Here is a 57,671-nt window from a genome sequence, read left to right on the forward strand (position 1 = left end):
TTGTCAGCCGACCCCGACCCGCCGTTCGTCGCGATCTGGAACAACGTCGTCACCGAACTCAACGGTGACGGCAGCTCTCCCAACGGTGCCGCGAACGGAGCCCTCACCCCGCAGCAGCGGGCGTGGCTCAAACTCGTCCAGCCCCTCGTCATCACCGAGGGATTCGCGCTCTTGTCGGTGCCCACCCCGTTCGTCCAGAACGAGATCGAACGGCATCTGCGCGAACCGATCATCGCCGCGCTGAGCCGGCAGCTCGGCCAGCGGGTCGAATTGGGTGTGCGCATCGCCGACCCCGAATCCGACGATGCGCCGGCCCCCACCCCGGTCGCCGTTCCCGACAGCGATGACGACCTCGTCGACGACGACCTGGCCGCCCGGGCCAGCGCCGAGGAGAACTGGCCCAGCTTCTTCGCCAATCGCGGGCAGAACGCGACCACCGACGACGCCACCGCGATCAACCTGAACCGCCGCTACACCTTCGACACCTTCGTCATCGGAGCATCGAACAGGTTCGCCCACGCCGCGTCGCTCGCCATCGCAGAGGCGCCGGCACGTGCCTACAACCCGCTGTTCATCTGGGGCGAATCCGGTTTGGGCAAAACACATCTGCTCCACGCTGCCGGCAACTACGCCCAGCGTCTCTTTCCCGGGATGCGGGTCAAGTACGTCTCCACCGAGGAATTCACCAACGACTTCATCAACTCGCTGCGCGATGACCGCCGCGCATCGTTCAAGCGCACCTACCGCGACATCGACGTCCTTCTGGTCGACGACATCCAGTTCATCGAGGGCAAAGACGGTATCCAGGAAGAGTTCTTCCATACCTTCAACACCTTGCACAACGCGAACAAGCAGATCGTCATCTCCTCCGACCGGCCACCCAAGCAGCTCGCGACGCTGGAAGACCGACTGCGCACCCGCTTCGAGTGGGGCCTGATCACCGATGTCCAGCCGCCCGAGCTGGAGACCCGCATCGCGATCCTGCGCAAAAAGGCGCAGATGGATCGCCTCGACGTGCCCGACGACGTTCTCGAGCTGATCGCCAGCCGCATCGAACGCAACATCCGCGAGCTCGAGGGCGCGCTGATCCGCGTGACCGCATTCGCCTCGCTGAACAAGACGTCGATCGACAAGTCTCTCGCCGAGATCGTGCTGCGAGACCTGATCTCCGATTCGTCGACGATGCAGATCAGCACGGCGGCGATCATGGCCGCGACCGCCGAGTACTTCGAGACGAGCATCGACGAACTCCGAGGGCCCGGCAAGACCCGGGCACTGGCGCAGTCGCGGCAGATCGCGATGTATCTGTGCCGCGAGCTCACCGACCTCTCCCTGCCCAAGATCGGCCAGGCGTTCGGCCGTGACCACACCACGGTCATGTACGCGGAGAAGAAGATTCGCGGCGAGATGGCCGAGCGTCGTGAAGTCTTCGATCACGTCAAAGAACTCACCACACGGATCCGTCAGCGCGCCAAGCGCTGACCAACCCCTCCTCTTTCCTCCCTGCCGCCCCGCGCGGACCTTTTGTCATGCCTCGGTCGGGAAAAACTTCTCTCCCGTTGGCACCAGCAGTCACACCCGGGGCCTGGGGAGCACCTGTGCACAACCTGTCGCCAACCCGTGCTCGATGTGGGGTGTTCTTCCCCAGATCGGTATCCATCCCCAACCGCCCCCAGACAGCCCACCGTCCATGCACAACTCCCCCACAGCCCGTCGAGACGCTGGCCTGCGCGAAACCCCGCACATCCCCAGATTGCACAGCACCTAGTACTACTGCTCATTTCTCTCTATCCAAATCTCTTAGAAGAAGTGCCCTGGGGAAAGCACACGGTGGACGGCCCGACGAGGCCGGCTGATGCCCGGCTGTCGGCCCGATCGTTTAGCTTTCAAGTTGGAGCGGAAAGCTCTACGGTGGTTCATCGACAGCCCTTCCGGTCGTCGCAGCGTGTCTAGAGCGGCGCGGTGTGCCCGTCGGAGAAATTGCTGATCAACGCTTCATCGGGGTGTACATCGAAGGGACGCAATGAACGTGGCGACGTCAACGGTAGGTCTCACGGACTTGAAGTTCCGGCTGAGCCGCGAAGAGTTCGCCGACGCGGTCGCCTGGGTGGCCCGTAACCTGCCGTCCCGGCCGACGGTGCCCGTGCTGGCCGGCGTGCTGCTGACCGGATCCGACGAAGGTCTGACGATCTCCGGATTCGACTACGAGGTGTCCGCCGAAGTCCAGATCGCCGCCGAGATCGCCTCTCCCGGAAGCGTTTTGGTATCCGGTCGGCTGTTGTCCGACATCGTCCGGGCATTGCCCGCCAAGCCGGTCGACGTGAGCGTCGAAGGCACCCGCGTGGCGCTGACCTGCGGAAGCGCCCGGTTCTCCCTGCCGACCATGGCGGTGGAGGACTACCCGACGCTGCCCACCCTGCCCGACGAGACCGGTGTGGTGTCGGCGGACCTGTTCGCCGAGGCCATCGGCCAGGTCGCGGTCGCCGCCGGCCGCGATGACACGCTGCCCATGCTCACCGGCATCCGTGTCGAGATCTCCGGCGAGAAGGTCGTTCTGGCCGCCACGGACCGGTTCCGTCTCGCGGTCCGCGAATTGACGTGGTCGACGGCCACTCCGGGAGTGGAAGCCGCAGTGCTGGTGCCCGCGAAAACCCTCGCCGAGGCCGCCAAAGCCGGCACCGACGGCAGCGAGGTCCATCTGTCGCTGGGCTCCGGCCCCACTGTCGGCAAAGAGGGCCTGCTCGGCATCCGCAGCAAGGGGAAGCGCAGCACCACCCGCCTCCTCGACGCCGAGTTCCCGAAATTCCGTCAGCTGCTGCCGACCGAGCACACCGCGGTCGCCACGATCGGCGTCGCCGAGCTGACCGAGGCCATCAAGCGCGTCGCCCTGGTGGCCGACCGCGGCGCCCAGGTGCGGATGGAGTTCGCCGACGACGTGCTGCGGCTCTCGGCGGGCGCCGACGACGTGGGCCGGGCCGAAGAGGATCTGCCGGTCGAATTCTCCGGCGAACCCCTGACGATCGCCTTCAACCCGACCTACCTCACCGACGGGCTGGGTTCCCTGCACGCGGACCGGGTCACCTTCGGATTCACGACCCCCAGCCGCCCGGCGGTGCTCCGCCCGGCGGGCCAGGATGATGTGAGTAGCGACGGCGCGGGGCCCTATCCGGCGGCACAGACCGATTACGTCTATCTGTTGATGCCGGTGCGTCTCCCCGGCTGACCGTACGCACCGACTACAGGAGGGCGCTGACATGCAGTTGGGTCTCATCGGCCTGGGCAAAATGGGCTTCAACATGCGGGCTCGCCTGCGCGACGGGGGACACGAGGTCATCGGGTACGACCCGCGACCCGAGGTGTCCGACGTGGCGTCGCTGGCCGATCTCGCATCCGCCTTGGACGCACCCCGCGTGGTGTGGGTGATGGTGCCGTCCGGCTCGATCACCGATCAGACCATCACCGAGCTGGCCGGTGTGCTCTCTGAGGGCGACCTCGTCATCGACGGTGGCAACTCCCGCTACACCGAAGACAAACCGCACGCAGAACTGTTGGCGCAGAGCGGTATTGCGTTCATCGATGCGGGTGTGTCGGGTGGCATCTGGGGTTTGAGTGAAGGCTACGGACTGATGGTCGGGGGAAGCGACGACGATGTCGCTCGGGCCATGCCGATCTTCGACACGCTGCGCCCGCCGGGACCGGTCGAGGACGGGTTCGTCCACGCGGGCCCGGTCGGGGCCGGCCACTTCGCCAAGATGGTGCACAACGGGGTGGAGTATGCGCTGATGACGGCATACGCCGAGGGCTATGAGATGTTGGCCGCCGAAGACCTGGTGAAGGATCCGCAGGCCGTGTACCAGGCGTGGACCAACGGCACGGTGGTGAGGTCGTGGCTGCAGCAGCTCCTGGCCAAAGCCCTGAAGGAAGACCCGAATCTCAACGAGATCAGCGGCTACACAGAGGATTCCGGCGAAGGACGGTGGACGGTCGAGGAGGCCATCCGGCTGCGCGTGCCGGTCCCCGGCATCGCTGCGTCGTTGTTCGCGCGGTTCCTGTCCCGGCAGGACGATTCACCGACGATGAAGGCTGTCGCGGCGCTGAGGAACCAGTTCGGCGGGCATGCGGTGAAGAGGGTGAGCGAGTCCGGGTGAGCGAGGCGAACCGGTGTACGTACGTCGCCTCGCACTGACGGATTTCCGGTCGTGGCCCCGGGTGGAGATCGATCTCGACCCGGGGCGCACCGTCTTCGTGGGATCCAACGGTTTCGGGAAGACGAATCTCGTTGAGGCGCTGTGGTATTCCTCGACGCTCGGTTCACACCGCGTCGCCACCGACGCACCGCTGATCCGTGCGGGCGCCGATCGCGCGGTGATCTCGACGATCGTCGTCAGCGACGGCCGAGAACTCGCGGTGGACCTGGACATCACGTCCGGGAGGGCCAACAAGGCGCGCCTCAACCGCTCCCCTGTCCGATCCGCGCGCGAAATCCTCGGGGTGCTGCGCGCCGTGCTGTTCGCTCCCGAAGACCTGGCGCTCGTCCGAGGTGACCCCGGGGAGCGTCGACGGTACCTCGACGAACTCGCCACGATCCGTCGTCCCCGCATCGCCGGCGTGCGCGCGGACTACGACAAGGTGGTGCGGCAGCGTACCGCGTTGCTCAAGACCGCCTCGGGCGCGCGTTATCGCGGGGACCGCGGTGCGCTGGACACCCTCGACGTCTGGGATGGTCACCTCGCGTCACACGGCGCGCAGCTGATCGCGGCACGCGTCGAGCTGGTCAACGAGCTGGCGCCCGAAGTCGAGAAGGCCTACCAGCTGCTCGCGCCGGCGTCGCGCCCGGCGACCGTGCGGTATCGCAGTGGCGTGGAGGTCGTGGAAGCCGAAGCGGCCGTGGGCAACACCGATGTCGAGGTGTTCGAAGCGGCGCTGCTCGACGCGCTGAGTCGGCGTCGGGATGCCGAGCTGGAACGCGGCGTCTGTCTTGTCGGACCGCACCGGGATGATCTGGAGTTGCGGCTGGGCGAACAGCCCGCCAAGGGCTTCGCCAGCCACGGCGAGAGCTGGTCGATGGCCTTGGCATTGCGACTGGCGGCCTACGAATTGCTCCGCACAGAGGGAGGAGATCCGGTGCTGCTGCTTGACGATGTGTTCGCCGAACTCGACACCGCGCGCCGTGACGCGCTGGCCCGGGTCGCAGCCACTGCCGAACAGGTTCTGGTGACGGCGGCGGTCGCGGAGGACATTCCGCAGGAGTGGGACGCGCGCCGAATCGAGATCACCATGCGTGACGGTGACGAGGGTCGGATATCGGAGGTGGTGTCGTGACCGACGCCGAGGATCCCATCGAGCCGCCGGCTCATCTGGCCCATCTCAAGGGGATGGACCTCGTCCGCCGTGCCCTCGAGGAGGCTCGTGGCGCGGCCCGGGAGCAGGGCAAGAATGTCGGCCGCGGCCGGACTTCCCCTGCCGCGCCGCGACGCACCGGTGCGTCGAGCCGGCGCCGGTGGTCGGGTCCCGGCCCGGATGTGCGGGATCCCCAGCCTCTCGGTGCGGCGACCAGTGATGTGGCGCGCAGTCGCGGCTGGAACGGCCGAGTGGCCGAGGGCGCGGTGTTCGGTCGATGGCGCGAGGTGGTCGGTGCGCAGATCGCCGACCATGCGGTACCGGCGTCGCTGACCGAGGGGGTGCTCACGGTGACCGCGGAGTCGACGGCGTGGGCCACCCAGTTGCGCATGGTGCAGGCGCAGCTGTTGGCCAAGATCGCCTCGGCGGTCGGGGACGGGGTGGTCACAGCCGTGAAGATCGTCGGGCCGGTTGGTCCGTCGTGGCGGAAGGGCCCGTATCGGGTGCCGGGCCGCGGGCCGCGCGACACCTATGGCTGAGAGCCACCAGAACGTGGTCGGCGGCTGTGCGGAACGTCTCGACCTATCCACAGTCGGAAAAATCGGCGCACGGCGCGATTAGGTGTCTCAAAACGCGGCTCCAGCATCGGTCCTGACGCCAGGTTTCGGTAGACTGTCTCGAGTGATCCGCGAGGGGGTCGTCAGATTCCCCGTGCAGGCCGCTGCCTGCCCAAGACCCGAGGAGACCCGCCCAACGTGGCTGCCCAGAAGAAGAACGCTCCCAGTGAGTACGGCGCCGATTCGATCAAGGTTCTCGAAGGTCTGGAAGCGGTCCGCAAGCGGCCCGGTATGTACATCGGTTCCACGGGCGAACGCGGTCTGCACCACCTGATCTGGGAAGTCGTCGACAACGCCGTGGACGAGGCGATGGCCGGCTTCGCCACCAAGGTCGACGTGCGGATCCTCGAAGACGGCGGTGTGCAGGTCACCGACGACGGCCGCGGTATCCCCGTCGCGATGCACGCCACCGGCATCCCCACCGTCGACGTGGTGATGACCGTGCTGCACGCCGGCGGCAAGTTCGAAGAAGGCGCCTATCAGGTGTCCGGCGGTCTGCACGGTGTGGGTGTCTCTGTGGTCAACGCGTTGTCCACGCGGCTGGAGGCCGACATCCACAAGGATGGGTTCGAGTGGCACCAGACCTACGACAGGTCAGTGCCGGGCACCCTGCGCAAGGGCGAGCCGTCCAAGAAGACCGGGACCACCATCCGGTTCTGGGCGGACCCGGACATCTTCGAGACCACCACCTATGACTTCGAGACCATTGCCCGGCGTCTGCAGGAGATGGCGTTCCTCAACAAGGGGCTGACCATCGAGTTGACCGATGAGCGGGTCGCCCCGGAAGAAGTGGTCGACGACGTCGTCAGCGACCATGCGGAGGCGCCGAAGTCGGCCGAGGAGAAGGCCGCCGAGAAGGCCGCCCCGCAGAAGGTCAAGCACCGGGTGTTCCACTACCCCGGCGGTCTGGTCGATTTCGTCAAGCACATCAACCGCACCAAGACCGCGATCCAACCCAGCGTCATCGATTTCGACGGCAAGGGACCGGGGCACGAGGTCGAGATCGCGATGCAGTGGAACGCGGGCTACTCGGAGTCCGTGCACACGTTCGCGAACACGATCAACACCCATGAGGGTGGCACCCACGAGGAGGGTTTCCGCGCCGCGCTCACCTCGGTGGTGAACAAGTACGCCAAAGACAAGAAGCTGCTCAAGGACAAGGATCCGAACCTCACCGGTGATGACATTCGCGAGGGGTTGGCGGCGGTCATCTCGGTGAAGGTCTCCCAGCCCCAGTTCGAGGGTCAGACCAAGACGAAGCTCGGCAACACCGAGGTGAAGTCCTTCGTGCAGAAGATCTGCAACGAACAGCTCACCCACTGGTTCGAGGCGAACCCGGCCGAGGCGAAAACCGTTGTGAACAAGGCGGTGTCGTCAGCCCAGGCGCGCATGGCAGCTCGCAAGGCGCGTGAGCTGGTGCGACGCAAGAGTGCCACCGACATCGGCGGCTTGCCCGGTAAGCTCGCCGACTGTCGCTCGACGGATCCGACGAAGTCGGAACTGTATGTGGTGGAGGGTGATTCGGCCGGCGGCTCGGCCAAGAGTGGTCGCGACTCGATGTTCCAGGCGATCCTTCCGCTGCGCGGCAAGATCATCAACGTCGAGAAGGCCCGTATCGACCGCGTGTTGAAGAACACCGAAGTCCAGGCGATCATCACCGCCCTGGGCACCGGCATCCATGATGAATTCGACATCGCCAAGCTGCGCTATCACAAGATCGTGCTGATGGCCGACGCCGACGTCGACGGCCAGCACATCTCGACGCTGCTGCTGACCCTGCTGTTCCGGTTCATGAAGCCGCTGGTGGAAAACGGCCACATCTTCTTGGCTCAGCCGCCGCTGTACAAGTTGAAGTGGCAGCGTTCCGACCCCGAGTTCGCCTACTCCGACCGGGAACGCGACGGATTGCTCGAAGCCGGCCGGGCGGCCGGCAAGAGGATCAACGTCGACGACGGTATCCAGCGCTACAAGGGTCTCGGCGAGATGGATGCCAAAGAACTGTGGGAGACCACGATGGATCCGTCGGTGCGGGTGCTGCGCCAGGTGACCCTGGACGACGCGGCCGCCGCCGACGAGCTGTTCTCGATCCTGATGGGCGAGGACGTCGAGGCGCGACGCAGCTTCATCACCCGCAACGCCAAAGACGTTCGCTTCCTTGACGTTTAACTCTCAAAGCTGAGGAAAACTCCATGACTGACACCACCCTGCCGCCCGGCGACGAGGCTGGCGACCGGATCGAACCGGTCGACATCCAGCAGGAGATGCAGCGCAGCTACATCGACTACGCGATGAGCGTGATCGTCGGCCGCGCCCTGCCGGAGGTGCGCGACGGCCTCAAGCCCGTGCACCGACGTGTGCTCTACGCGATGTTCGACTCCGGTTTCCGGCCCGACCGCGGCCACGCCAAGTCGGCGCGCTCGGTGGCCGAGACGATGGGTAACTATCACCCGCACGGTGATTCGTCGATTTACGACACCCTGGTCCGGATGGCGCAGCCGTGGTCGCTGCGCTACCCGCTGGTCGACGGTCAGGGCAACTTCGGCTCACCGGGTAACGATCCGCCGGCCGCCATGAGGTACTGCGTCACCGCCGACGCGCAAGTGCGTCTCCCGTTCGGCCAGACTGTACGAATCGGGGACGTGGTCCCGGGCGCGCGGCCGAATTCCGACAACGACATCGAGCTGAAGGTTCTCGACCGCCACGGCAATCCCGTGCTGGCGAACAAACTGTTCCACTCCGGAGAGCACAAGACTTTCACGGTTAAAACCGCCGAAGGATACGAGGTCACGGGGACCGCGAACCACCCGCTGTTGTGTCTCGTCGATGTGGGCGGCGTGCCGACGCTGTTGTGGAAGCTGATCGAGGAGATTGAGGCCGGCGATATCGCGGTGCTGCACCGCGAAAGTACGGATTATGACGAGATTTCCTCGAATTCCGTCATAACCCGTGCACTCGCGCGCTTGCACGAGCTGCACGGCGATGATCCAGATGTCAGGAAGATCGCCACCGACCTCACCGACGGCCGGTTCTACTACGCGCGAGTTGCAGCAGTCACAGACACCGGGGTGCAGCCTGTATACAGTTTGCGCGTCGATACCGAGGATCACTCCTTCATCACCAACGGTTTCGTCAGCCACAACACGGAAGCGCGGCTCACTCCGCTCGCCATGGAGATGCTGCGTGAAATCGACGAGGAGACAGTCGATTTCATCCCGAACTACGACGGCAGGGTGCAGGAGCCGACGGTTCTGCCGAGCCGGTTCCCGAACCTGCTCGCCAACGGTTCGGGCGGTATCGCGGTCGGCATGGCGACGAACATGCCGCCGCACAACCTGCGTGAGCTCGCCGAAGCGGTGTACTGGTGCCTGGAGAACCACGAGGCCGACGAAGAAGCGACCCTGACCGCCGTCTGTGAGCGCGTCAAGGGCCCGGACTTTCCGACGCACGGCTTGATCGTTGGCTCACAAGGGATTTCGGACACCTACCACACCGGCCGTGGCTCGATCCGGATGCGCGGCGTGGTGGAGATCGAAGAGGATTCGCGCGGGCGGACCTCGCTGGTGATCACCGAACTGCCCTACCAGGTCAACCACGACAACTTCATCACCTCGATCGCCGAACAGGTCCGCGACGGCCGCCTGACCGGCATCTCGAACATCGAGGATCAGTCCAGCGATCGCGTCGGTCTGCGCATCGTCGTGGAGGTCAAGCGCGACGCCGTAGCCAAGGTGGTGCTGAACAACCTCTACAAGCACACCCAGTTGCAGACCAGCTTCGGCGCGAACATGCTGGCGATCGTCGACGGTGTGCCGCGCACGCTGCGTCTCGATCAATTGATCCGCCACTACGTCAACCACCAGCTGGACGTCATCGTCCGGCGCACGCGCTACCGGTTGCGCAAGGCGAACGAGCGGGCCCACATCCTGCGTGGTCTGGTCAAGGCGCTGGATGCGCTCGACGAGGTGATCGCGTTGATCCGCGCATCCGCCAATGTCGATGTCGCACGCCAGGGCCTGATCGAGTTGCTCGATGTCGACGAGATCCAGGCGCAAGCCATCCTCGACATGCAGCTGCGGCGACTGGCCGCTCTGGAGCGCCAGCGCATCATCGATGACCTGGCCAAGATCGAGGCCGAGATCGCCGACCTCGAGGACATCCTGGCCAAGCCCGAACGGCAACGGGCCATCGTGCGCGACGAGCTCAAGGAGATCGTCGACAAGTACGGCGACGACCGGCGCACCCGGATCATCGCCGCCGACGGTGAGGTGGCCGACGAGGACTTGATCGCCCGCGAAGACGTCGTGGTCACGATCACCGAGACCGGTTACGCCAAGCGCACGAAGACCGATCTGTATCGCAGCCAGAAGCGCGGCGGTAAGGGCGTGCAGGGCGCGGGGCTGAAGCAGGACGACATCGTCAACCACTTCTTCGTCTGCTCCACCCACGACTGGATCCTGTTCTTCACCACGCAGGGCCGGGTGTACCGGGCGAAGGCCTACGACCTACCGGAGGCATCGCGCACTGCGCGGGGTCAGCACGTCGCGAATCTGCTGGCGTTCCAGCCGGAGGAGCGCATCGCCCAGGTCATTCAGATCAAGGGTTACGAGGACGCCCCCTATCTGGTGCTGGCGACCCGCAACGGGCTGGTGAAGAAGTCGCGCCTGGTGGACTTCGACTCCAACCGGTCCGGCGGCATCGTCGCGGTCAACCTGCGCGACGGTGACGAACTCGTCGGTGCCGTGCTGTGCTCGAGTGACGACGATCTGCTGCTGGTCTCGGCCAACGGCCAATCCATCCGGTTCTCCGCCACCGACGAGGCACTGCGGCCGATGGGCCGCGCCACCTCGGGCGTGCAGGGCATGCGGTTCAACGCCGATGACGCGTTGTTGTCGCTGAATGTGGTCCGTCCGGACACGTACCTGCTGGTGGCGACGTCAGGCGGGTACGCCAAGCGCACCGCCATCGACGAGTACCCGGTTCAGGGCCGCGGCGGCAAGGGGGTGCTGACCATCATGTTCGACAAGCGCCGTGGCACTCTTGTGGGCGCGTTGATCGTCGACGACGACACCGAGCTGTACGCCATCACCTCAGGTGGCGGCGTCATTCGGACCGCCGCGCGACAGGTTCGCAAGGCCGGCCGCCAGACCAAGGGCGTCCGGCTGATGAACCTCGGTGACGGCGACACCCTGATCGCCATCGCGCGCAACGCCGAAGAGGGTGACAGTACCGACGAGGTCAACACCGACATCGGCGACGAGCCGACGTCGGAGGAGTGAGGAGCGGGTCAGTGAGCTCACCGAACGAGCCTGGGCATCCGCGTGCGGGTGAGACGTCCGGTGGCGCCGGCAACGGGTCGCCGTCGGGCGCATCGGCACCGAGCCACAGCGCCCCCTCGCCGCAGGCACCGTCGCGTGCAGGCGAGCAGAGCGACGTGCCGCCGTGGCAGCGGGGCCCGCAGGCACGGGCCCGTCAGCAGGCTCCCGACGCCCAGGGTGGTCTCGATGCGCGACTGAACCGCTTCATGGCCGGTGGCCCGGAAACCGAGCAGGCACCACGAGGGGACCGTCCCGAGGGGCAGCGTCCGGAACCACGTCCCGAGGCCAAGCGCTCGGAGACCCGTCCTGAATCGCGACCGGAAGGACGGCCGGAGGGCAACCGTCCCGACGCGGCACGTACCGACGTCCACCGTCCCGAGCCGCCGACGCGCGCGGACGGTCCGGGTAGCGCCGCCTACGCCAGCGAGCTGCCCGATCTGTCGGGTCCGCCTCGGTCAGGGCCGCCGCGCAAGCCTGCCGAGCGGCCGGCCGAATCGTCGCCGAAGCAGCCCCAGAAGGCCCCGGTCAGCCGGGGTGTGCAGGTCGGCCCGCGTCAGCACACCGGGCCGGTGCGGGCGAGCATGCAGATCCGTCGGGTGGATCCGTGGAGCGCGCTCAAGGTGTCCCTGGTGTTGTCGGTGGCACTGTTCTTCGTGTGGATGATCGCCGTGGCGTTCCTCTACCTGGTGCTGGGCGGCATGGGTGTGTGGAGCAAGCTGAACAGCAACGTCGGTGACCTGCTCACCAGTGCCAGCGGCAGTTCCGGGGGTGAGCTGGTGTCCGCGAGCACGATCTTCGGTGGCGCGGCGCTGATCGGCCTGGTCAACATCGTGCTGCTGGCCGCCGCGGCGACCATCGGTGCGTTCATCTACAACCTCACGACAGACCTCGTGGGCGGTGTCGAGGTCACGCTCGCCGATCGCGACTGAGCTGGTTTGGGAGTCGGGTTGTCGGTGAGGTAATCTCGCTGCTCGGCCGTGCAATTGATGACGGTGCAACGGGGCTATAGCTCAGGCGGTTAGAGCGCTTCGCTGATAACGAAGAGGTCGGAGGTTCGAGTCCTCCTAGCCCCACGGAAAGGTACACATCGATGAAGGTGATGCTGCTGTTCGTGGCCGGCATTGCCGCGGCCGCCGCCTTGGTGGTGTGGCGGACCCAGCACAGCCCCGAAATCTGGCACACCCTCCCCGATGCACCTTCCTGACGAGGGGCCTTAGCTCAGTTGGTAGAGCGCTGCCTTTGCAAGGCAGATGTCAGGAGTTCGAATCTCCTAGGCTCCACAGTTCGATAGCTCAACACTCCACGACGTTGAGGGCCAGTCCCCCGCGTGACGTCTCCTTGTACTTGTCGGCCATGTCGGCGCCGGTGTCCCGCATGGTCTTGATCGCGGTGTCCAGGCTGACGTGATGGGTGCCGTCGCCGAACAGGGCCATCCGTGCGGCGGTGATCGCCTTGACCGACGCGACGGCATTGCGTTCGATGCACGGGATCTGCACCAGTCCCCCGACCGGATCACACGTGAGTCCGAGGTTGTGTTCGATCCCGATCTCGGCGGCGTTCTCCACCTGCGCCGGTGAGCCGCCCATCACGGCCGCCAGCCCGGCCGCGGCCATCGAGCACGCCGAGCCGACTTCGCCTTGGCACCCCACCTCCGCACCGGAGATCGACGCGTTCGTCTTGAACAGCTGCCCGATCGCTCCGGCAGTCAGAAGGAACTCGACCACGCCGTCCTCGTCGGCACCGGGAACGAAGCGCCAGTAGTATTGCAGCACTGCGGGAATGATGCCGGCCGCACCGTTCGTCGGCGCGGTGACGACTCTGCCCCCGCCCGCGTTCTCCTCGTTGACCGCCAGCGCGTACACCGTCACCCAATCCATCGCGTACAACGGGTCCGACGGATCCGCCTCCAACGCCGCAGCCAACGCGGCGGCCCGCCGGCGCACCCGCAATCCACCGGGCAGCGTCCCGGTGGCGGTGAGCCCGTTCGTCACGCATTCCTGCATCGTCGTCCAGATGCGCAGCAACCCCTCCCGCAAGGACGTCCCGTGACCCAGGGCCTCCTCGTTGGCTACCACCAGATCGCTGATGCGGCAATGCTGTTCGTCGCAGAAGGCGACCATCTCAGCGGCGGTGTGGAACGGAAACGGCACAGTCACGTCTTCATCGGACACTGCGGTGTCGTCCTCGTCGACGACGAATCCGCCTCCGACCGAGTAATAGACATGGCGATCCATCTCGCCGCCGTCGGTGGTCAGCGCGGTGAACACCATGCCGTTGCTGTGAAAGTCCATGGCACGCAACGACATCACGACCTCGAACGAGACCGACCGCTCCCCCGCCAACTGCAACCGCCCGGCGTGCTCGATCTCTGCCGCACGCACGCGGGCCGCCTCGGGGTGGACTGTCTCGGGTTCTGCGCCTTCCAGCCCGAGAACCACGGCGCCGGGAGTGCCGTGACCGGCCCCGGTCGCCCCGAGCGATCCGAACAGTTCGACGCGCACGCGCGCAACGGCGTCGAGCGACCCGCGCAGTCGTTCCGCGAACCGCCGCGCGGCGCGCATCGGACCCACGGTGTGCGAACTCGACGGCCCGATCCCGATCGAGAACAGGTCGAACACCGAGATGGCCACCGCGCTACCCCGGTTACGGCTTGGGGGTGACCTCGACGCTCGGCGGCAGCGGCGAGGGCTCCGGCTGCGTCGAGCGGCGGGCAATCGAGAACGCGGCCGCTCCCCCGGCCAGCACGGCGACCCCGGCGGCGACAACAAGCAGGCGCGGCCGGCGGCGGCGCTTCTTGGGCGCGCGCAGGTTCTCGAGGGTCTCCGGCAGGTTCGCCACGGCTTCCTGCGCCGCGGCGAGCTCGTCCTTGAGCTGCTGCGCCACCTGGCTGCTGCGGTAGCGCTGACCCACCCAGGAGGCCGACGAGCGCACCGAATCGACGCCGATGCCGACGGCGCCCCGGGTGATGTCCACCGGACCGACCGTCGAATACTTCAGGCCGCGGCTGAGCCGCTGGCTCGGGGTCAGTCGGACTCGGGTCTTGGAGCTCATGGCCCACCTTTCTCGGCACCGGATGACAACGAGGTTCAGCCTGCCATCTCCGCCAACCCCACGGTGCCGGGTTGGGCTTGCGAGCGGCGTGGCACACTGGCTTTCCGTGACGAGCCCCATTCAGACCGCGACCGCGACCCTGCACACCAACCGCGGTGACATCAAGATCGCCCTGTTCGGCAATCATGCCCCCAAGACCGTCGCCAACTTCGTGGGCCTGGCCCAGGGCAGCAAGGACTACAGCACCGAGAACGCATCGGGCGGCTCGTCGGGACCGTTCTACGACGGCGCCGTCTTCCACCGCGTCATCGAGGGGTTCATGATCCAGGGTGGTGACCCGACCGGCACCGGTCGAGGCGGCCCGGGCTACCAGTTCGCCGACGAGTTCCACCCCGAACTGCAGTTCGACAAGCCCTACCTGCTGGCGATGGCCAACGCCGGGCCGGGCACCAACGGCTCGCAGTTCTTCATCACCGTCGGCAAGACACCGCACCTGAACCGTCGCCACACCATCTTCGGTGAGGTCGTCGACCCGGAGTCGCAGAAGGTCGTCGACGCGATCGCCACGACGGCGACCGATCGCAGCGATCGGCCCACCGATCCGGTGGTCATCGAATCGGTGACGATCTCCTAGTCGGCTAGCGACCGGCGCCGCGCGCGAAGCCGGCGTCGGTCAATGCGTCGAGGACCCGGAGCGGGTCCGTACCCACGTCCCACCGGCTCAGCACCAGGAGCCGGTCGTCGGTCGTGTCGATCTCGAGCAGCCGCACCGTGCGACCGATCCTGCGCAATTCCGTGATCCGGATCAGGCTGATGTCGGGCCGGGTGAGGCGGCGTGTGGTGAGCCACCCGCGGTAGATCAGAGCGTCTCCGTCGATTGCCAGTTTCGGCCGAGCCCGCCACGACAGGGCGGCGAACACGAGCAAACCGACCGCGGCGATGCCGATCAAGATGCGCCCCGGAACGTCTGTGACCAGCGTCACAACGGCGACGGCCAGTAGGACACCCACTCCGGCGGCGCCGAGGATGCCCGCCGTCGGGGGCCCCCACATTCTTTGCTGGGTGGACACTTCACACCCTCCTACCGGGGCGAACCCCGTTATCCACAAGTGCTATCCCCAATGGGGATGAATAACATCGATGTGATCTGATTACGCACACGTTGCGGTCGATCAAACGGCGGACAACAGCGTGGAGACGCGGTATCGTCGTCGGCCGCGTCACCGCCAGCGCATCGTGAGCAGCAAACCGGTGATCATAAATCCGAACGCGATCGCGTAGTTCCAGACGTTGAGGTTGCTCATCCACTGCAGGAAGCTCGGCACATCGGGGCCGCTGCCCGCCAGCTGGAACACGATCAACCAGGCCAGCCCGATCAACATGAGGCCGACGAACAGCACGACGAACCACATGCTCGACGGACCGGCCTTGACCTTGACCGGTGTCCGGCTCACCGGGTTGATGGTGAAATCGTTCTTCTTGCGGACCTTGGACTTGGGCATGGGTACCTTCGGACGATTCGGTGCGACGATGTGTCGTATACGGCGACGATGTTGGGGAAAGCCTAACGCAGCCGCGATCAGCCTCGACTCGTGGAGAGACGCAACCGATGGACGCCCGTGACCGAACCGTTCGTTCGCGTTCCGCCTGGCGCTGGGGCGTTCCGGTGGTCTGCGCCGCGGCGGGTCTGCTGCTCGGCGCGACCTACAGCGTGTCCGGCGGTGACGAGATCCGGCGCAGCGATGCGCCGCGGTTGGTCGATCTCGTCCGGGAAACGCAACAGTCGGTGGACCGGCTGACCGCCGAGCGCGACGCACTGTCACCGCAGATCGAGAACCATCACGGCGGCTCCCCCAGCGCGGCGGCGGCACTGGCAGCGATCACCCGCCGCGCCGACGCACTGGCCCCCGACGGCGGCCTGACCCCGATGCGGGGCCCCGGCCTGGTCGTCACCCTCAACGACGCGCAGCGCGACGCCCAGGGCCGCTTCCCGCGCGATGCGTCGCCCGACGACCTCGTCGTCCACCAGCAGGACATCCAGGCCGTCCTCAACGCCCTGTGGAGTGCCGGTGCCGAGGGCGTCCAGATGCAGGATCAACGTCTGATCGCGACGTCGGCGCCCCGCTGCGTCGGCAACACCCTGCTGCTCAACGGCCGCACCTACAGCCCGCCGTACGTGATCACCGCGATCGGTGACGCGGCGGCCATGCAGACCGCCCTGAGCGAGGCCCCGCTGGTCACGCTGTACAAGCAGTACGCCGTCCGGTTCGGCCTCGGTTATTCAGAAGACGCGCGGGACGTCGAGCTCGTCGGGTACACCGCGCCGATCACGATGAAGTACGCCCAACCGATGGGACCACTGGGGTACTGACGGCACGGCCGTATCCTGAGCGCATGCAGGTTCTCGTCGTCGACAACTACGACAGCTTCGTGTTCAACCTCGTCCAGTATCTGGGCCAGCTCGGGGTGGACGCGCAGGTCTGGCGTAACGACGACGACCGCCTGTCCTCCGACGATGCGGTCGCCGCGGTGGCCGACGAGTTCGACGGGGTGCTGCTCAGCCCGGGCCCCGGCACCCCGGAGCGGGCGGGCGCGTCCATTCCCCTGGTCCGCGCGTGCGCGGCGGCCACCACTCCCCTGCTCGGCGTGTGCCTCGGCCATCAGGCCATCGGGGTGGCATTCGGTGGCACGGTGGACCGGGCGCCCGAGCTGCTGCACGGGAAGACCAGCACGGTGTCCCACACCGACCGGGGTGTCTTGCGCGGGCTGCCGGATCCGTTCGTCGCGACGCGGTACCACTCGCTGACGATCCTGCCCGAGACCATGCCGGCCGAGCTCGAGGTCATCGCGCGCACGGAGGGTGGCGTGGTGATGGGGGTGCGTCATGTCGAGCTGCCGATCCACGGCGTGCAGTTCCACCCCGAGTCGATCCTGACCCAGGGCGGCCACCGCATGCTGGCCAACTGGCTGGCCGAATGCGGCACCGCTCCCGACGAGGCGCTGGTGACCCGTCTCGAGGACGAGGTCGCGACGGCGGTGGCGGCCGCTACGACGCGAAGTTCAGCGTGATCGTCGAGCCGAAGTTCACCGGGCTGCCCGCCGACGGCCTCTGACTGACGACCGCGTTGGTGCGCTGCCCGCTGTTCTGCACATCGGCGCCCTTGTCGAGCACGCCCGTCCAGCCCAGCGCGCGCAGGCGCGGTTCGGCGTCGGTCCAGAACTGACCCGTCAGATCCGGCATCACGAACTGGTTGCCGCGCGAGACCTGGATCTGGATCACGGTGTCCTGCGGAACCGTCTGACCGGCCGCCGGCTCGCTGCCCACCACCTGTCCGGCCGACACCGTGCTGTCCACCTGCACCGGCACGCTCTTGGTGAACCCGGACGCCGTCATCACCTGCTGGCAGACCTCGACGGTCTGCCCCGTGCAGTCGGGCACGACAGCGGTCGCGGGACCCTTACCCAGCACAATGGTGATCTCGTTGGTGATCGCCGATGTCTGGTTGGCCGGCGGCACCGTCGACAGGACCCGGTCCTTCTGCTCGGGCAGCGACGCGGAGGTGGTCTGCCGGAACCGGTCGAACCCGGCGTCAGTGAGCTTCTTGACGGCATCGCCGTAGCTCAGACCCGAGACGTCGGGCACCTCGCGCTGCTCAGGTCCGTACGACAGCTTCAGGGTGATCTCCGAGCCTGCCGGCACCGAACTCGTTGCGGGCGGGTCGGTTTCGATGACGTGATCGGGCGGGACCTCGGAGCTCGCGCTCTGCTCGGTGTTGATGGTGAATCCGCGGTTCTGCAGCGTCGCGATCGCGTCGGCAGATACCTGACCCCGCACATCGGGCACCTGGACGTCACGGGTCTCCCCGCCGAACGAATTGATCGCGATCGTGACGACAACCGTGAGTACGGCGAGCACCGCGACTGCCACCAGCCAGCGTGCCACCGACCCGGACCGCTCCTTCGGCCGGTACCGCGGCTGGTGGGACACCGGGCCGGTGCGCTGGTGCGACGGCGCGGCCGACAGCAGCGAGGTGCGCTCGGCGTCGGTGAAGATCTTCGGCGCGTCGGGCCGCTCACCGCTGTGCACCTTGACCAGATCGGCGCGCATCTCTGCGGCTGTCTGATAGCGGTTGTCCGGATTCTTGGCCAGCGCCTTGAGGACGACGGCGTCGAGGTCGGGGGAGATGCCGGCGTGGCGCGCCGACGGCGGCTCGGGATCCTCGCGGACATGCTGGTAGGCCACCGCGACCGGCGAGTCACCGACGAAAGGTGGTTCGCCGGTGAGCATTTCGTAGAGTACACAGCCCAGCGAGTACACGTCGGAGCGGGCGTCGACCTTCACTCCGCGTGCCTGCTCGGGCGAGAGATATTGCGCGGTGCCGATCACCGCGGCCGTCTGCGTGACCGGGTTTCCGGCGTCGGCGATCGCTCGCGCGATGCCGAAGTCCATCACCTTCACCGCGCCGGTCTTGCTGATCATGATGTTCGCCGGCTTGACGTCGCGGTGGATGATGCCGTGCTGGTGGCTGAAGTTCAGCGCCTGGCAGGCGTCCGCGATCACCTCGATCGCACGCTGGGCCGGCATCGGTCCCTCGGTGTGCACGATGTCGCGCAGCGTGACGCCGTCGACGTACTCCATCACGATGTAGGGCAGCGGCCCGGTCGGGGTGTCCGCCTCGCCGGTGTCGTAGACGGCGACGATCGCGGGGTGGTTCAGCGCCGCAGCGTTCTGCGCTTCCCGGCGGAAGCGGAGGTAGAAGCTCGGGTCGCGCGCGAGGTCGGCGCGCAGCACCTTGATCGCGACGTCGCGGTGCAGGCGCAGGTCGCGGGCGAGATGGACTTCGGACATACCGCCGAAGCCCAGGATCTCGCCGACTTCGTAGCGGTCGGACAGGTGCTGTGGCGTCGTCATCGCAGTTCTCGGTGGTGCGGCGCTGTCGGTGACAGCGCGGTGTGAACATCTCGTGTCACCCACATGCGCGGGGCGCCGTCGTCATCGAACGTCAGCGCCGGCGCCGCAGCGGGTGTCTCGGTGGTGGCGGACGGGGTTTCGGTCACGGTGGCCGGCGCAGGAGCGTTGTCCTTGCGGTCCTGGGCGTTGAGCACGATGAGGATCGCGATCACGATGGCGAGCGCGCCGAGGACACCGGCGGCCCACAGCAGCGCGCGCTGGCCCGACGAGAAGGTGCGGCGTGCCGGCGGGGCGGAGCGGTGGTGGCTGCCGGTGGTGCGGGTGCGTGACGTGGCCGCAGGCGCACGGCCGGTCGGCTGGGCAGGAGCGGGCGCGATGGTCGGCTTGACCGCGGCGGGCGCCGCACGCCCGATCGACGGGGCCGCGTTGGGCCGGGGTGGGCGCCGGCCGGCACGCACGGCCGCGACGGCGTCGGCGAACGGACCGCCCGACTTGTAGCGCATGCCGGGATTCTTGACGAGCGTGATCTCGATCAGCTCACGCACGTTCGGCGGCAGGTCGGCGGGCAGCGGCGGCGGGGTCTCCTTGATGTGCTTCATCGCCACCGTCAGAGCGCCGTCACCGGTGAAGGGCCGTTTACCCGAAACCGCTTCGTAGCCAACCACTCCCAGGGAGTACACGTCGCTGGCGGCAGTGGCGTCATGGCCGAGGGCCTGCTCCGGGGCGATGTACTGGGCGGTGCCCATCACCATGCCGGTCTGCGTCACCGGAGCCGCGTCGACGGCCTTGGCGATGCCGAAGTCGGTCAGCTTGACCTGGCCGGTGGGCGTGATAAGGATGTTGCCCGGCTTGACGTCACGGTGCACCAGGCCCGCGGTGTGGGCGACTTGCAGGGCGCGCCCGGTCTGCTCGAGCATGTCGAGCGCGTGCCGCAGCGACAGCCGACCGGTGCGCTTGAGCACGGAGTTCAGCGGCTCGCCGTTGACGAGTTCCATGACCAGGTAGGCGGTGCGGCCTTCCCCGTCGATGTCGGTCTCGCCGTAGTCGTACACCCCGGCGATGCCCGGGTGGTTCAGCATCGCGACGGTGCGTGCTTCGGCGCGGAACCGCTCGACGAACTCGGCATCGGTCGAATACTCGGCCTTGAGCACCTTGATCGCGACGCGGCGACCCAACCGGGAGTCCACGCCCTCCCACACCTGGCCCATGCCGCCGGTGGCGATCAGCCTCTGCAGGCGATACCGGCCCGACAGCGTCACTCCGACGCGGGGGCTCATACCGTTCCTCGCTTCGCTCGCATCACGACGCCTGCCTCAAGGCCGCCGCGATCGTCGCCCGCCCGATCGGTGCCGCGACCGCGCCACCGGTGGCGTCGAGGCGGTCACCGCCGTTCTCGACCAGTACCGCCACCGCCACTTTGGGTGCCTGAGCAGGCGCAAAGGCGATGTACCAGGCATGCGGGGGCGTGTTGCGCGGGTCAGTGCCATGCTCCGCAGTGCCGGTTTTCGATGCGATCTGCACGCCGGCGATGGCTCCCTTCTGCTGAGTCACCTGCTCGGCGGCGACCATCAAGTTCGTAAGTGTATCTGCGACCGGTTCGGGGATCGCTCGCCGCACTTCGGAGGGGGCTGTGGTGGCGATGTTCGACAGGTCGGGGCCCTTGAGGCTGTCGACCAGGAACGGTTGCATGGTGACCCCCTTGTTCGCCACTGTCGCGGCCACCATGGCGTTCTGCAGCGGGGTCAGCGCGACGTCCTTCTGGCCGATGCTCGACATTCCCAGCGCCGCGGCGTCCGGCACCGGCCCGAGCGTCGACTGGGCGACCTGCAGTGGAATCGGGGCCGGGGCGGTGTCGATGCCGAAGTTCTGCGCGGTGCTGCGCAGCGCGTCGACGCCGGTGTCGATGCCGAGTTGGACGAACGCGGTGTTGCACGAGTGCGCGAAGGCGTACTGCAGCGAGGTGGCCGGGGCACCTCCGCACGAGGAGCCGCCGAAGTTCTCCAGCGTCGCGGTGCTGTCGGGCAGCGCGATCTGCGGTGCGGCGGTGACCTGCGTGTCGGGGGTGGCGCCGTTCTGAAGCGCCGCCGCGGTGGTGATCACCTTGAACGTCGACCCCGGCGGATACGTCTCGGAGATGGCGCGGTTGAGCAGCGGTGAGTTCGGATCGTCGCGCAGGCGCTGCCATGCCTGCGCCTGCTCGTCCACATCGTGGGTGGCCAGGAGATTGGGGTCGTAGGACGGCGCCGAGACCATCGCCAGGATCTTGCCCGTCGACGGCTCCAGGGCGACGACGGCGCCCTTGCACGGCCCGTTGCAGCCCTTGTTCATCGCGTCCCAGGCGGCCTGTTGCACCCCGGGCCGGATCGTCGTGGCCACGTTGCCGCCGCGGGGATCCCGGCCGGTGAAGAAGTCGGCCAACCGGCGGCCGAACAGCCGCTGGTCGGAGCCGTTGAGCACGGTGTCCTCGGCGCGTTCGAGGCCGGTGCTCGAGTAGCTCAGGGAGTAGAAACCGGTGACGGGCGCATAGGTGAGCGGGTTGGGATACACGCGCAGGAACCGGAACCGGCCCTCGGTGGAGACCGAGTAGGCCAGCAGCTGACCGCCGGCCGAGATCTGTCCGCGCTGGCGCGAGTACTCGTCGAGCAGCACCCGCTGGTTGCGCGGGTCCGATCGCAGTCCGTCGGCGGTGAACACCTGGGTCAGCGTGACGTTGGCGAGCAGCAGCACGACCAGACCCATGATCATGACGGAGATACGGCGTAGAGAGGTGTTCATACTTTCTCGATCACCTCGGTGCTCGCCGCGGCGATCGGTCCCGGGGGAGTGCCTCGGCCGTCCAGCGGCCGACGCGCGTTGTGCGAGATGCGCACCAGGATGGCGAGCAGAAGGTAATTCGCCACGAGGGAAGAGCCGCCGTAGGACAGCCACGGGGTGGTCAAGCCGGTCAGGGGAATCAGTTTCGTGACTCCGCCGACGACGATGAACAGCTGGATGCCCAGGGTGGCGGCCAGTCCGGCAGCGAGGAGCTTGCCGAAGCTGTCGCGTACCGCGATCGCGGTGCGCATGCCGCGGATCACGAGGATCGTGTAGAGCATCAGGACCGCGGCGAGGCCGACCAGGCCGAGTTCTTCACCGACGGCGGCGATGATGAAGTCGGTCGAGGCGGCGGGAACGGTGCCCGGCTGCCCATTGCCCAAGCCCGTCCCGAAGATGCCGCCGGTGGCGAAACTGAACAGCGACTGCACCATCTGGTAGCCGGCGCCGTCGGGATCGGCGAACGGGTCCTGCCACGTCTGCACGCGAACGCGTACGTGATCGAAGAGGTAGTAGGCGAGCGTGCTCCCCGCGGCGAACAGGGTGAGCCCGAGCACCACCCAGCTGAACCGCTCGGTGGCGATGTAGACCAGCACGAGGAACGACGCGTACAGCAGAAGCGAAGTGCCGAGGTCCTTTTCGAACACCATCACGCCGATCGAGGCGATCCAGGCGGCCAGCAGCGGGGCCAGGTCCCGCGGCCGCGGTAGATCCATCCCGAGGACGTGCTTACCCGCGCTGGTGAACAGGCTGCGTTTGGACACCAACACGGACGCGAAGAAGATCAGCAGCAGGATCTTCGAGAACTCGGCGGGCTGAATGGAGAAGCCGGGCAACCGAATCCAGATCTTGGCGCCGTTCTGCTCGGACATCGAGCGGGGGAGGATCGCCGGGATGACGAGGAGCACCAACCCGGTCAGCCCGCACAGGTAGCCGTAGCGCGACAGCAGTCGGTGATCGCTGAGGAAGATCACCACGAGCGAGAACCCGATGACCCCGACGAGCGTCCACAGCATCTGCTGGTTGGCGGTGCCGCCCAGTCCGCGCGAGGTGGGTTCGCTCACCGCCAGGTCGAGACGGTGAATCATGACCAGTCCCAAGCCGTTCAGCAGCGCGACGACGGGTAGCAGCAGCGGGTCGGCGTAGGGAGCGAAGCGCCGGACCGCCAGATGCGCGCCGGCGAACAGCGCCAGGTACGCGACCGTGTACTGCGCGAGGTCCCACCGCAGCCCCTGCTCCTGGTTGGCCTCGACGAGCAGCAGTGCCACCGTGGTGATGAGCGCGGCGAAGCCGAGCAGGAACAGTTCGGCGTTGCGGCGGTTCGGCAGGGCCGGCGTCACCGCAACCGGGGACTGCGGTTGCGTCGTCATGCCACTTCCCGACAGTTGATTCCCGGTTGAGGCGGCGGGGGAGGAAGCGCCGTCACGGTGGGCGACGGTGTGGGGGAGGGCGTGGGCGAGGGCGCCGGTGTCGGCGAGGACGTCACGGTGCGCGGGGTCTCCGGCGCGGGTGTGGCCGTCGTCGATGTCGGCGTGTTCGGGCTCGGGACAGGGCTTCCCGAAGTGGTGGTCGACGGCCGCGGGGAGGGCGACGGCGCGGGCCGGCTCGAGGTCGCGGGCGACGTACACACCGGGAGCACGGAACTGCGCGCAAGCTCTTCGATCTGGCCGATGGCATCGTCGAGAGTGCCCGACGGCAGCCCGGCGACCACCTGGGCGCGCTCGGACGGACGCATGTCCCCGACGGCCAGCGGGCGGCAACCCAGATTGTCCTGAGGTTGATCGGCACTGATGAGAGACAATTCGTTGCGGGCGTTCAAACAGCCCAGCAGATACGGCTCCTGGAGGGAGATTCCGAGAAAGGAGCCTTGAACACCGCGCATGATCGAGACGGCGCCGTCGTGTTCGCTGACGTAGTAGTTGTTACGGACGATTTCCCGTGCGACCGCCAAACCGGCGAGCACCGCCAAGACCAGCACACCAACCGCGAGATAGATGCGGCGCCGGGATCGTGGGCGCGGGGGCGGCTCTTCAGGTTGCTGCACAACGGGTTTGGCGGCGTTGCGTTTCGGGTTGAACGCCGACGCCCGTCCGGCCGCGGTATTGGGAGGCGCAGTCTGGTCGTCGGCCCCGGAGACCGCGCCGGCGAGGATCGGCTGAGTCTGTCCGAAGTCGTGATTGGTGACGTCGACGACGTCGGCCACGACCACGGTGACGTTGTCCGGTCCGCCGCCCCGCAGCGCCAATTCGATGAGACGATCGGCGCTTTCGGCGACGTCGGCGATCTGCAGTGCCTCGGCGATGGTGTCGTGGCTGACCGGATCGGACAGACCGTCCGAGCAGAGCAGATAACGATCGCCCGCCCGGGCCTCCCGCATGATCAGCGTCGGCTCTACCTCGTGTCCGGTGAGAGCGCGCATGATCAGAGACCGTTGCGGATGGCTGTGCGCCTCTTCGGCGGTGATGCGACCTTCGTCGACCAGAGTCTGGACGAACGTGTCGTCCTTGGTGATCTGGCTGAGCTCACCGTCGCGCATGAGATAACCGCGGGAATCGCCGATGTGCACCATGCCAAGGCGGTTGCCGGCGAACAAGATTGCGGTGAGCGTGGTGCCCATGCCGTCGAGCTCGGGATCGGACTCGACATGCGCGGCGATCGCCGAGTTGCCCTCGCGCACCGCGGCGTCGAGCTTGCTGAGCAGGTCGCCGCCGGGTTCGTCGTCATCGAGATGAGCGAGCGCGGCGATCACCAGCTGCGAGGCGACCTCTCCGGCGGCGTGACCGCCCATTCCGTCGGCCAGCGCGAGCAGGCGGGCTCCGGCGTAGACGGAGTCCTCGTTGTTGGCGCGCACCAGACCACGGTCGCTGCGGGCGGCGTATCGGAGCACGAGTGTCACGGGCGCAACTCGATCACCGTCTTGCCGATTCGCACCGGTGTGCCCATCGGGACTCGTACTGCCGTTGTCACCTTCGCCCTGTCGAGGTATGTGCCGTTGGTCGATCCTAGGTCTTCGACGTACCATTCCGGACCCCGTGGCGAGAGTCTGGCATGGCGAGTCGACGCGTAGTCGTCGGTCAGCACCAGTGTGGAGTCATCGGCGCGGCCGATCAGCACCGGCTGGGTGCCCAGCGGGATTCGGGTGCCGGCGAGCGCGCCCTCGGTGACGACCAGTTGCCGGGGAACACTGCGATCTTTGGTCGGCAGCAGTGTGGCACGCAACGCGAGGCCGCGGCGCATCATCACTGCGCCGGTCGGCGCGTAGATATCGGTGCGCAGGCTGCGCAGCACCGACCAGATGAACAGCCACAGGAGCAGCAGGAAACCGACGCGCGTCAGCTGCAGTATCAGCCCCTGCATCTGACGTCCTCTCCGTTCCCATCCCGACGGCACCGCCACCACACGCCGACGGCGGTCGACGTGATGGCCACGTCACCGCCGTCCTCGCGCGGCGATCCTCAGTGAACGCGAACGATGATCTCAGAGTGACCCAGCCGAATCACGTCCCCGTCGGCCAGCTGCCACTCCTGAACCGGCGCGTTGTTCACCGTGGTGCCGTTGGTGGAGTTGAGGTCTGACAATAGCGCCACTTGGCCGTCCCAGCGGATCTCGAGATGACGCCGTGACACACCCGTGTCGGGAAGCCGGAACTGGGCGTCCTGACCGCGGCCGATGACGTTGGCGCCTTCGCGCAACTGGTAGGTGCGTCCGCTGCCGTCGTCGAGCTGCAGGGTGACCGTCGATCCGGCAGACGGGTACTCGCCCTGGCCGGCGCCGTACCCGCCGGCTCCGTAGCCGCCCTGATCTCCGCCGTAACCACCCTGATCGCCGTAGCCCTGATCGGCGTAGCCGGCCGGGGCCTCGCCGTAGCGGCCGTAGTCGGGCTGGCCGTAGTCCTGGCGGCCGTACCCGCCGCCGTAGCCACCCTGATCGGGGTAGCCGCCCTGATCCGGATAGGACGGACGACGACCGTAGTCGTAGTCGCCGGACGGGGCACCGCCCTGGGGTCCGTAGCCGTGCTGACCGCCCTGCGGCGGGCCGTAGCCACCCGGTCCGGGCCGGTAACCCTGGTCGGGGTAGCCACCCTGCGGCGGGCCGTAGCCCGCCGGGGGACGCTGGTCGTAGGACGGGGGAGGGTAGCCCTGGTCCGGGTAGCCGCCCTGATCCTGCTGGTAGCCGCCCTGATCTGGATAGCCGCCGCGCTGGGGGTAGCCCTGCTCGCCGTGCGGCGGGTAGCCGCCCTGATCCGGGTAGCCCCCGTGCTCGCCCGCCGGGTAACCGCCCTGGTCGGGGTAGCCGCCGCGGTCGTCCTGGCGGGGGTAGCGGTCCTCGTCGGGACGGGGGTAGTAGTCATCCCCGGGCCGCCCCGGCCCCTGGCCGCCGCGATAGGTCGGATTGTCGCTCATCGGTCGTACTCCTGGTTCTGCGTGGGACGAGAGATCTCGAGGTGGCGGGGCCGGTGCATCCGACGTCGAGTCGGGATTGACCGCACCGCGCGCGCGAAACTGTCCGGTGTGCAGGCTGGGCGATTGTTCGAATCGGACAACCACATCACCATACGTTTGCCATCCCTGCTCATGGATGAAGCCCTCCAGGTGCTTGGCGAACGTGGTCGGGGTGATGTCCGGGTCGGCACTCACCTTCTGATAGTCAGGCACACTGAGGGTAATGACGTAGTCGTTCGGCGCCAAAACGCGGCCGCCGTGCACCTCCCGGGCCCCGCTTTCAGCTTCGCGCCGCAGGAGGGACTCGACTTCGGCGGGCACGATCGCGCCGCCGAAGACGCGGGCAAAGGCGTTGCCGACCGAATCCTCGAGCTTGCGCTCGAATCGATCGACAAGACCCATGGTCCGGTTCGCCTCCCTCGACAGTGAAAAGCCACCAGCGTGTCGGCTGGCAGCGATGCTTGCATGCATGCTATCGGCCACCTGTACCCCGTCGTGACTCTCAGAACTCTGAGAATTGCATCGATCCAGGTCACAGCGCCGCGAGCAGCGGTTTTGGAGTTCCGGTGCCCGTCGACGTACGGTTGGAGCCCGGGGTCGCCTGCGTGATAGGCTCCCCCGGTTGTTTCGGGCGAGTGGCGGAATGGCAGACGCGCTGGCTTCAGGTGCCAGTGTCCTTCGGGACGTGGGGGTTCAAGTCCCCCTTCGCCCACACAGAGGAGTTCTATGAACTCCAAGCGCTGAGGTCACGAACTCGAAAGAGTTCGTGACCTTTGTGTTTATGTGGGCAGCTTCGGAGGAGTGCGGCTGATCGACAGATGCGGGAGTTAGAGGCGCAAGTCCCCGGGGAGCTTGTGAACCGCAAGTCGCCAGCCGAAACTTTGACCTGGTGGAAATGGCACCTGGGGATTCAGACTTTAACCATCTCCCAATTGGTGCTGTCCTCCACCGTCGGGCGGGCTGGCGATGGGGTCGATGACGGCTGTGTGTTCGTCGAGGGCTTGGTTGTCGGACACGGCGAGTACCTTCACGCCCGCACGATGTGCGGCTCCTAGGTCGGCTATTCAAACGTCCGGTCGGCGGGATTACGGGGATTGGAGTCAGGTGCGGAAGCGATGCAAGAACAAGCCGCGCAATGGCGCTCCTCGTCGAAGGCAGCTTGATCCACTTGGTCTCAGACAAGACGCCGGTAATGCCAGATTCGAAAAAGGCGATCTCGCCGATATGGTCAGCGATATAAGCCTTTTCGCTGGTTGTGAGTCAGTTGCCGCGGTGCGGACCATTTTGCGCGAACAGATCCAGCTCGAGGTCGATGCGATGGCGTCTCTGGTGCAAGACGCCGACGCGTTCGACGTCATCGAGCTGATGCGACTACGTGAACTCGGCGTGGTTCCGCAAGCTGCGCCCGGTGGCAGCGCGCTTGCCATCGAGATCGTGGCCGCCGTGTTGCTTTCTCGGGGATCTCGGAAACCGAGCGCACTTCCGCGCGACGAAACCAGACCCCACGTGGCTGTCAACGAGTTACGTCAGCGCGCCTTGCGCTTGATGCGGCTTGCGCAGGCGCGCCAACTCGCCGAGGCGGCCTTGAACGGTGACCCTCTCTCGATGCTCGCCGCCGAGTATCAAGGAGCGGTCATGGGCATCCGCAACTTGCAGTACAGCAACGTTCGGGATGCGCACGAAGCTCGGCTCTTCGACAACGAGCGGGCGGCTAACCTCATGCAAGAACACTTGGGATACACCTACCCGCAGGTCGTCGCAGTTCGTGAAGCCATCAGGGAGGTGTCATCGCAACGGATGACTGAGCTCCGGAATGGAACCGCGGAGATCATGTTGCGCAACCAGGGCGTTCCGCCAGGCCAGATACCAGCAGCCGAAGCGGAGGAAGTGGTGTCGCAAATGGTTGCTCTGATGTTTCTGCCGGGAGATCGGGCCACGATTTCCGCGAACGACGTTGCGCCCTTGGCAGGTGTCGACGATGAGACGGCGCTGGCTGTGTTGACTTCGTTCTCTCACTTCTTCGACTCAGCGATATCTGCGACGGACCGTGTCTACGACATGCTGGTCGGGACGAATCCGTTCTTGGGCACGCCGCTCATTTCCGACGGGGCGGGCCACTTTGTATCGACGTCAAATGAGGTGGGAAACGACTCGTTGCGAAGGATCTTCGAGAAGGCGCTCACTTCGAACGGCAAGGATTTCACCGCGTACGACCAGAAAATTTGCGTCGCAATGAGCGAGCAGATCGCGCTTGACGGGCTCGCGTCGATTCTTGAGACCGCCCCGTCGCACGCTGCATTCAAGTACTTTGCACCCGAAAAAAACGAGGAAATCGGCCAGCTTGGGTCCGGGTGTGCGAACCCCGCCGTGGTCGGCAAGCAAGTCGAAGGCGATGGCCTCTTCATCATCGATGACGTTGCGATTGTCGTCGAGACGAAAGGCAAGTCGATGGCCGAGCAGTCGCGACGAGGAGACGTCACACGACTTTCGCGCGATCTCGCCGCAACCATCGGCGACGCTTGTGAACAGGCTAAACGGATTGAACGTCTCATCGAAACCAACCGGGGCATCTGGCTCGCCGACAAGAGCTGGCTGGACTTGTCGCAAATCCGGGAGGTTCGTTGCGTGGCGGCGCTTCTAGACGATGTCGGCCCACTGGGTACCGCGATCGGTCGACTGCAGCAGGCCGGAATTGTGGGCGAGGACAAACCCCCATGGATCACCTCGCTGCACGACCTCACTACCATCGCCGCCGTTTGCGATCGACCCGCAGAGTTCTTGCACTACCTCAGGGTTCGAACCGACAGCCCGGTCACCACTCACTTCTGGGCACTTGACGAACTCGACCTTTACATGACCTTCCTCCAAGGCGACCTGTGGGTCGACGCTGATGAGGAAGACGCCGTCAACATGGTCGACGACCATTGCGTCGAGCTCAACGCATGGATGGATCGGCACGAACAGCAGGGGACCGAATTACCCGAGAAGCCGTCATTCAACGCCGTCCCAGCGATGCTGGAGCTGGTTGACGAGATCGCCGCCCTACATGAACGAGGGTGGCTGCGCTGCGGTGCCGACCTCTTGTCCTTGTCAGGCGAGGTGCAACAACAACTTCTCGACATGATCGCCGAACTTGACCTCCGCACTCAGGACGACGGCGACGAACATCATGTGGCCTTCTCATTTGACAGCCCGTGGGAGCGTCCGGCCTTTTTCCTCGCGATCAGCCCAGCTGGAATGAACGTCAGCGACGTTGCGACGCAACTGTTCGCATATATGCAAGCGAAGGCCGCGCAGATCGGGTCCGAGCGCTCATACGGACTGATATTCGACACCCACCAACAATTGAGACACTTTCTCTACTTCTAGGCTATTTCTGGCGCGGCATTTCGAGGTACACACTGCCTAGTCCCGCCGCCACACTGCGGTTCGCCAACAAGCACGATCTTTTCGCGAGCAACCTGCCCACGGTTACGCAGACCAGCGCGTGCTTGTCGGGGGCATGCAGTAGGAGACACATGTGGATGTCGAAGACACAGCGCCAGAGGCCCGCAGCGATAGCGTCCCGTGGAGTGGTGGACTTCGGATCTGGCGTGGTTCACGCGTTGTGATCAACGAGTCATGTTGAACGCTAGGTGATTTGGTGTTGTTTGGCAAGTGCTGCCGCAGCGTGTTTGGCGGCAATGACGGCACGTAAATCGTCCATGGAGACATCGGAGAGATAGCGGCGGGTGACCTGCCACTCGTCGTGGGATTCGATGACCACCGCAGTCGCCAGCCGCAGGAACGCCGCCGGATTCGGAAAGATCTCCACGACATCAGCGCGGCGCTTGATCTCCTTGTTCAACCGTTCGATCGGGTTGTTCGACCAGATCTTCTGCCAATGCGCCTTCGGGAACGCGGTGAAGGCCAGCACGTCGGTCTTGGCCTCGGCCATCATCGCGGCCACCTTCGGGAAGCTGGCCGCCAAGGTATCGGCGACGCGGTCCCACTGGTCGGCGACCTCGGCGGGGTCGGTGTGGGCGAAGATGGTCTTGACCGCCGCGGTGACCGCCGGGGCGTGTTTGGCGGACACCGCGGTGTGCAGATTTCGCATGAAGTGCACTCGGCACCGCTGCCACGATGAGTTCGCGAACTGTTGTGCCACAGCCGATTTCAATCCAGCATGCGCATCAGAGATCACCAGGTGCACACCACTGAGCCCGCGGACCCTCAGCGAGGCGAGGAATTCGCGCCAGAACTCGTAGGACTCGCTGTCACCGACGGCGGTGCCCAGCACCTCGCGCGTGCCGTCGATGGACACCCCGGTGGCCACCACGAGCGCCTGAGAGACCACGTGCGCCCCGATGCGCACTTTGCAGAACGTGGCGTCGCAGAACACGTACGGGAACTCGGTGTGGGCCAGGCTGCGGGTACGAAACGCCTCGATCTCCTTGTCCAGGCCGGCGCAGATCCGTGAGACCTCCGACTTGGACACGCCGGTCTGCACACCCATCGCGCTCACCAGGTCATCGACGCTGCGCGTGGACACCCCGTGGACGTAGGCCTCCATGATCACCGCGTGCAGCGCCTTATCGATACGGCGGCGCCGTTCCAGCAGCGACGGGAAGAACGATCCGGCCCGCAGCTTGGGGATCTGCACCTCGACGTCACCGGCGGTGGTCGAGATGGTCTTGGGTCGGTGCCCGTTGCGGTGCACGGTGCGTCCGTCAGTCCGCTGATAGCGGCCGGCGCCGATGGCCGCCGTGGCCTCGGCCTCGATCAGCTGCTGCAACCCGGCGCGGATCAGCTCGGCGAACACCGCGCCGACATCGGCGGACTTGAGCGCATCGAGTTGGGCAAGCAGGGCAGAATGATCCTGGGTCATCGCGTGGTGTGTCTTCCTGTTGAGTCACTTGGTAGGTAACTCACTGACCACTACGCGATGGCCCACCCCAACAGCGTCAACGACACACCCAGCACCGTCGTCCCCGCCCCCCGAAACTCCACCACGCTAGGGGACTTATCCCCCGCAGCGCCCAATTCGAGTCAGCGTGGTCAGCATTCGACGACGCGACATGTGCAGCAGAACGGATGGCGAGCACGTGGAACGATCTGGTCGCTACGGATCTGTTCAGAACCAACGTTCACGTCGATGACGATGGAAATGGACGTGTCGACGTCCTAGTTGATGAATACGAGGGTCACCGACTCCGCGACTTGGAGGTGCATGCCCGCGCGTTCGTCGATGCGCTGATGACGAGCGCACGCGAAGCGCTGCGTGCCACCGAGCAGATTGTCTCAGGCCCGTTGGGCCCACCCCAGGTAGAGCGCTTCCCGCTTTTCGGTGCAGAATCGGAATTTCTTGCGTTCGTTGAGTCGGGGGCATTGTCGGGGCTGCGACCTGATCAGATCCAGTTGATTGAACAGTTGCAGCCCTACTACTGGGCTGATGCCATCGAGCCAGCTCGTCAACGATTCGGCGCAGTCGTGACGCGCCTGTACGGCCTCGCGACGCCCGCACAACCGGAAGCCCGCCCCCTAGTGGCCTTCTGGGTGCAATCCGCGGTCCCCGCCTTGGAAGTAGATCCACCAGCGGTAGTCACTCAGTTGCGAATCTACCCCGATGGGGTGCTCATCGATTCGCATCTGATCGCCACGTTCCATGTCCCTCCGGGTACCTCGCGGCAGTGCACGCCCAATATCGCCATTGATCCCATCCTCAATACAGAGCCCTGGCCCGACAACCCCGACGACAACATGAGCGTCCAATGCCGCCAACTCCTACGAGCGATTCATGAGCTCATCGTGGCATTCGAGCGGTCAGTGGGGCTCCGGGCACCGCTCAACGATGGCCACTTTCGGCTAATCCCAACCGAAGACGATCCCCTGTGGGCGCGAGTAGACACCACCGATAACCCTGATGTCGAGGCAGGCCTTGCCGGATCCGACATTGGTCTCGCAACCTATCGTTCAGGGGACGACCTCATCATGCTGGTTCAGCGACCCGACGGTGTCTATGGACGAATCGTCCCGATGGCCGTCGATCTCAATCCGGCTGTAAATCGTGGTGCAGCGGCCGAGAATGCGAGTCGTGACTCAGTGGTCCAATGGGGCCTTCCGGATTTCGTCTTTAATCCTGAAACAGTTGAACGTGGCAGTGCTACACGAGAAGTCGGCGACGGCACCATCATCTGCGGCGGTCGTGGACTAGCCGTTCAAGTGAAAGCCCGGACGAACGCGACAACAACTGACGATCGGGAGCGTGCATGGATTGCCAAAAAGAGCAAGGAAGGAGCACGACAGGCAAGCGGATCCGTGAGGACGGTTCAGCGCCGACCCGTTGCTCACACAAACGCACGACGACGGTCAATCACCATCGACGGCAACGTGATTCAGTGGGTCGGTGTGGTGATCATCGACCACGACACCCCCCCAGACAACGTGTCCGCCTATTTAGAAACGGTGCCGATCCCATACGTAGTTATCCTGAGGAGGGAATGGGATTTTCTGTTTGATCAGCTGCGTTCGACAACCGCCGTCGTGGACTACCTGCACCGCATTGCAGGGCATCTCGTAGCGCCTGGCAAGCACGCCACCCATTACTACGAGCTAGCACTCGCCGACGAACGGACGCCACCGGACTTCGAACGATCTGGCATCCCGGCCTGCCTCAACGACCCCGAGCTTCGCTCCTCACGACCGACACTGCCACTCGAACCGGCAAGCGCAGCAGACGAATACGGGGTGCGAGTGTATCGCCAGATCCTCGAAGACATTGCGGAAAGCCGACGGGTCAGCGACGAGGCAGACCGCTTGTTTGTACTGCACCTGCTCGACAAGCTCTACGTCGCCGAGCGCGCCGTTGTTGGCCGACTGCTGTTGACCAACATGAGCAAAGCACCCCGGGTCGACATCGGCACCACCCGTTGGGATTTTCGACGCTATCTACTCGGCGAGGCCGACCTTCATCTGGCATACGCAGTCTGCAATCACTTCACCGACCGGCATAGGTACGCGTTCAAACTATGGGGCATGCTGCGCCACCACGAATGGATCACACACCTAGAACCCGACCGACGAAGCGACGCGACAACGGTCGCAGTGATGCTGACTCCACGCCATGACAAGGTTCGACCTTGGGACACAACCCTATTCGCGCACTTCGGCGAAAGACCGTTGGACGACGACGAGCTGGAGTCGATGCGCAGGTTATGGAACAACCCCCAGAATTTTGCGCCTGACGTTGAGGCAGACGGTGAGTCAAATGACCAATAAGAAAGAGTGACACTCGTGGATCCGCTGGCGCCGCTGGGTCGCAATGAGGTGTGCTGGTGTGGATCGGGTGTGAAATACAAGCGCTGTCATGGCAATCACCGACCCGGTTCGCAGCCGGGCGCACCCCTGCCACCCGACTTGGAGGGCAGCGTATTTTTGAGCCCGACTGTGAATGTGGCCGGCGATGCGATCACTGTCCCGGAGCGCGGAGCCTCCTTCAGGATCGTCGAGACTGAGCCGAGGGGCGACTTTGCGCACGCAAAGCAGACCACAGACCGGCTGATGTAAGACATTGCTGGGACGCTCGTAGCAAGGTCGTTGACGGCCTGCTCAAACGCGAACGTTATCGTGACGTATGCGCGTCCTCATCACCGCCGACTTGGCGACGGCGCGTCGCCAGCTCCAGGAGATAACGCAGTCGGCGGGTCACACGGTGCTGGACTCGGCCGATCTCGGTGCAGGCGCGCTTCTAGCCAGCGCAGAGTGGGAAGTCGATGCCGTAGTTGTCGGACTATTCGCTCGGCGGCCGCCGCAACAACGTTCCGCGGTACTTGTTGAGACGGGAATCGCACTTGGCCGGGGGACTCCAGTGCTGCTATTAACGCGCGAGGGCCTCCTAGTTCCGGCTTTGACCGGAGTGCCACAGATCGATGCACGCTTGGATGATCCCGAAACGCTTGCTCTAAAGCTGGAGCTTTTCTTTCAAGGCGTGTACGGCGGCGTACCGCGACGCCCTGCAGACAAGACAGAGATTAGCCGGAGACAGGGGCATTTGCCCGGTGGCTACCCGGACGCGATGGAGCTAGAGCGGACCGTGGCGGAGCTATTCGCCGCCAATGGATTCGCGTTGGTTCCAGAACCTAATCAGACATCTCCGCGCGGCCGTCCCGATCTAGCAGTTTATGCACAGGGCCACGAAGCCGAGTTGGGACTGGTTCTCATAGAGGTCAAACAGATCCGGTCACCTCAGTGGCAGAGGAGAATTAGAGACGCTTCCCAAGAACTCTCGCGGCATGTGGTGCGTGCGCATGCGGCATTCGGCCTCGTAATCTACGACGGTGACGGACTCCCGCCGCAGCAGCGAACCAAAGAGCCTCTTGTGGTGGCGATTTCGCTGGCGGCGCTGAAACTCGAGCTTGAGCAGCGACAGCTGCAGGACATTGTGCGCCGTCTCCGCAACGAAGCGATTCACGGGCTGTAGCAATGCCACTTGACCCGGAGCACGTTCGTACCATGTTGTCCGCAGCGGCCAACCAACCTGTTGCAGACACGCGAGGGAAATTGTTCGAGAGCGTCGCTGAGTATGTCTTTAAAGAGGTCGGGTGTCCCGTCCGAAAAAACCTGACCAGCCCATTAGGGGCACAGCAGATCGACCTCGCAGTTGCCCACCTCGGCGCCTTGGGACCAGTGCCGACGTTTTTCCTAGTCGAGTGCAAGTACTGGGAGGTGCCTGTCGACAGTGCGGCGGTTGGCTACTTCTTGAATACCTGCAAAGACCGCAGGGTGAAACTTGGGGTGATCATCTCAAAGCATGGAATCACAGGTGATCCGCAAGAGGCCTCGGCAGCTCACTCGCTGGCTTTCGGAGCTTCCTCGCTGGGAGTGCACCTCGTGGTTCTCAAGGAGAGCGACCTGCTTGCGGTTACCTCCGATGGCGACTTTGTCGAGATGCTGGTGATGGCCTGGATGGAAGCCGCAGCCACGGGGGGCGTCGGCAGGCCGTCCTAGGGCCAGTCGTATTGGTATCTCACCAACGCCGACCACAGCGTCACGGCCGCTGGCGACGTGATCTCCCGGTACAACGAGCTGCGGCGTGTCGAGCGGTCATGTCGGATGTCCAAGAGCGACCTTCAGGCCCGGCCAGTGCTATGCGACCGGAACATGGGCGCCCGAAGTCCGTCGCGCTTCTTTGGAAACGAGACCCTAGAGATCGACACCGCCAGCGAACCCTTGTCATCCTCGTAATTCTGTGTGACAGTAATCGTAAGTCGTCATCCACAATTACGGGACGGAGGGCGGTCATGGCCGTCTTGAATATCCGAGTCGATGATCAGGTCCGCGACGAACTCAAGGACATGGCTGACGCGGAGGGCGTCACCGTCAGCGAATACGTCCGCGATCTGCTCACGGCCGCGCTTGTTCCTGGTTACGAGTCCAAAGAGGACCACGGCGACCTGCCGGCGCCGGAGACGATGCGGATCGCTGATCGGCAGGTGCTCTCCCTGCTTCACCGCATCCTCGCGCGCGTCCTGCCCGAGGACAACGACGACGTGGACGGCAACGCCGGTTATCAGCTGGGGCGTGCGCGGGTGATCGAGGCGGGCTACACCGGGGAGTACTGGCGCGAAGTCGCCGGGTTCAGTCCCGAGCTGTCTAAGCGCGACTGCGGTCGCGTCCTAGACATCCTGGACATGTTCCGCATCGTCACGTTCAGCATTCGGAGGCTGGAGAAGGACGGGACCACCGTCGACGAGGAACTTAAGTACAAGCTGGAATTCCGGGGCTTTGACGGTAACGACGGGCTCGAAAACCACATGGCCCACTACGTCGAGTTTCTGATGAGCGACGGCCGGTGGGCTGAACTGCACGAACAGTGGAGCAACAACGACGAGGGGAACTCCCACTCCCTCATGCTCGACACCTACATGCGCATGGTTACTGAACACCGCCGCATCAAAGCCAGCCGCGACCGCGGATTCCACCGAGAGGAATACCTGCTGTCCCTCGACGAGCTGCAGCGGATCGCAGACGCTCGAGTTCACCCCTCTCGCCGAGGCTGACAGACGTCTCACCGACGTCAGTCCTGGATGCGGTACAGCACACGGTTGACGTAGGGGCGGAACCGGTTGCCGCCTTCGAGATTGTCGATGATGCCGGCCACCGCGACGTCGAGGCCGTCGTTGCCGCCGCCCAGGGGGAGGTAGACGCGCCCACGGCCGGCGCCGAGGTAGTTCGCCCGATGGACGAGCGCGCCGGCCCAGCAGATGTTGGCGTTCTCGACGGTGAGCGCTTGTCGGGGAACGTCGCCCACTCGAATTCCAGGTCCTCGTTGCGCCACCGGGTGCCCTTCACCTCCGGCATCCCGTAGGCCATGGTCAGGTATCGGCCGCGATCTGCTCGACGATCTTGATGATGCCTTGCAGTGCCTCGTCCTCGGTGGGTGCCAGCCAGGACAGCGAGGGGAACTCGGCGACCAGGCCCACGAACTCGTTGTCCGCCGGCGACCACTCGACCCGGTAGCCGTAGTCCGAGCTGGCGGCGGCCTCGGCGGTCCGCGCGCGCCGCAGATGGTTGCGGATGATGGTGACGATGAACGCCGCCCGCTCCCGGGGGCTCTGCCCATATCCGGGGACGTTGATTGTGCCGGCGGCGATGAGGACTCCCTTGGTGATGCCGGGCTGCTGCTCGCGCAGGTCCAGTTCGATGTCCCAGTCCCCGCCCCGTTCGCCGAAGTAGAAGCTGTGCCCGTCGACCTGGCCCTCCCACTGTTCGGGAACTTGCCCGCCGTGGCGGCCGATGGTGACGCCAGGCTGGTCGGCCACCCAGGCCTGCAGGTCGGCCTCGGCGGCCTGTTGATCGGCCTGAAGCTGCTGGCCCTGCGGTGACCGCCGGAAATCCTCCATGTGGTCGAGAAACCCCTGGAAGGTCTGTGCTGATCGCCACCGCCGGTCCTCGGGCGCTTTCTCCATATCGTCGGGCATCAGCCAATCACTTCTGCGGCGGGTCGAGCAGGGCGCGGGCGTCTTTGATCAACAGCAGCAGGTGCAGCGGGTCGGTCGGCGAGGGCTCGAAATCGAAGTGCGCGTAGAACGCCCGCGCCTGCTCGTGCAGCGCGTGTACCAGCAGTGCCCGCACCCCGATGATCTCCGCAGCGGCCACCGCGCGGATGATCGCGTCACGCAGCAGCGCAGCGCCCAAACCCTGGCCTTGTTCCTTGCGGTCGATCGCCAGCCGTGACAACAGGATCACCGGCACCGGATCGGGCATGTTGCGCCGCACCCGCCCGGGTGTGCCGGCGCGCTCCACCGCCGCCGACGCCAGCGCGTAGAACCCGACGACACGTCCGTCCCGGCACGTCACGAAGCACCGGGAGGCACCCTCGACGTGGTTGGCCAGGGCGCGGCCTCGCAGGTACTCATCCAGGGTGGGTTCGCTGCTGTCGAAGTCGGCGACCACATCGTGCTCGCTGATCGGCCGGGGTGCGCTGTAGCCGCTCACTCGTCGAAGATCGAGGGCTCCGCGAACAACTTCTCCAGCCGCGGCTTCTGTGACACCGGTCGGTCCAGCACCGCCACGAACTCCGACCAGGCTGACGCATCGAGCATGAACAGTCGCCGATCGGCGAGCACCTCTCGGGCATGAGCCAGCGTCGCTGTCACCGTGAAGTTGGTCAGATCGGTCCCCTCGACTTCGGCGGCACGACGAATCAGCGCGTCCTGCTCGGCAGTCAGGCGCACCGCGAACCGCTCTGTCTTCATGGCCATGCCCTCCATTGTGTGCCTATCAGGCACACAATGCAACAGAGTATCTGTCACGCCTCTGGCCAGCTGCGATATGTACCGACGGTGTGAGCACGGCACTGAGTCTTCCAGAAAGTATGCCGAGGCCGATGGGGTCGCGGTGGGGACGGCCACGGTCGTTTCGTCGCTTTCAACCCCTGTGAGGGGGAGGCATGTCTTCTCGTCTGCTGACCGCGCTCAAGCTTCTGCTGATCACGGTGGTCGTCATCGTCACGTCCTGGCTGGCGGTGTGCGTCGTGGCGATGTTCACCGGCCATACCGATGCCATGCCCGTCATCGGTGCGGTGCTGGTCGACCTGATCGAAGCGCTCGTCGCGCGCCTCTGAACGACCTGGCCACCATGGCGGCCTAGTCGTGGATGCGGATGTCCTCGATGACCCTGACCGCTATGGTTCGTCCGGGCCGGCCACCCCACGCGGAATCACCTGCACGGTGATCTGGGTGGTGAGTAGGTCGCGCCGGGGCCTCGGTGTCTTCGATGGCGTGGGCCATCACGAACACCTCGGCATCCTGACCGGACAGGTGTAGTTGACGGTCGTAGCCGGGGTGATCTGGCCACGCTTGCCGGCGTGGAAGACGTCGTCGGTCACCGTGACCCTGGGCGGCGGCATGCTGGCTGACTCGGGCGTGCGCCGAGAGCGGTTTGAGGCGCCAGCACGGTCGATGGGCGGACTGGCGGTGGGCCGCGGCCTGGTCAACACCTTTGGAGTGCGGTGCCGAGGCGCTCCTCGTCCGTATCGCCGCGCGCAGCTGTCACTGCTACAGGCGAGACTGGCACGAATGATGGACACCGAACCGCACTGGCGGCACATCTGCGAAGTGTGCGGGGTCGAGGAGACCCTGACCCCTAGCGAAGCATTTGACCGCGGATGGGACTACCCACCGCGCATGGGCAAGTTCGGTGTCGTCAGCCCCCGATGTTGTCCTCGATGCCCGAACGTGAGAACGGTGTAGTGGGCTCTCGTGATCGATGGCTCTACCGAGGACATGCTGACCGAAGCGCAGCAGGAGACTGTAAGAAGGATCGCCGGCGAGCCTGAATCGATTGCGTTGTCCGACAACTAGTTTGACATCGTTCGGCGACAACCACCATCGGTGAACGAGAACATCTGCCGCGCCCGCCGGATGTGCCTGGTCAAACAACGCGGTTTTGGAGCTTGGGCGGTGCCGTGGGGCCCATTCGAGGCGGTGCGAGGTGGATTACGTGTCAATATGTGGCGGTCGTCCCGGGGCCATCTCACGCAGCGTTTACTGTCAGGCGGTGGACCAGCACCTCAGCATCTTCCGGCCCTACGACCGTGACCCAAGACACGAGGATCAACTCACCAGGGCCGCATTGATCGTGATGCGGCTGGTCCCCCTATGCCAAGAAGCATTTCTCGGCTTGGCCGACTGTCCGAGGCTTTCAGCGCTCCCGCGTCCCCGATTCGATATGCAGACCGAATCGCTCGTTGCGCTTGACATCGAAGTGGAAGACCCCACGGTGGACGAGTTGGTAAGCGTCTTCCTCGGTCCGCACGAAGACCTCGTCGCCGGAGCCAGCGAACTCAACGTGGCATCGGAACGACGCGCTCGTTATGACGGTGTCATCCAGTACGGCACCGCATTGGTGGTCGTCATCGAAAGCAAGCTCTACGCCAGTGCCAGCGAGCAGCAAGCTCTGGAGATCAACACGAAACAACTTGGCCATCAGGCGAAACGATGGGTTCCGGTGCGGTGGCAGGACTTGCTCGACCGGTGGTGGAACCTCATTGAACTCGGCGTGCTGGGTCCAGCGGAGGCTGCGGTTCTGAATGATTTTTTCGACAACGCCGAGATGAACTTCGGGGACCTATTGCCCTACACCGATCTTGAACGCTGCGGCGATCACTCTGGCCGCCAACTGCGCCGTCTCCGCACGATCCTTGAGACGGCGACCGGATTCACTGCCGAGGTTCGCGATGTCGGCGGGCATGCGGGTGTGAAGTTTCCACAGGATCAGGTCGTGGCCTTCGATCGGGTCAGTCTCTACATTGAAGGCGATAACGTCGTGCTCAGCGCCTGGCCGGCCGAGCTCGCCCCCCAGTACAAGCGCGTCTATGCCCATCCCGATCGTGCCGAAGCGCTGATTGCACTGACTGGGGAACCGGGCTGGCAAGTCCACGGCAACTTTCACCTCGCCTTCTGGCGTTCCAGCGGTCCGCAGCGCTGGTATCCCACGAGGCGCCGATAGCGTCCCGTGGAGTGGTGGACTTCGGATCTGGCGTGGTTCACGCGTTGTGATCAACGAGTCATGTTGAACGCTAGGTGATTTGGTGTTGTTTGGCAAGTGCTGCCGCAGCGTGTTTGGCGGCAATGACGGCACGTAAATCGTCCATGGAGACATCGGAGAGATAGCGGCGGGTGACCTGCCACTCGTCGTGGGATTCGATGACCACCGCAGTCGCCAGCCGCAGGAACGCCGCCGGATTCGGAAAGATCTCCACGACATCAGCGCGGCGCTTGATCTCCTTGTTCAACCGTTCGATCGGGTTGTTCGACCAGATCTTCTGCCAATGCGCCTTCGGGAACGCGGTGAAGGCCAGCACGTCGGTCTTGGCCTCGGCCATCATCGCGGCCACCTTCGGGAAGCTGGCCGCCAAGGTATCGGCGACGCGGTCCCACTGGTCGGCGACCTCGGCGGGGTCGGTGTGGGCGAAGATGGTCTTGACCGCCGCGGTGACCGCCGGGGCGTGTTTGGCGGACACCGCGGTGTGCAGATTTCGCATGAAGTGCACTCGGCACCGCTGCCACGATGAGTTCGCGAACTGTTGTGCCACAGCCGATTTCAATCCAGCATGCGCATCAGAGATCACCAGGTGCACACCACTGAGCCCGCGGACCCTCAGCGAGGCGAGGAATTCGCGCCAGAACTCGTAGGACTCGCTGTCACCGACGGCGGTGCCCAGCACCTCGCGCGTGCCGTCGATGGACACCCCGGTGGCCACCACGAGCGCCTGAGAGACCACGTGCGCCCCGATGCGCACTTTGCAGAACGTGGCGTCGCAGAACACGTACGGGAACTCGGTGTGGGCCAGGCTGCGGGTACGAAACGCCTCGATCTCCTTGTCCAGGCCGGCGCAGATCCGTGAGACCTCCGACTTGGACACGCCGGTCTGCACACCCATCGCGCTCACCAGGTCATCGACGCTGCGCGTGGACACCCCGTGGACGTAGGCCTCCATGATCACCGCGTGCAGCGCCTTATCGATACGGCGGCGCCGTTCCAGCAGCGACGGGAAGAACGATCCGGCCCGCAGCTTGGGGATCTGCACCTCGACGTCACCGGCGGTGGTCGAGATGGTCTTGGGTCGGTGCCCGTTGCGGTGCACGGTGCGTCCGTCAGTCCGCTGATAGCGGCCGGCGCCGATGGCCGCCGTGGCCTCGGCCTCGATCAGCTGCTGCAACCCGGCGCGGATCAGCTCGGCGAACACCGCGCCGACATCGGCGGACTTGAGCGCATCGAGTTGGGCAAGCAGGGCAGAATGATCCTGGGTCATCGCGTGGTGTGTCTTCCTGTTGAGTCACTTGGTAGGTAACTCACTGACCACTACGCGATGGCCCACCCCAACAGCGTCAACGACACACCCAGCACCGTCGTCCCCGCCCCCCGAAACTCCACCACGCTAGGGGACTTATCCGAGGCGCCTGCCTGGCTCCACTTATGTGCGCCAATGGGTTGACGACTTCTCCGATGGCCGAGCCGGCCGGCGACTGCGAAAAGAACTCAACGACAGTCTGTTCCGTGGATGGCTCATCCAGCGCGGATATGCCGTCGACGCCGAGATGGACAGCCTCGACGAGTGGTCTGACCGGCTGCCCATGGATAAGTTCGATGTCCGTCCGAGCATTCAGGTGACGCGGTCCTGGCAGTACACCGACGCCGTGGCGCGCGACCGCACCGGACAACTCACCGCTGAAGTGCGCGACGCAATCAACCGCCTACTGTCCGCGTTGGACGAACCTCAATTGCACGATCTCACTCAGCCATACGCAGATTGAGGCCGAAAGCGCAGCCGGTGGCGATGCAGCTGAGGACGCGCGAGTAGCGCACCACACACGTGGCTACTGCTAAAGACTGCGTGGAGGCCAATTAACCTGTCTGTGTCCACTTTCGGTGACGGAGAGAAGTTCATGCAACGTAGGTTCGTTCAGTCGTGTGTCACAAGCATCGGATTTCCGGATAGTTTAGAGGATTTGGAGTCGATGTTTGAGAAGCACGACGGTAACGCCTTGGATAGGAATATAACCGATCTTGAGGTCATCTCGAATTTTGAGCGCCTCAACCTCGATTATTGCGAATGGACGGCTGCGCGATGGATGACTGAAGGCGATGTGTTGTTTTTCTATCACACGAACCGAGGCCACAAGAAGATCAGGCGCCTTCTTAAAGAATTACTACGAGGGGCCGGATCGGTTCGACAAACTTCGAGCGGCGATACAATCGAAATTCTTAGGCGTAACCTTGAGTTGTCGACACGGGTCGAAAGCTGCATCTTTGCGTGTGCGCCCATCGGAGGAACTGCAACCTACTACGCCAAAGAAGACACCTACCACTTCAATAGCCGCAGCTTCGCACCATTCAGTGAGGTCTACCTCTTTGAGAAACCCCTGCATGCGAGCGATTTCGGACTTCATTTCAAGATTGGGCAGAACACAGTTACCCCACTCTACAAGCGAAACTTCGGTGCTATCAGAGACCTCCTCCAGCGTGACAACGATATTCCGGAGTTTCTAGAACATGCTGACATCAGTGAGCTTTCATTTCAGAACATCTCGAAGGAGAACTGGCGACAGGTGGTCGCCTCTCCGCAAGCAAGGTTTCTCAACGAAGAGCTTGTACGCGAGTACTTCATCAACTATCTGCTCGATGAGATCAGGGATCCGAGAACCCCTATTTTAGAGGAATGTGTTACGTCAAGGAATGGTCACGTCACAGGTCGAGCCGATTACTTTGTGATGGTGGGTGGTCGTTGGACTCCAATCGAAGCAAAACTGAACATACTTACTGAAAGCAATCTTCTCGGCCAGATCGGGAAGTACCTGAGAATTGACAGATTTGTGCCCACTGTCCGCAGAAAGCAGAACTCAGAATTCTTTCCGGAACAGCACGGCGCGTGCGTAGTGATCGATCAATCGGGGGTCTATCTCACGCATGATCAAACTTTTGTCGACTGTGACTTCGCCAAACCATGGCTCGCCCGCGAGAGGGTTACCGATGATTTCCAGGAGCACCTCAGAAAGGCAATTTTCGATCTGGCCGCCGAGGCGCAATGAATCGTGGCGTCCCGACGTCGCTCCATAGGCAAGCGAACTACGTTTCCGATTTTGCCGCAGAGGAGGCAGTGCGCGCGGGCAGGGTGCGTACGCCTACTGGCCGTGTTGGCTCGCGGCCATCCAGAGTGCGACGTCTATGCGGCGGAGCAGGCTGACGTCGGCCGACGCATCCGCGCAGACCTGGGCGACGGCCGCGCGGCGCAACTCGTCGGACAGTTCGTCCCACATCGAGATCCAGAACGGCGAAACTGGTGGCTGAAGTAGGTTCTTGACCTTGTTGTCGAGGATGGGCATTAAGCGTGGTCGTTTGGTGGCGAGCAGCTTGCCGGCGATCACCCAGTCGATGCCTGGCAGGGTGCGCAACAGTGTGTGAAGTTCGGCCGTCGGGCCGTCCTGCAGTGTCTCCTGGGAGGCGTCCCAGGTGTCGACTGAGCGCGGTATCCACCGAAGCAACACGTTGAACCGATCAGGTTCGTTGACAAGCAGTTTGGCTGCAGCCTCAGGGGGCACCTGGACGCTGAGCGTCTCGACCGCGACCAGGTCGGAGGCGTCGAATCGGTTGGGGTGGCCGACGGCGCCGAAATGTTCAAACCAGCGGCCCGTGAAGCTCGTGAAGTAGCGGCCGCGCACCCAGCAGCGACGATCCCAACCCCGAACTCCTCGATGCCCTCGACAGCATCACCGACTACGCCGAACGCGCCTCCGCGATCACATGCGAACGATGCGGCGAAGCCGGAGTGCTGCAGAGAACCCGATACAGGGCCAAAACCCTGTGCCGAACTGCTCGGATACGCGCCGTGGCGCCGCCGAGCATGTAGAAACTCGAACGCTGCGCCGCGCACGAGGGTTTTGCGATCCTGCCGCAGTCGGCTACGGCGTTCTACCGGCGGCCGGACGTGTGCGTCGTACCGATCGAGGACATGCCACCTGGCGGGGTCACGCTGATATGGGATGCGGCCGTCGCCGATCCGATCCGCGACGCGTTCGTCGCCGCTGCGGTGACCAACGCTGCTCAGACGGTCTGAACCCCGAAACATCACCGCAGCAAGGAAGTGTGTCCACCTCCGAGAGGTGGATGTGACTGATCACGGTCACGGCGAACGCGGCTCTCCTCAACGCCGAGTTTGTGCCCTGGGCGAAAGCAGATGCCGGCTGCGTCGCCGCATTCCTACTGTGAGTTCATGGTCGCTGCGCAGGATGTCGAATACATCGTCGACGGGATGACGATGGTCGGCCACCTGGCGCTCCCCGACGGGAAGGGTCCATGGCCGGCCGTGCTGATCGGGCATGACGGGGTCGGTCTCGACGCCTATCAGCGCCGCCGCGCTGACATCCTTGCCGAGCATGGGTACGCCGCCTTCGCGATGGACTATCACGGCGGGCGGACGTACTTCGGCGAACCGGAGGCCATGCTGGAGCGGGTCATGCCGCTGTTGGACGACTCGACGCGGATGCGCGCCATCGGCCGGAAGGCGCTCGACGTCTTCATGGCGGTACCTGGCGTCGACCATCGGCGGCTCGCGGCGCTTGGATACGGCGCGGGTGGTCGACTACTTCTCGAATTAGCCTGTACAGGAACGCCTTTCGTTGCACTCGCGGCGGTCCACCCCGCTCTGCCGCCGAACCCGCAGACGGAAGACTGGCGTGGTGTCGGGGGAGCGTTTCTGCTGTGTACCGGCTCCGAGGATCCGCTGTGCACTCCGACACAACTCCTCGCTTTCGGCGCCGCACTGGAAGGCGCCGGGGTGGATTGGCGCGTCGCGGTCTTCGGCGGCGCACAGCACGCATTTTGGGCCGTCGAGGCCGCGCCCGGCCAGTCGGCCACCGTCCCCGGAGTGGGGTATCACGCGCTCCAAGCGCGACGGGCGTGGGAGGCCGTGCTGCAACTGCTCCACGACGAGCTACCGGTCAACGGCTCGGCGGTGGACGCCAACGACTGACCGATCGCCGATCCCCGCCCTCACCGTTCGAATCTACGACGGCGCACCGCAGACGGGATCCTGCCGCTCACTCCATGCCGCGACGGCCCGGCGTCCAGAACGGTTTGGTGCGGATGTTGCGTCGGTCCCAGCCGCGCTCCTCGACCAAGATTCTCCTCACCGTCTGCACGGTGCGCGCCTCCCCGGCGAGGTAAGCGACGCCAGGCCGGTCAGGAAGTGCGAGCTCTCGTACGGCCTGCGCGAGCACTACCGAATCGGCGGCCGTGGTGTCGCCACGCTCTACGTGAATCAGGTTGCGCGACAGAGCGATGTGGTCCGCTTCGTGGGCGCCTTCGACGACCCCGTACACCGGGGTTTCGTCGGGCACGGCGCGCACCATTGCGGCGAAGGCGACCGAGGCGGTCTCTTCCCCGACGAACAGGTGATACGGCGCGTCAGGGCGCACGATGAAGGACCCGTGGGGCCGTGTCATCGTGACGTGATCCCCGACCCTGGCGGCCGATGCCCACCGTCGCGCTGGCGTCTGCGAACCGGATTCACCGTCGTGATCCAGCATCGCGATGTCGAGTGAGCCACGTTCGGGGTCCGCATCGTAGATCGAGTAGGTGCGCAGTGCGTCGTGAGGGTGCAGGCGCAGCATGGAGTCGAGCAGCCCGGCGACCTGCAACCTGATGTGCTGGCCGGGCTTCCAGGCCATGGTTCGTAGCTGGTCGCCGCTCACCCGGATGCGTCGCATCCTCGGGGTCAGCGGGCTGATCTCGGTGATCGTCGTGGACAGGAACACGCTGTCGCGCAACGTGTTCAGCAGTGGGACGTTCTCGAAGAGGGGTACCACAGAAACCTCCTGGTGATGTGCTGTCGACGGTCAGACCGTGTAGACGGACATCTCGTTGCCGCGGCCCGGTTCGAAAGGGAGCCGTAGAGATCGGTAGCCGTTGGCGGGATTCCGCACGTGGGTGAGGTAGTCACCCGACTCATCCACGGCGTTCTCGGCGATCACCAACGCTCCCGCGGCGAGGTGCGGCTCGAGGATCTGCAGCACCGGGAGGTACAAGCTCCATGCACCGTCCAGTAGGACGAGGTCGATACCGTCGTCGATCCCCTGCCGCAGGGTGTCGAGGGCGTCGCCGACGCGAATGTCGACGAGGTCTCCCACGCCCGCTGCTGCGACGTTCTGCTGCGCGCGTGCGGCTTTCGCGGGCTCCAGCTCTGTGCCCACGAGCCGGCCCCCTCCTCCGTCACGCAGCGCCGCGGCCAGGTGATGGTGGAGACACCGAACGAGGTGCCGAATTCGACGATGTTCCGTGCCCGGCGCGCTCGAGCGCAGATGTAGAGAAACCGGCCGAACTCGGCCGACACGTTCAAGAAGTTCGTCGCGAACTCCCGGTAGACGGCCCGGTAATCCCGGGCCTCCCGCGCCATCAGCTGCGCGATCTCCTCGCTGTTGCCCTCCAGCGCCTCGTCCCACTGCGCGTAGAGAGCTCCGTCCGCCGCGTGGGCCTCTGTGAACAGGCGAGCGAGAACGTCGCAAACCGGCGGTGAGGTGAGAGTGTCCATCAATGCTCCTTCGTTGTGCGGATTCTCGACTAAGGGTTACCTAACAAAAGCGCTCGCACCACCGGTAACGTGCTGGTGTATGCCGGAAACCCGCCAACATTGCGAGCCGGTGCCGACGTACCCGGCCGGAGCGCCGCACCGCATCGGACGGCTGGGTGCCGATACGCGAATCGGCACGCATCGACACACGGAAGGGCAGCTGGTCTACGCGGTGTCAGGAGCCTTGGCCACCACGACTGAACTCGGTACGTGGGTCGCGCCGGCCAACCGGGTGACGTGGACTCCGCCGGGTTTTCAGCACGCCCATCGTGGTCTCGGCGGCACAGACGTCCGCATCATCGTCACCCCCGGGGATCTCTCGCAGCGGCTCCCTGATCAGCCGAGCGTGTTCGAAGTCGGCCCGCTCTTGCGCGAGGGCATCGTGGCGTTGACCTCGCGGCCGGTGATGAACCCCGAGGCATATGCACGGCTGCGGGCGGTCATCCTCGATGAGCTGATCGAGGCTCCAGAGCTACCCAAGCGCTTGCCCGAGCCGCAGGATGACCGGCTACGTGCGGTCGCCGAACTGCTCGACGCGGATCCCGCGCAGACCACGACGCTGGCCGAGTTCGGCCGTGCCGTCGGTGCGAGCGAGCGGACGTTGAGCCGCCTTCTGCGCACTGAGTTCGGCATGAGCTTTCCCCGCTGGCGGACGATTCTGAGGGTCCACCACGGCATCGTCCGTCTCGACCGCGGTCACTCGGTCACCGACACCGCGAATGCCTGCGGGTGGTCGAATCCCTCGAGCTTCATCGAGGCGTTCACTGCGGTCATGGGGCAGACACCCGGTAGCTATCAGCTTGGTGTGCGCGGGGACGCCTCGCGCTGACCGGGCACTTCAGTGGCAGGCTGTCATGAGTGAGCATCACGCCCCCGGACGCGCATCATCTCGCCGAGCTCAAACTGCTCCGGCGCGTCCGCGACAGGATGGACCGCGACTACGCGCAGCCGCTCGACATCGAGACCCTCGCCCGGGGCGTCAACATGTCGGCCGGGCACCTCAGCCGCCGCTTCAAGGCCGCGTTCGGAGAGTCGCCCTATGCGTACCTGATGACTCGGCGTATCGAGCGCGCGATGGCGCTACTGCGGCGCGGCGATCTGAGCGTGACGGAGGTGTGCTTCGCCGTCGGCTGCTCATCGCTCGGAACGTTCAGCACGCGGTTCACCGAACTGGTCGGGATGCCACCCAGCACCTATCGCGAGCGGACCGCCGGCGCGGCCGACGGCCTGCCGTCCTGCATGGAGAAACACGTGAGCCGACCGATCAGGAATCGAGAAGCGCCCGCTGCGGCGCTCGATTTAGCGTGAGACGCATGGACCTGACGATTCACACCACGTTCCTGCCCCACGAGGATCCGGAGGCCTCGCTCGCCTTCTACCGCGACGTCCTGGGCTTCGAGGTCCGCCTCGATGTCGGCGGCGGCAGGATGCGTTGGATCACGGTCGGTCCGCCCAATCAGCCAGAGACGTCCATCGTCCTGCACCCGCCCGCGGCCGACCCGGGCGCCACCGACGACGAGCGCCGCGTCATCGCGGAGATGATGGCCAAGGGCACCTACTCGATCATCGTGTTGGCGACCAGAGATCTGGACGGCACGTTCGAACGTCTGCAGGCCAGCGACGCCGACATCGTTCAGGAACCGATCGAGCAGCCGTACGGCGTGCGCGACTGTGCACTGCGCGATCCGGCGGGCACGATGATCCGCATCCAGGAGGTCGGGTGAACGTGGGTGAATCGCCGTCCGAGAAGATCGACGAGCTGGGCGACTGGCGGGGCGACACTCTTGTGCTCGTCCGCGCGCTCATCAAGAAGGCCGCTCCGGACGTCACCGAAGAGTGGAAATGGCGCGGTGTTCCGACCTGGTACCACGACGGCATGCTGTGCACTGGTGAGACATACAAGGACAAGGTCAAGGTGACGTTCGCGAAGGGCGCATCGCTGGACGACCCGGCGGGGCTCTTCAACTCCAGCCTGGGTGGCAACACCCGGCGAGCCATCGACATCGCTGAAGGCGACAGCCTCGACCGGGACGCTTTCGTGGAGCTGATTCGCGCCGCGGTGGCGCTCAACACGCAGTGATGACCGTGGAGCGTCGGTAGTCGTGGCGCTGCTGTGGGATCAACACGCCTGTCTGCCGTTGAAGGTCGATGCAGAGGTGGCTCCACTGACCCGATTCCGCCGTCCCGGCGGAGCTTTCGTCTCGGTCAACGTGGGCTACTCTCCGCAGTCGTTCTCGGACTCGGTCGCGCTGTTGAGGCACTTCCGGTCAGCCGTCGAAGAACATCCTGATCTCGACTTGGTGTCCGATGTCGACGATGTCGAACTGATCACGTCCGCCGGCCGGATCGCGGTCGTGTTCGATCTCGAAGACTCGGGCCCGCTCGACGACGACCTCGACAACCTGGCGATCCTGGCCGGGCTCGGCGTGCGGACCATGCTGCCGACCTACAACCACGCCAACCGCGCGGGCAGCGGGTGCCTCGACATCGATGACGGCGGGCTGACCACGTGGGGCGAGGCGATCGTCGCCGAGATGAATGCGGTGGGCATGGTCGCGGACGGCTCGCACTGCAGTCGCCGGACCGGGCTCGATCTGTGCCGTGTCTCGACAATGCCTGTGGTGTACAGCCATTCGTGCATGGCCGCAGTCTGGGATCATCCGCGCAACATCACCGATGACCAGGCCCGCGCCTGCGCCGACACCGGAGGCGTCGTCGGGATCACCGGCGTCGGGATCTTTCTCGGACCGAACACCCCGACACTGGAAGCAATGCAACGGCACCTCGACCATGCCGTCGATCTCGTCGGCATCGCCCACGTCGGCATCAGTAGCGATCACTCCTTCGACCACGCAGACTTCAACGACGAAATGGCCCGCAATCCGGATTGTTTCGACGACAGCTACACCCGGTGGGGACCGATCCAGTGGATGCCGCCGGAAACGTTCATCACGTTGGGTGAGCATCTGGCCGGACAGGGGTGGGCCGATCCCGACATCCACGCCGTGCTCGGCGGGAACTTCCACCGGGTCGCCACACAAGCCTGGACCGGCCGACGCTGACGCGATTCGCGTCCGCGTGCACCACCCAGGCGGTCAGATCACGCTGCCGTGATGGCGACACCGGTTGCCGCCGTTGTGTTTTGCGTCGTACATGGCTTTGTCCGCCGCGGTGATGAGTTGGTCCATCATCAGGTCGAACGAGTCCTCGCTCACCATGCTGACGTCGAGCAAAGCGGTTCCGATGCTGCTGGTGATGTCACAGGGCAGCTGCGCTATCGCCGCGCGCACGTCTTCGTACCGCAGCGCGGCGTCCCCGGAGGCGACGACGTCGGCGAAGAGGAATTCCTCTCCACCGCTGCGCGCGATGACGGTCGTGGAGGTGGCTGTTGCCCGCAGCGCGTCGGCGACCGCGACCAGAGCCCGATCGCCGGCTGCGTGGCCGCGGGTGTCGTTGACCGCCTTGAACCGGTCCAGGTCCAGCAGGGCAACCAGCAGATAGCCGTCCTGCTCACCGTGATGGGTGAGGTTGGCCCGCACCATGTTGCGGAATGCGCGGCGGTTCAGCAGCCCGGTCAGGGGGTCGAGGTCGGCGACCGCGAGATCGCCCCGCAACGTCCGCACCAGGGCGTAGAACACCAGGCCGGTTCCGATGCTGCACTGCAGTATCAGGAACAGATCGACGAGGGCCATCGCAGGGCGTCGCTCCACTGCCGCGACGGCCACCGTTTGGCTGACGGCCACCCCGATGACGACCGACAGGACGCCGAGCACCACCCGGGGGGAATGGAAGAAGGCGGCGTAGCTGACGATCGTGGTGAAGGCGATGCAGCCCAGCAGCGACGCCAACGGATCCGGATAGGCCAGACATGCCAGCGTGATCGACAGGGTGGTCGCGGCAACATAGGCCAGCGACCAGTGGCGCGACGGCCAGCGCCACAGGAAGAGCACGGTGCCGAAGAGACCGCCCGCCACAGCGATCGCCATCATCGAGCGACCGATCGCGCTGTCCGGGTGACCCGCCCCGAACGTCAGCGCCATGACCCCGGCTGCCATCGCCGCCGTGGTGGCTGCCAGCCAGAACCTCGTTCGTTCCTTCAGGCCGCGGGTGTCGAGGAAGTCGGTGATCCAGTCGTAGTGCTCGACAGACCTCAGGAGCCGCTCCACGACCCCTGGCCTACGGCCGGTCCGCAGGGGGGCCGCCGCCGGTCGGCGGCCATGGGGGAGGTGGCGGTTGCTGAGGCCAGTGGCCTTGCGGCGGTGGAGACGGCCAGTAGCCCGGAGGTGGCGGCGGTGGTGGCGGCCAGTGCCCCGCTGGTGGGGGCGTGATGCCTCAGATCAAGATGCCCGCGAAATCTGATCCATGCCTCAGGTAAGAATGCCCGCGAAACGGCGTTGGGTCAGGAGGCCTTGATCCGGATGCCTTTGCGGGTGTCGGGTAGGGCGGTGGGGATGCTGGCGAGGTAGAGCTGTTCGGTTTTCTCCTTGGCCAGCTGGAGAAGTCGGTTCTGCAGGTCGGCGATCTGGCGTCCCATCGCGGCCGGGTTCAGGCTGTCGCGGTAGGTCAGGAGCTCCGATTCTTGGGCTGGTGAGAGGACGCCGGCCGCCAGTAGCCGGTCCAGTGGGGTCTTGGGCTGGTCGTAGAGACGGCGGCGCCGGCCGTCACCGCTGCTGGCGTAGCCGATGGGTTTGATGGTGGGGGTCAGGTAGTTGAGCCGGTCGTTGACCAGAGGCCAGAGCCGGTTGAGCACCGCACGTTCCTCGTCGGTGTCGTAGCGGTAGTAGAACCCGTACTTGCGGACGAGATGGTTGTTCTTGGACTCGATGGTGGCCTGGTCGTTCTTCTTGTACGGCCGGGAGCGGGTGAAGAAGATCTCCATCTGCCCGGCCCATTTGATGACGGCTTTGTTGAGGAACTCGGTGCCGTTGTCGAAGTCCAAACCAGTTACCTCATACGGTATTTCATGCACACCTGCTTTCAGGGCGGCCAGGATGTGGGTGTGGGCGTTGTTGCGCACGGTCCGCGTGAAAGTCCAGCCGGTGTGCACATCGGTGAGGTTGAGGGTGCGGGCGAACTCGCCCTTCAACGTCGGCCCGCAGTGCGCGACGGTGTCTCCTTCGAAAAAGCCTGGCGCAGCTTCGATTTCGTCGGTGGCCTTGCGAATCTTGACCGACGAGCGCAACAGCGGCGAGGGCTTGGTGGTGGACTTGCCCTTGATCTGGTCTTTGGCTTTCACCGGCGCCAGATAGCGGTCGATTGACGCCGCGCTCATCGCCAACAGCTCCTCGCGCACCGTCGGGCTGTAACGGTCACGGCCAAAGACCAACTCGCCGTGGCGCTCCAACCCGTCGAGCTGCAGGGCCATCGAAGCAGCCAGGTACTTGCCGCACTGCCCACCCGAGGCGGCCCAGACCTTCTGCAGCACCTTACGGGTGTCATAGCTGTACTTCGGCGAGCGCGGTTTGCGCGGCCGTTTTGCGACACTGCGGCCCGCACCCGGCGGGCGCCTGGCCGCTACCGTGAGCCGCCGGCGGGCGTTATCACGCGACCAGCCGGTCACCTCGACCACCTGATCCAGAATCCGGCCCCGGTCCTTCTTCGAAGCCCTCACATACGCCTTGGCGTACCTGGCGGTGACCTCGGCACGAGACGCCATCGACAACCCACTTCCCATGCTCCACGACTATCACCATTTCGCGGGCATTCTTACGTGAGGCACCGAGGGCGTTTCGCGGGCACTTTTCGTGAGTCAAGCCGGGGGGTTGCTGTGGCCACTGGGCGGGCGGTCCTTGCTGGTAGTACGCTCCCGGGAAGGGGTACTGGGGCGGCATCGGGTGTTTGGGTGCTCGAGATTTGCGAATGGCCCACACCACCAGCCAGATCAGGCCCCCGATGATCGCCAGTCGAACCACCATGGCGCCCACCCACCGCCCCGGATGTTCCGGTGCGGCGAGCTCGAGTGCCAGGTAACTGGTCGACACAGAATCCCCCTTGTCGGCCTCTGCGAAAGCGCACAGGCGTGCCGCCCAGCATATGGCCGATCTCCGACGTGGCGGACAGCAATGCGTCTTCTCCGGAAATCCGTTGCCGCGGGGGTGGGCTCAGGCTTGACTGACGGGTGTGAACGACGTGCTGAGTGATCTGACGCGAAAGCCCGATCGGCGTGGTGATCGGCAGGTGCTCGATGCCGTGTTCGACGAATGCGTGGTGGCGACGGTGTCGACGGTCATCGACGGTCAGCCGTGGGTGATCCCGGCGTTGGTGGTCCGTGACGGCGACCGGTTGCTGATCCACGGCTCGACGGGCGCGGGCGCGCTGCGCCATGCCGCGGCCGGTGCGCCGGTCGCGATCAGCGCGTTCGTCCTCGACGGCATCGTCGTCGCCGAACGTCAATTCGACCACTCGGCGAACTACCGCTCGGCGGTGGTGCGCGGAACCTGCCGCGGCGTCGACAAGGCTGATCGAGCAGCGGCACTCGACGTGTTCACCGACGCCCTCCTGCCGGGCCGTCCCGCCGAGTGCCCGCCCCACACGCCGAGCGAAGTGGCCGCGACGCTGGTGCTGGAATTGCCGATCGCGCAGGACAACTGGGTGGCCAAGCAGCGCAGCGGGCCGGCTGCAGAGCCCGAAGGTGAGGCGTGGACGGGCGTGATCCCGGTCAGCCAGATCTATTCGACACCGGAATCCGACTCGGAGCACAGCGTTCCCGCTTCGGTAGCCGCCGTCGTCGCCCGGAACGGGTTACCCTGACGCCGTGGCGGTCGGCGAGATCTCGGGCGGGGTGGTACACGATCTGCCGGACGATCTGAAAACCGCGTTGCAGAACAACCCCGCAGCGCTCACCGCGTGGAACGACATCACGCCGCTGGCGCGCAACGAATTCATCTGCTGGGTCACCGATGCAAAGCAGGAGTCGACGCGCGAGCGGCGCATCCGACGCACGCAGGAAGAACTCGAAGAAGGCAAACGCCGGCCCTGCTGTTGGCCCGGCTGCAAGCATCGCGAGCGCACCGGTAAGCCCTAGCGGTCGCGGCGGCTTTCCCGCCGATTGGCCTTCTTGATCTCCTCGACGAGCTCTTCCTTGCTCATCCTGGAACGACCGGTGATGGCGAGCCGTTTCGCAACGTCCATGAGGTGCTTCTTGGTGGCGTTGGCATTGACGCCCTCGGCGGTCTCCCCGGATGCGTTCGGGCCGCCGCTGCGCGCGCGCTCATCGGACGGCCCCCGGTCCTCTTTCTCCTCCCAGCGGTCGCCGACCTTCTCGTAGCTGTGTTTGAGCGCGCTGTATGCGGTCCGGTACGCCCGCTCGCCCTCGCCGTACTCCTCGGCCGCTGCGTCGTGGGCTTTGGCGAACGTCCGTTGAGCTTTGTCGTCGGACTTCTTCAGTGTGCTGGGGAGCTCGCTCTGCTTGGCCTCACCCGACTTCGTGGTCTTCGGCATCGCGGTCCTCCTTTCTCGAAAAGTGTTGTCACAAGAGACTATTGACCGGGCGATGACCAGTGCAGCACTTTCAGAGCCGTCATCTCGTCGAGCAGTTCGGGGCCGTAACCGATTCCGGAGCCACTGGCACGCCGCGGCTCGGCGGATCCTCCGGGTGCGCCACCGAACACCGCATTGATCTTCACCGTCCCGACCGGGAGGCTGTGCCAGGCTTCCTGCGCGCGGGCCATGTCGGCGGTGAGGACCGTCGCTGCCAGTCCGAAGCGGTCGTCGGCAGCCTCGGCGAGCGCAGTCTCGAAGTCCGGCACCACCCGCACCGGCGCGATCGGTCCGAAGGTCTCTTCGCGCATCAGCAGCATGTCCGGGGTGCAGGCGGTCAGGACGGTCGGCGGGTAGTAGGTCCCCGGTCCGGGGCGTGGCGCACCGCCCACCAACACGCGCGCGCCGCGTTCGACCGCGTCGGTGACGTGGCTGTGCACATGGTCGCGGTGCCGCTGGTCGACCAGCGGGCCGATGCGGGTCTCCCAACGGCACGCCTCGTCGGCGAGTGCGGCGAGGAAGGCGTCCGCCGCCCCGGCCACGACGAACACCCGTTCCACCGCCACGCAGATCTGTCCCGCATTGGCGAACGCGCCCTGGGCCGTCTGCTCGGCCGCCCATTTCGCGGAGACGTTGTCGTCGACGATCAGGGCGTCGTTACCCCCGTTCTCGAGCAGTGCTTTGGCGCCGCGCTGCGCGCAGGCCTGCGCGATGGCGCGCCCGGTGGAGCTGCTGCCGACGTGCGCCACCACGTCGACACCCGGCGCCGCGGCGAGGTGAGCGCCGACAGAACCGTCGCCGTCGACGATTTCGAGGACGCCGTCGGGAAGCGCTTGCGCCACCAGCTCGGCGAAACGGCGCCCGGTGCAGGGGCACCGCTCACTGGGCTTGTGCACCACCGTGTTTCCGGTGACCAGCGCGGCTCCGATGAGGCCGGCGTCCACCGCGACCGGATCGTTCCACGGGGTGAGCACCGCGACCACTCCGCGCGGTTCGGGCGCCATCAAGTCGGTGGCGGCCCAGCCACCGAGAAGGCTGCGGCCGCGGTGCACGGGTCCGAGCTGTGCGTACTGCCGCAGGGTCCCGATGCCGGCCTCCGCACCACCGAGGGCATCGTCGCGAGGCTTTCCGGTTTCCCGTTCGTTCAGCTCGGCCAGCTCGGCTGCGGCGGCCGCAACGGCGTCCGCCGCAGCGCTGATCGCTGCCGAACGGTCGGCTGCTGCTGTACGCGCCCATGCGGGCTGGGCGGTTCTCGCCCGATCGACGGCCGCATCGCAGTCAGCGTCGCCGGCGATCGGAACCCGAGCGACGGTATCGCCGGTGCGCGGGTCCAGGACTGTCATCTCCATCGCGTGCACCCGGGTTCGGTTACCCGGGTGTCGACGATCGACACCCGGCGATGTGAGCGGGTTGAGACGACGGCCGTCGGGTACCTGCGGGCGATGATCGGGCGAACGGACCTGCAGGACGCGGCGGCGCGAGTGTTCGGCTGGGACACGCTGCGCGATGAGCAGCTCGATGCGATGGTCGCGGTGGTCGAGGGACGCGACGTGCTGGCGGTGATGCCCACCGGGTCGGGCAAGTCGGCGATCTATCAGGTGCCCGCGACGGTGATGCCGGGGGTGACGGTGGTGGTGTCACCGCTGATCGCCCTGCAGCGGGATCAGATCGAGGGTTTGGCGGACACCGGCGCGCCGCGCGCAGTGGCGGTCAACTCCCGGCAGAGCGCGGGGCGCAATGATCGCAGCTGGGCGGAGATGCGCACAGGAGACTCGGAGTACGTGTTCCTGTCCCCTGAGCAGCTGACCAAAGACGATGTGGTCGAACAACTCTGCACGCTGCCGTTGGCGATGTTCGTGGTCGACGAGGCGCATTGCCTCTCCGCGTGGGGACACGACTTCAGGCCCAGCTATCTGCGGGCTCGCCGACGCGATCGCACAGGTCGGGGAGGTGCCGGTGGCGTTGACGGCGACGGCATCACCGGTGGTGCGCAGCGACATCATCACCCATCTGAGCCTGCGCGACCCGGTCGTCATCGCCACGGGATTCGACAGGCCGAGCATTCGGCTCGAGGTCAGCCACCATGTCGGCGCCCGTGACAAGCGCGCCGCCGTGCTCGACGCGGTGGCCGGCATGGCCGGGCCCGGTCTGGTCTACACCGCGACCCGCAAGGACGCCGAGCGGTGCGCAGACGCACTGCGCGACGCGGGTGTGTCTGCCGCCGCCTATCACGCGGGACTGCGGGCGAGAGACCGCGACGACGTGCATCGCCGGTTCCGTACCGATGAGATCGATGTGGTGGTGGCGACGTCGGCGTTCGGGATGGGAATCGACAAACCGGATGTGCGATTCGTCGTACACGAGTCGATCCCCGACTCCGTGGACAGCTACTACCAGCAGATAGGTCGTGCGGGACGGGACGGCGACGACGCGGTGGCGACGCTGTTCTACCGACCCGAGGATCTGTCGCTGGCGAAATTCTTCATGACCGCGCACGCCGACGAGGAGCGACTCAGGGCCGTGCTGGCAGCACTGTCGACATCACGGCCGAAACGGTTGACACGACTGCGCGACGACACGGGCATCGCAGGCCGGGCGCTGACGCAGGCGGTGAACCTGCTCGAGCAGGCGGCCGCCGCGAGATCGGGACGCCGGGGCTTCGTCCTCGTCGACGAGGACGTGGAGCAGGTCCTCGCGCGGGTGCGCCGCATCACCGAGGCGACCGAACGCGTCGACCGGACCCGGGTGGAGATGATGCGCGGGTACGCCGAGACCACGGATTGCCGTCGCCGCAACCTTCTCGGCTACTTCGGCGAGCAGCTCAGTCGGCCCTGTGGCTTCTGCGACACGTGCGACGACAACACCGCCCGCGGCCATCCGTCGACCGAGGAGCAACCCGCGGTGCCGCCGAACACCGCTGTCGAGCATCGCGAGTGGGGACGCGGTGTCGTCATCAGTGGCGAATCGGATCGCATCACCGTGCTTTTCGAGGAGTTCGGCTACCGCACGCTGGCCGTCGAGGTCATTCGCGACACCGAAATCCTCACTGTCGCCGACGGGTGACGTTTCGGCGGATTCGCCCCGGGTAGCAGC

Annotated in this window: 54 protein-coding genes, 3 tRNA genes and 1 pseudogene; 34 read left to right on the plus strand and 24 right to left on the minus strand. The window is 65.4% G+C overall.

Annotation, left to right across the window (positions count from 1 at the left end):
* From dnaA to ACXYX3_RS00050, 10 genes are all read left to right on the plus strand, one after another.
* Positions 1 to 1,482 (plus strand): chromosomal replication initiator protein DnaA, encoded by a 1,482-nt coding sequence (gene dnaA, locus ACXYX3_RS00005; RefSeq protein ID WP_458609655.1) that lies wholly within the window; start codon positions 1 to 3, stop codon positions 1,480 to 1,482.
* A gap of 541 nt (positions 1,483 to 2,023) precedes the next feature.
* Entirely contained in the window at positions 2,024 to 3,223 is a 1,200-nt protein-coding gene (dnaN, locus tag ACXYX3_RS00010; protein ID WP_241204358.1) for a DNA polymerase III subunit beta, read from the plus strand.
* Positions 3,224 to 3,254: 31 nt separating this feature from the next.
* Positions 3,255 to 4,148, plus strand: a complete 894-nt coding sequence (gnd, locus tag ACXYX3_RS00015) for a phosphogluconate dehydrogenase (NAD(+)-dependent, decarboxylating) (RefSeq protein WP_458609656.1) — start codon at positions 3,255 to 3,257, stop codon at positions 4,146 to 4,148.
* Positions 4,149 to 4,161: 13 nt separating this feature from the next.
* Positions 4,162 to 5,322: a DNA replication/repair protein RecF gene (gene recF, locus ACXYX3_RS00020; protein WP_458609657.1), complete on the plus strand. Its 1,161-nt coding sequence runs from the start codon at positions 4,162 to 4,164 to the stop codon at positions 5,320 to 5,322.
* 53 nt (positions 5,323 to 5,375) lie between these two features.
* Positions 5,376 to 5,879 carry a DUF721 family protein gene (locus tag ACXYX3_RS00025; RefSeq protein ID WP_458612244.1) on the plus strand — a complete coding sequence of 168 codons (504 nt, stop codon included), beginning with the start codon at positions 5,376 to 5,378 and terminating at the stop codon, positions 5,877 to 5,879.
* A gap of 216 nt (positions 5,880 to 6,095) precedes the next feature.
* Positions 6,096 to 8,123: a DNA topoisomerase (ATP-hydrolyzing) subunit B gene (gene gyrB / locus ACXYX3_RS00030; protein ID WP_458609658.1), complete on the plus strand. Its 2,028-nt coding sequence runs from the start codon at positions 6,096 to 6,098 to the stop codon at positions 8,121 to 8,123.
* Positions 8,124 to 8,146: 23 nt separating this feature from the next.
* Positions 8,147 to 11,233 (plus strand): intein-containing DNA gyrase subunit A, encoded by a 3,087-nt coding sequence (gene gyrA, locus ACXYX3_RS00035; protein ID WP_458609659.1) that lies wholly within the window; start codon positions 8,147 to 8,149, stop codon positions 11,231 to 11,233.
* A gap of 11 nt (positions 11,234 to 11,244) precedes the next feature.
* Positions 11,245 to 12,201 carry a DUF3566 domain-containing protein gene (locus ACXYX3_RS00040; RefSeq protein WP_458609660.1) on the plus strand — a complete coding sequence of 319 codons (957 nt, stop codon included), beginning with the start codon at positions 11,245 to 11,247 and terminating at the stop codon, positions 12,199 to 12,201.
* A 70-nt stretch (positions 12,202 to 12,271) separates the two neighbouring features.
* Positions 12,272 to 12,345 (plus strand) — tRNA-Ile (locus ACXYX3_RS00045).
* Positions 12,346 to 12,479: 134 nt separating this feature from the next.
* Positions 12,480 to 12,552 (plus strand) — tRNA-Ala (locus ACXYX3_RS00050).
* A gap of 12 nt (positions 12,553 to 12,564) precedes the next feature.
* Here the strand turns inward: ACXYX3_RS00050 and ACXYX3_RS00055 are convergent.
* Both ACXYX3_RS00055 and cwsA read right to left on the minus strand, forming a co-directional pair.
* Positions 12,565 to 13,902: an L-serine ammonia-lyase gene (locus ACXYX3_RS00055; protein WP_458609661.1), complete on the minus strand. Its 1,338-nt coding sequence runs from the start codon at positions 13,900 to 13,902 to the stop codon at positions 12,565 to 12,567.
* A gap of 13 nt (positions 13,903 to 13,915) precedes the next feature.
* Entirely contained in the window at positions 13,916 to 14,323 is a 408-nt protein-coding gene (gene cwsA, locus ACXYX3_RS00060; protein WP_458609662.1) for a cell wall synthesis protein CwsA, read from the minus strand.
* A gap of 88 nt (positions 14,324 to 14,411) precedes the next feature.
* Between cwsA and ACXYX3_RS00065 the strand changes: the two genes are divergently transcribed.
* Positions 14,412 to 14,957, plus strand: coding sequence for a peptidylprolyl isomerase (locus ACXYX3_RS00065; RefSeq protein WP_241204350.1), 546 nt, complete (start codon positions 14,412 to 14,414; stop codon positions 14,955 to 14,957).
* A gap of 4 nt (positions 14,958 to 14,961) precedes the next feature.
* Here ACXYX3_RS00065 and ACXYX3_RS00070 read toward each other — a convergent pair whose 3' ends face one another.
* Both ACXYX3_RS00070 and crgA read right to left on the minus strand, forming a co-directional pair.
* The gene (locus tag ACXYX3_RS00070) at positions 14,962 to 15,375 is read right to left on the minus strand and encodes a PH domain-containing protein (protein ID WP_458612245.1); all 414 of its coding nucleotides are present in this window, start codon (positions 15,373 to 15,375) and stop codon (positions 14,962 to 14,964) included.
* Positions 15,376 to 15,543: 168 nt separating this feature from the next.
* Complete coding sequence (gene crgA / locus ACXYX3_RS00075) at positions 15,544 to 15,825, minus strand: cell division protein CrgA (protein WP_241204348.1); 282 nt, start codon at positions 15,823 to 15,825, stop codon at positions 15,544 to 15,546.
* A gap of 107 nt (positions 15,826 to 15,932) precedes the next feature.
* Here crgA and ACXYX3_RS00080 point away from each other — a divergent pair, with 107 nt between their 5' ends.
* The gene (locus tag ACXYX3_RS00080) at positions 15,933 to 16,694 is read left to right on the plus strand and encodes a DUF881 domain-containing protein (RefSeq protein ID WP_241204347.1); all 762 of its coding nucleotides are present in this window, start codon (positions 15,933 to 15,935) and stop codon (positions 16,692 to 16,694) included.
* 23 nt (positions 16,695 to 16,717) lie between these two features.
* Positions 16,718 to 17,392 carry an aminodeoxychorismate/anthranilate synthase component II gene (locus tag ACXYX3_RS00085; RefSeq protein WP_241204346.1) on the plus strand — a complete coding sequence of 225 codons (675 nt, stop codon included), beginning with the start codon at positions 16,718 to 16,720 and terminating at the stop codon, positions 17,390 to 17,392.
* Here ACXYX3_RS00085 and pknB read toward each other — a convergent pair.
* The 7 genes from pknB to ACXYX3_RS00120 form a co-directional block, all read right to left on the minus strand.
* Positions 17,370 to 19,235 carry a Stk1 family PASTA domain-containing Ser/Thr kinase gene (pknB, locus tag ACXYX3_RS00090; RefSeq protein WP_241204345.1) on the minus strand — a complete coding sequence of 622 codons (1,866 nt, stop codon included), beginning with the start codon at positions 19,233 to 19,235 and terminating at the stop codon, positions 17,370 to 17,372. The genes ACXYX3_RS00085 and pknB overlap by 23 nt on opposite strands.
* The gene (locus tag ACXYX3_RS00095; RefSeq protein WP_241204344.1) at positions 19,232 to 20,512 is read right to left on the minus strand and encodes a protein kinase domain-containing protein; all 1,281 of its coding nucleotides are present in this window, start codon (positions 20,510 to 20,512) and stop codon (positions 19,232 to 19,234) included. The genes pknB and ACXYX3_RS00095 overlap by 4 nt, the downstream gene beginning before the upstream one ends.
* A gap of 22 nt (positions 20,513 to 20,534) precedes the next feature.
* The gene (gene pbpA / locus ACXYX3_RS00100; protein WP_458609663.1) at positions 20,535 to 22,010 is read right to left on the minus strand and encodes a D,D-transpeptidase PbpA; all 1,476 of its coding nucleotides are present in this window, start codon (positions 22,008 to 22,010) and stop codon (positions 20,535 to 20,537) included.
* Entirely contained in the window at positions 22,007 to 23,419 is a 1,413-nt protein-coding gene (locus tag ACXYX3_RS00105) for an FtsW/RodA/SpoVE family cell cycle protein (RefSeq protein ID WP_458609664.1), read from the minus strand. The genes pbpA and ACXYX3_RS00105 overlap by 4 nt, the downstream gene beginning before the upstream one ends.
* Complete coding sequence (locus ACXYX3_RS00110) at positions 23,416 to 24,945, minus strand: PP2C family protein-serine/threonine phosphatase (protein ID WP_458609665.1); 1,530 nt, start codon at positions 24,943 to 24,945, stop codon at positions 23,416 to 23,418. The genes ACXYX3_RS00105 and ACXYX3_RS00110 overlap by 4 nt, the downstream gene beginning before the upstream one ends.
* A complete protein-coding gene (locus ACXYX3_RS00115) occupies positions 24,942 to 25,406 on the minus strand; it encodes an FHA domain-containing protein FhaB/FipA (RefSeq protein ID WP_458609666.1) in 465 nt (154 codons plus the stop codon). The genes ACXYX3_RS00110 and ACXYX3_RS00115 overlap by 4 nt, the downstream gene beginning before the upstream one ends.
* 98 nt (positions 25,407 to 25,504) lie before the next feature.
* Positions 25,505 to 26,893, minus strand: a complete 1,389-nt coding sequence (locus tag ACXYX3_RS00120; protein WP_458609667.1) for a DUF3662 and FHA domain-containing protein — start codon at positions 26,891 to 26,893, stop codon at positions 25,505 to 25,507.
* Positions 26,894 to 27,120: 227 nt separating this feature from the next.
* Between ACXYX3_RS00120 and ACXYX3_RS00125 the strand changes: the two genes are divergently transcribed.
* Together ACXYX3_RS00125 and ACXYX3_RS00130 are read left to right on the plus strand one after the other, a co-directional pair.
* Positions 27,121 to 27,203: transfer RNA gene (locus ACXYX3_RS00125), tRNA-Leu, on the plus strand.
* 560 nt (positions 27,204 to 27,763) lie between these two features.
* Positions 27,764 to 29,860: a hypothetical protein gene (locus ACXYX3_RS00130; RefSeq protein WP_458609668.1), complete on the plus strand. Its 2,097-nt coding sequence runs from the start codon at positions 27,764 to 27,766 to the stop codon at positions 29,858 to 29,860.
* A gap of 262 nt (positions 29,861 to 30,122) precedes the next feature.
* On the opposite strand, the gene ACXYX3_RS00135 is transcribed toward ACXYX3_RS00130, so the two are convergent.
* Complete coding sequence (locus ACXYX3_RS00135) at positions 30,123 to 31,358, minus strand: IS256 family transposase (protein WP_241207993.1); 1,236 nt, start codon at positions 31,356 to 31,358, stop codon at positions 30,123 to 30,125.
* Between the two features lie 206 nt (positions 31,359 to 31,564).
* Here ACXYX3_RS00135 and ACXYX3_RS00140 point away from each other — a divergent pair, with 206 nt between their 5' ends.
* The 5 genes from ACXYX3_RS00140 to ACXYX3_RS00160 all read left to right on the plus strand — a co-directional run bounded on the left by ACXYX3_RS00140 (position 31,565) and on the right by ACXYX3_RS00160 (position 36,528).
* Positions 31,565 to 33,748, plus strand: coding sequence for a hypothetical protein (locus ACXYX3_RS00140; RefSeq protein ID WP_458609669.1), 2,184 nt, complete (start codon positions 31,565 to 31,567; stop codon positions 33,746 to 33,748).
* A gap of 48 nt (positions 33,749 to 33,796) precedes the next feature.
* Positions 33,797 to 34,036, plus strand: coding sequence for an SEC-C domain-containing protein (locus ACXYX3_RS00145; RefSeq protein ID WP_458612246.1), 240 nt, complete (start codon positions 33,797 to 33,799; stop codon positions 34,034 to 34,036).
* 67 nt (positions 34,037 to 34,103) lie between these two features.
* A complete protein-coding gene (locus ACXYX3_RS00150) occupies positions 34,104 to 34,949 on the plus strand; it encodes a hypothetical protein (RefSeq protein WP_458609670.1) in 846 nt (281 codons plus the stop codon).
* A 32-nt stretch (positions 34,950 to 34,981) separates the two neighbouring features.
* Positions 34,982 to 35,476: a restriction endonuclease gene (locus ACXYX3_RS00155; protein WP_458609671.1), complete on the plus strand. Its 495-nt coding sequence runs from the start codon at positions 34,982 to 34,984 to the stop codon at positions 35,474 to 35,476.
* Between the two features lie 293 nt (positions 35,477 to 35,769).
* Positions 35,770 to 36,528, plus strand: coding sequence for a YfbU family protein (locus ACXYX3_RS00160; RefSeq protein ID WP_458609672.1), 759 nt, complete (start codon positions 35,770 to 35,772; stop codon positions 36,526 to 36,528).
* 17 nt (positions 36,529 to 36,545) lie between these two features.
* Here ACXYX3_RS00160 and ACXYX3_RS00165 read toward each other — a convergent pair whose 3' ends face one another.
* From ACXYX3_RS00165 to ACXYX3_RS00180, 4 genes and pseudogenes are all read right to left on the minus strand, one after another.
* Positions 36,546 to 36,779, minus strand: a complete 234-nt coding sequence (locus ACXYX3_RS00165; RefSeq protein ID WP_458609673.1) for a hypothetical protein — start codon at positions 36,777 to 36,779, stop codon at positions 36,546 to 36,548.
* Between the two features lie 64 nt (positions 36,780 to 36,843).
* Entirely contained in the window at positions 36,844 to 37,449 is a 606-nt protein-coding gene (locus ACXYX3_RS00170) for a hypothetical protein (protein ID WP_458609674.1), read from the minus strand.
* A gap of 7 nt (positions 37,450 to 37,456) precedes the next feature.
* Positions 37,457 to 37,966, minus strand: coding sequence for a GNAT family N-acetyltransferase (locus ACXYX3_RS00175; RefSeq protein WP_458609675.1), 510 nt, complete (start codon positions 37,964 to 37,966; stop codon positions 37,457 to 37,459).
* A pseudogene (locus tag ACXYX3_RS00180) lies at positions 37,963 to 38,268 on the minus strand (type II toxin-antitoxin system TacA family antitoxin); the annotation flags it as partial. The pseudogene ACXYX3_RS00180 and the gene ACXYX3_RS00175, both read right to left, overlap by 4 nt.
* Positions 38,269 to 38,420: 152 nt before the next feature.
* Here ACXYX3_RS00180 and ACXYX3_RS00185 point away from each other — a divergent pair.
* Together ACXYX3_RS00185 and ACXYX3_RS00190 are read left to right on the plus strand one after the other, a co-directional pair.
* The gene (locus tag ACXYX3_RS00185; protein WP_458609676.1) at positions 38,421 to 38,594 is read left to right on the plus strand and encodes a hypothetical protein; all 174 of its coding nucleotides are present in this window, start codon (positions 38,421 to 38,423) and stop codon (positions 38,592 to 38,594) included.
* A 935-nt stretch (positions 38,595 to 39,529) separates the two neighbouring features.
* On the plus strand, positions 39,530 to 40,480 hold the full coding sequence (locus ACXYX3_RS00190) for a hypothetical protein (RefSeq protein ID WP_458609677.1): 951 nt from the start codon (positions 39,530 to 39,532) through the stop codon (positions 40,478 to 40,480).
* A gap of 70 nt (positions 40,481 to 40,550) precedes the next feature.
* On the opposite strand, the gene ACXYX3_RS00195 is transcribed toward ACXYX3_RS00190, so the two are convergent.
* Entirely contained in the window at positions 40,551 to 41,786 is a 1,236-nt protein-coding gene (locus ACXYX3_RS00195; protein WP_241207993.1) for an IS256 family transposase, read from the minus strand.
* A 166-nt stretch (positions 41,787 to 41,952) separates the two neighbouring features.
* Here ACXYX3_RS00195 and ACXYX3_RS00200 point away from each other — a divergent pair, with 166 nt between their 5' ends.
* Both ACXYX3_RS00200 and ACXYX3_RS00205 read left to right on the plus strand, forming a co-directional pair.
* A complete protein-coding gene (locus tag ACXYX3_RS00200) occupies positions 41,953 to 42,288 on the plus strand; it encodes a hypothetical protein (RefSeq protein ID WP_458609678.1) in 336 nt (111 codons plus the stop codon).
* Positions 42,289 to 42,492: 204 nt separating this feature from the next.
* Complete coding sequence (locus tag ACXYX3_RS00205; protein WP_458609679.1) at positions 42,493 to 43,563, plus strand: hypothetical protein; 1,071 nt, start codon at positions 42,493 to 42,495, stop codon at positions 43,561 to 43,563.
* 93 nt (positions 43,564 to 43,656) lie between these two features.
* On the opposite strand, the gene ACXYX3_RS00210 is transcribed toward ACXYX3_RS00205, so the two are convergent.
* Positions 43,657 to 44,193 (minus strand): DUF6308 family protein, encoded by a 537-nt coding sequence (locus ACXYX3_RS00210; RefSeq protein ID WP_458609680.1) that lies wholly within the window; start codon positions 44,191 to 44,193, stop codon positions 43,657 to 43,659.
* A 551-nt stretch (positions 44,194 to 44,744) separates the two neighbouring features.
* Between ACXYX3_RS00210 and ACXYX3_RS00215 the strand changes: the two genes are divergently transcribed.
* On the plus strand, positions 44,745 to 45,503 hold the full coding sequence (locus ACXYX3_RS00215; protein WP_458609681.1) for a dienelactone hydrolase family protein: 759 nt from the start codon (positions 44,745 to 44,747) through the stop codon (positions 45,501 to 45,503).
* Between the two features lie 67 nt (positions 45,504 to 45,570).
* On the opposite strand, the gene ACXYX3_RS00220 is transcribed toward ACXYX3_RS00215, so the two are convergent.
* On the minus strand, positions 45,571 to 46,338 hold the full coding sequence (locus ACXYX3_RS00220) for a siderophore-interacting protein (protein WP_458609682.1): 768 nt from the start codon (positions 46,336 to 46,338) through the stop codon (positions 45,571 to 45,573).
* 30 nt (positions 46,339 to 46,368) lie between these two features.
* On the minus strand, positions 46,369 to 46,722 hold the full coding sequence (locus ACXYX3_RS00225) for an O-methyltransferase (protein ID WP_458609683.1): 354 nt from the start codon (positions 46,720 to 46,722) through the stop codon (positions 46,369 to 46,371).
* A gap of 447 nt (positions 46,723 to 47,169) precedes the next feature.
* Between ACXYX3_RS00225 and ACXYX3_RS00230 the strand changes: the two genes are divergently transcribed.
* From ACXYX3_RS00230 to ACXYX3_RS00250, 5 genes are all read left to right on the plus strand, one after another.
* Entirely contained in the window at positions 47,170 to 47,928 is a 759-nt protein-coding gene (locus ACXYX3_RS00230; protein ID WP_458609684.1) for an AraC family transcriptional regulator, read from the plus strand.
* Between the two features lie 98 nt (positions 47,929 to 48,026).
* On the plus strand, positions 48,027 to 48,407 hold the full coding sequence (locus ACXYX3_RS00235) for a helix-turn-helix transcriptional regulator (protein WP_255730222.1): 381 nt from the start codon (positions 48,027 to 48,029) through the stop codon (positions 48,405 to 48,407).
* Between the two features lie 5 nt (positions 48,408 to 48,412).
* Complete coding sequence (locus ACXYX3_RS00240) at positions 48,413 to 48,823, plus strand: VOC family protein (protein WP_241204333.1); 411 nt, start codon at positions 48,413 to 48,415, stop codon at positions 48,821 to 48,823.
* 2 nt (positions 48,824 to 48,825) lie between these two features.
* The gene (locus ACXYX3_RS00245; RefSeq protein ID WP_458609685.1) at positions 48,826 to 49,179 is read left to right on the plus strand and encodes a DUF1801 domain-containing protein; all 354 of its coding nucleotides are present in this window, start codon (positions 48,826 to 48,828) and stop codon (positions 49,177 to 49,179) included.
* 22 nt (positions 49,180 to 49,201) lie between these two features.
* Complete coding sequence (locus tag ACXYX3_RS00250; protein ID WP_458609686.1) at positions 49,202 to 50,161, plus strand: dipeptidase; 960 nt, start codon at positions 49,202 to 49,204, stop codon at positions 50,159 to 50,161.
* A 33-nt stretch (positions 50,162 to 50,194) separates the two neighbouring features.
* Here the strand turns inward: ACXYX3_RS00250 and ACXYX3_RS00255 are convergent, their stop codons facing one another.
* Both ACXYX3_RS00255 and ACXYX3_RS00260 read right to left on the minus strand, forming a co-directional pair.
* Positions 50,195 to 51,265 (minus strand): GGDEF domain-containing protein, encoded by a 1,071-nt coding sequence (locus tag ACXYX3_RS00255; protein WP_458609687.1) that lies wholly within the window; start codon positions 51,263 to 51,265, stop codon positions 50,195 to 50,197.
* A 233-nt stretch (positions 51,266 to 51,498) separates the two neighbouring features.
* Entirely contained in the window at positions 51,499 to 52,755 is a 1,257-nt protein-coding gene (locus ACXYX3_RS00260) for an integrase catalytic domain-containing protein (protein WP_176215952.1), read from the minus strand.
* 464 nt (positions 52,756 to 53,219) lie between these two features.
* Between ACXYX3_RS00260 and ACXYX3_RS00265 the strand changes: the two genes are divergently transcribed.
* On the plus strand, positions 53,220 to 53,849 hold the full coding sequence (locus ACXYX3_RS00265; protein ID WP_241204328.1) for a pyridoxamine 5'-phosphate oxidase family protein: 630 nt from the start codon (positions 53,220 to 53,222) through the stop codon (positions 53,847 to 53,849).
* Between the two features lie 19 nt (positions 53,850 to 53,868).
* A complete protein-coding gene (locus ACXYX3_RS00270; RefSeq protein WP_458612247.1) occupies positions 53,869 to 54,123 on the plus strand; it encodes a YdeI/OmpD-associated family protein in 255 nt (84 codons plus the stop codon).
* Here the strand turns inward: ACXYX3_RS00270 and ACXYX3_RS00275 are convergent.
* Positions 54,120 to 54,539, minus strand: coding sequence for a ChaB family protein (locus ACXYX3_RS00275; RefSeq protein WP_241204326.1), 420 nt, complete (start codon positions 54,537 to 54,539; stop codon positions 54,120 to 54,122). The two genes, ACXYX3_RS00270 and ACXYX3_RS00275, sit on opposite strands and share 4 nt — an antisense overlap.
* Before the next feature lie 38 nt (positions 54,540 to 54,577).
* Positions 54,578 to 55,921, minus strand: a complete 1,344-nt coding sequence (locus ACXYX3_RS00280; protein WP_458612248.1) for an aldehyde dehydrogenase family protein — start codon at positions 55,919 to 55,921, stop codon at positions 54,578 to 54,580.
* 33 nt (positions 55,922 to 55,954) lie between these two features.
* Between ACXYX3_RS00280 and ACXYX3_RS00285 the strand changes: the two genes are divergently transcribed.
* The gene (locus tag ACXYX3_RS00285; protein WP_458609688.1) at positions 55,955 to 56,677 is read left to right on the plus strand and encodes a DEAD/DEAH box helicase; all 723 of its coding nucleotides are present in this window, start codon (positions 55,955 to 55,957) and stop codon (positions 56,675 to 56,677) included.
* Positions 56,565 to 57,641, plus strand: a complete 1,077-nt coding sequence (locus tag ACXYX3_RS00290) for a helicase-related protein (protein ID WP_458612249.1) — start codon at positions 56,565 to 56,567, stop codon at positions 57,639 to 57,641. Before ACXYX3_RS00285 ends, ACXYX3_RS00290 begins: the two co-directional genes overlap by 113 nt.
* Positions 57,642 to 57,671: the final 30 nt, after the last annotated feature.

The sequence above is a fragment of the Mycobacterium sp. Panama NTM2 genome (assembly GCF_054355555.1).

Coding starts and splice junctions, on each gene's coding strand:
- ACXYX3_RS00140 (WP_458609669.1), top strand. CDS start 31,565: ATGGCGAGCACGTGGAACGATCTGGTCGCTACGGATCTGTTCAGAACC.
- ACXYX3_RS00195 (WP_241207993.1), bottom strand. CDS start 41,786: ATGACCCAGGATCATTCTGCCCTGCTTGCCCAACTCGATGCGCTCAAG.
- ACXYX3_RS00215 (WP_458609681.1), top strand. CDS start 44,745: ATGGTCGCTGCGCAGGATGTCGAATACATCGTCGACGGGATGACGATG.
- ACXYX3_RS00025 (WP_458612244.1), top strand. CDS start 5,376: ATGGACCTCGTCCGCCGTGCCCTCGAGGAGGCTCGTGGCGCGGCCCGG.
- ACXYX3_RS00095 (WP_241204344.1), bottom strand. CDS start 20,512: ATGAGCCCCCGCGTCGGAGTGACGCTGTCGGGCCGGTATCGCCTGCAG.
- ACXYX3_RS00120 (WP_458609667.1), bottom strand. CDS start 26,893: ATGGGTCTTGTCGATCGATTCGAGCGCAAGCTCGAGGATTCGGTCGGC.
- ACXYX3_RS00085 (WP_241204346.1), top strand. CDS start 16,718: ATGCAGGTTCTCGTCGTCGACAACTACGACAGCTTCGTGTTCAACCTC.
- ACXYX3_RS00280 (WP_458612248.1), bottom strand. CDS start 55,921: ATGACAGTCCTGGACCCGCGCACCGGCGATACCGTCGCTCGGGTTCCG.
- dnaN (WP_241204358.1), top strand. CDS start 2,024: ATGAACGTGGCGACGTCAACGGTAGGTCTCACGGACTTGAAGTTCCGG.
- ACXYX3_RS00185 (WP_458609676.1), top strand. CDS start 38,421: ATGTCTTCTCGTCTGCTGACCGCGCTCAAGCTTCTGCTGATCACGGTG.
- ACXYX3_RS00260 (WP_176215952.1), bottom strand. CDS start 52,755: ATGGCGTCTCGTGCCGAGGTCACCGCCAGGTACGCCAAGGCGTATGTG.
- pknB (WP_241204345.1), bottom strand. CDS start 19,235: ATGACGACGCCACAGCACCTGTCCGACCGCTACGAAGTCGGCGAGATC.
- cwsA (WP_458609662.1), bottom strand. CDS start 14,323: ATGAGCTCCAAGACCCGAGTCCGACTGACCCCGAGCCAGCGGCTCAGC.
- ACXYX3_RS00160 (WP_458609672.1), top strand. CDS start 35,770: ATGGCCGTCTTGAATATCCGAGTCGATGATCAGGTCCGCGACGAACTC.
- ACXYX3_RS00170 (WP_458609674.1), bottom strand. CDS start 37,449: ATGCCCGACGATATGGAGAAAGCGCCCGAGGACCGGCGGTGGCGATCA.
- ACXYX3_RS00275 (WP_241204326.1), bottom strand. CDS start 54,539: ATGCCGAAGACCACGAAGTCGGGTGAGGCCAAGCAGAGCGAGCTCCCC.
- pbpA (WP_458609663.1), bottom strand. CDS start 22,010: ATGAACACCTCTCTACGCCGTATCTCCGTCATGATCATGGGTCTGGTC.
- ACXYX3_RS00235 (WP_255730222.1), top strand. CDS start 48,027: ATGGACCGCGACTACGCGCAGCCGCTCGACATCGAGACCCTCGCCCGG.
- gyrA (WP_458609659.1), top strand. CDS start 8,147: ATGACTGACACCACCCTGCCGCCCGGCGACGAGGCTGGCGACCGGATC.
- crgA (WP_241204348.1), bottom strand. CDS start 15,825: ATGCCCAAGTCCAAGGTCCGCAAGAAGAACGATTTCACCATCAACCCG.
- ACXYX3_RS00105 (WP_458609664.1), bottom strand. CDS start 23,419: ATGACGACGCAACCGCAGTCCCCGGTTGCGGTGACGCCGGCCCTGCCG.
- gnd (WP_458609656.1), top strand. CDS start 3,255: ATGCAGTTGGGTCTCATCGGCCTGGGCAAAATGGGCTTCAACATGCGG.
- ACXYX3_RS00205 (WP_458609679.1), top strand. CDS start 42,493: ATGTTTGAGAAGCACGACGGTAACGCCTTGGATAGGAATATAACCGAT.
- ACXYX3_RS00115 (WP_458609666.1), bottom strand. CDS start 25,406: ATGCAGGGGCTGATACTGCAGCTGACGCGCGTCGGTTTCCTGCTGCTC.
- ACXYX3_RS00135 (WP_241207993.1), bottom strand. CDS start 31,358: ATGACCCAGGATCATTCTGCCCTGCTTGCCCAACTCGATGCGCTCAAG.
- ACXYX3_RS00240 (WP_241204333.1), top strand. CDS start 48,413: ATGGACCTGACGATTCACACCACGTTCCTGCCCCACGAGGATCCGGAG.
- ACXYX3_RS00155 (WP_458609671.1), top strand. CDS start 34,982: ATGTTGTCCGCAGCGGCCAACCAACCTGTTGCAGACACGCGAGGGAAA.
- ACXYX3_RS00080 (WP_241204347.1), top strand. CDS start 15,933: ATGGACGCCCGTGACCGAACCGTTCGTTCGCGTTCCGCCTGGCGCTGG.
- ACXYX3_RS00070 (WP_458612245.1), bottom strand. CDS start 15,375: ATGTGGGGGCCCCCGACGGCGGGCATCCTCGGCGCCGCCGGAGTGGGT.
- ACXYX3_RS00150 (WP_458609670.1), top strand. CDS start 34,104: ATGCGCGTCCTCATCACCGCCGACTTGGCGACGGCGCGTCGCCAGCTC.